The 57,671-nt window shown below is 61.5% G+C and carries 42 protein-coding genes, 5 tRNA genes, 1 pseudogene and 1 riboswitch (2 of these 49 cut by a window edge); of the genes and pseudogenes, 27 read left to right on the top strand and 21 right to left on the bottom strand.

What is annotated here, in order from left to right; translation table 11 throughout:
• From ACLHZ1_RS07260 to ACLHZ1_RS07250, 3 genes are all read left to right on the top strand, one after another.
• Nucleotides 1–2,888: the 3' portion of a type I restriction endonuclease subunit R gene (locus ACLHZ1_RS07260; RefSeq protein ID WP_058395940.1), read on the top strand. The gene continues 415 nt to the left of window position 1, outside the view; 2,888 of the gene's 3,303 nt are visible here — the last part of the coding sequence; its start codon lies beyond the left edge, outside the window; its stop codon occupies nt 2,886–2,888.
• On the top strand, nt 2,875–3,066 hold the full coding sequence (locus ACLHZ1_RS07255; protein WP_058395941.1) for a hypothetical protein: 192 nt from the start codon (nt 2,875–2,877) through the stop codon (nt 3,064–3,066). Before ACLHZ1_RS07260 ends, ACLHZ1_RS07255 begins: the two co-directional genes overlap by 14 nt.
• A gap of 85 nt (nt 3,067–3,151) precedes the next feature.
• Nucleotides 3,152–4,786 (top strand): hypothetical protein, encoded by a 1,635-nt coding sequence (locus ACLHZ1_RS07250; RefSeq protein WP_155601930.1) that lies wholly within the window; start codon nt 3,152–3,154, stop codon nt 4,784–4,786.
• 144 nt (nt 4,787–4,930) lie between these two features.
• Here the strand turns inward: ACLHZ1_RS07250 and ACLHZ1_RS07245 are convergent, their stop codons facing one another.
• Nucleotides 4,931–5,392 carry a hypothetical protein gene (locus ACLHZ1_RS07245; RefSeq protein ID WP_058395943.1) on the bottom strand — a complete coding sequence of 154 codons (462 nt, stop codon included), beginning with the start codon at nt 5,390–5,392 and terminating at the stop codon, nt 4,931–4,933.
• Between the two features lie 205 nt (nt 5,393–5,597).
• On the opposite strand from ACLHZ1_RS07245, the pseudogene ACLHZ1_RS07240 reads away from it, so the two are divergent.
• Nucleotides 5,598–5,782 (top strand): annotated as a pseudogene (locus tag ACLHZ1_RS07240) (IS3 family transposase); the annotation flags it as partial.
• A 331-nt stretch (nt 5,783–6,113) separates the two neighbouring features.
• Here ACLHZ1_RS07240 and fis read toward each other — a convergent pair.
• Both fis and dusB read right to left on the bottom strand, forming a co-directional pair.
• A complete protein-coding gene (gene fis / locus ACLHZ1_RS07235) occupies nt 6,114–6,410 on the bottom strand; it encodes a DNA-binding transcriptional regulator Fis (protein ID WP_005309538.1) in 297 nt (98 codons plus the stop codon).
• A 25-nt stretch (nt 6,411–6,435) separates the two neighbouring features.
• Nucleotides 6,436–7,401: a tRNA dihydrouridine synthase DusB gene (dusB, locus tag ACLHZ1_RS07230; protein ID WP_427261544.1), complete on the bottom strand. Its 966-nt coding sequence runs from the start codon at nt 7,399–7,401 to the stop codon at nt 6,436–6,438.
• 349 nt (nt 7,402–7,750) lie between these two features.
• Between dusB and ACLHZ1_RS07225 the strand changes: the two genes are divergently transcribed.
• The 4 genes from ACLHZ1_RS07225 to ACLHZ1_RS07210 all read left to right on the top strand — a co-directional run bounded on the left by ACLHZ1_RS07225 (nt 7,751) and on the right by ACLHZ1_RS07210 (nt 12,575).
• The gene (locus ACLHZ1_RS07225) at nt 7,751–9,109 is read left to right on the top strand and encodes a TolC family protein (RefSeq protein ID WP_427261543.1); all 1,359 of its coding nucleotides are present in this window, start codon (nt 7,751–7,753) and stop codon (nt 9,107–9,109) included.
• Nucleotides 9,110–9,179: 70 nt separating this feature from the next.
• Nucleotides 9,180–10,184 carry an HlyD family secretion protein gene (locus ACLHZ1_RS07220; RefSeq protein ID WP_427261542.1) on the top strand — a complete coding sequence of 335 codons (1,005 nt, stop codon included), beginning with the start codon at nt 9,180–9,182 and terminating at the stop codon, nt 10,182–10,184.
• The gene (locus ACLHZ1_RS07215; RefSeq protein WP_427261541.1) at nt 10,184–11,326 is read left to right on the top strand and encodes an ABC transporter permease; all 1,143 of its coding nucleotides are present in this window, start codon (nt 10,184–10,186) and stop codon (nt 11,324–11,326) included. Before ACLHZ1_RS07220 ends, ACLHZ1_RS07215 begins: the two co-directional genes overlap by 1 nt.
• 76 nt (nt 11,327–11,402) lie before the next feature.
• Nucleotides 11,403–12,575 (top strand): ABC transporter permease, encoded by a 1,173-nt coding sequence (locus ACLHZ1_RS07210; protein WP_427261540.1) that lies wholly within the window; start codon nt 11,403–11,405, stop codon nt 12,573–12,575.
• 61 nt (nt 12,576–12,636) lie between these two features.
• Here the strand turns inward: ACLHZ1_RS07210 and ACLHZ1_RS07205 are convergent, their stop codons facing one another.
• Together ACLHZ1_RS07205 and ACLHZ1_RS07200 are read right to left on the bottom strand one after the other, a co-directional pair.
• Nucleotides 12,637–13,491 carry a DnaA ATPase domain-containing protein gene (locus ACLHZ1_RS07205; RefSeq protein ID WP_427261539.1) on the bottom strand — a complete coding sequence of 285 codons (855 nt, stop codon included), beginning with the start codon at nt 13,489–13,491 and terminating at the stop codon, nt 12,637–12,639.
• A 53-nt stretch (nt 13,492–13,544) separates the two neighbouring features.
• Entirely contained in the window at nt 13,545–14,219 is a 675-nt protein-coding gene (locus tag ACLHZ1_RS07200; protein WP_427261538.1) for a DnaT-like ssDNA-binding domain-containing protein, read from the bottom strand.
• 215 nt (nt 14,220–14,434) lie between these two features.
• On the opposite strand from ACLHZ1_RS07200, the gene ACLHZ1_RS07195 reads away from it, so the two are divergent.
• Nucleotides 14,435–15,406: a response regulator gene (locus ACLHZ1_RS07195; protein ID WP_427261537.1), complete on the top strand. Its 972-nt coding sequence runs from the start codon at nt 14,435–14,437 to the stop codon at nt 15,404–15,406.
• Between the two features lie 69 nt (nt 15,407–15,475).
• Here the strand turns inward: ACLHZ1_RS07195 and ACLHZ1_RS07190 are convergent, their stop codons facing one another.
• From ACLHZ1_RS07190 to ACLHZ1_RS07180, 3 genes are all read right to left on the bottom strand, one after another.
• Nucleotides 15,476–16,876 carry a peptide MFS transporter gene (locus ACLHZ1_RS07190; RefSeq protein ID WP_427261536.1) on the bottom strand — a complete coding sequence of 467 codons (1,401 nt, stop codon included), beginning with the start codon at nt 16,874–16,876 and terminating at the stop codon, nt 15,476–15,478.
• A 213-nt stretch (nt 16,877–17,089) separates the two neighbouring features.
• Entirely contained in the window at nt 17,090–18,001 is a 912-nt protein-coding gene (galU, locus tag ACLHZ1_RS07185; protein WP_427261535.1) for a UTP--glucose-1-phosphate uridylyltransferase GalU, read from the bottom strand.
• A 91-nt stretch (nt 18,002–18,092) separates the two neighbouring features.
• Nucleotides 18,093–18,410, bottom strand: coding sequence for a ComEA family DNA-binding protein (locus ACLHZ1_RS07180; protein ID WP_408798053.1), 318 nt, complete (start codon nt 18,408–18,410; stop codon nt 18,093–18,095).
• A 191-nt stretch (nt 18,411–18,601) separates the two neighbouring features.
• Between ACLHZ1_RS07180 and cysQ the strand changes: the two genes are divergently transcribed.
• Complete coding sequence (cysQ, locus tag ACLHZ1_RS07175) at nt 18,602–19,357, top strand: 3'(2'),5'-bisphosphate nucleotidase CysQ (RefSeq protein ID WP_427261534.1); 756 nt, start codon at nt 18,602–18,604, stop codon at nt 19,355–19,357.
• 78 nt (nt 19,358–19,435) lie between these two features.
• Here the strand turns inward: cysQ and ACLHZ1_RS07170 are convergent, their stop codons facing one another.
• From ACLHZ1_RS07170 to ACLHZ1_RS07160, 3 genes are all read right to left on the bottom strand, one after another.
• Entirely contained in the window at nt 19,436–19,732 is a 297-nt protein-coding gene (locus ACLHZ1_RS07170) for a YciI family protein (protein ID WP_427261533.1), read from the bottom strand.
• A gap of 24 nt (nt 19,733–19,756) precedes the next feature.
• Nucleotides 19,757–20,308, bottom strand: a complete 552-nt coding sequence (locus tag ACLHZ1_RS07165) for a septation protein A (RefSeq protein ID WP_427261532.1) — start codon at nt 20,306–20,308, stop codon at nt 19,757–19,759.
• A gap of 209 nt (nt 20,309–20,517) precedes the next feature.
• Entirely contained in the window at nt 20,518–22,029 is a 1,512-nt protein-coding gene (locus ACLHZ1_RS07160) for an aminotransferase class V-fold PLP-dependent enzyme (protein ID WP_427261531.1), read from the bottom strand.
• 234 nt (nt 22,030–22,263) lie between these two features.
• On the opposite strand from ACLHZ1_RS07160, the gene trhA reads away from it, so the two are divergent.
• The 3 genes from trhA to ACLHZ1_RS07145 all read left to right on the top strand — a co-directional run bounded on the left by trhA (nt 22,264) and on the right by ACLHZ1_RS07145 (nt 32,497).
• Nucleotides 22,264–22,896 carry a PAQR family membrane homeostasis protein TrhA gene (gene trhA, locus ACLHZ1_RS07155; protein ID WP_427261548.1) on the top strand — a complete coding sequence of 211 codons (633 nt, stop codon included), beginning with the start codon at nt 22,264–22,266 and terminating at the stop codon, nt 22,894–22,896.
• 134 nt (nt 22,897–23,030) lie between these two features.
• On the top strand, nt 23,031–24,692 hold the full coding sequence (locus ACLHZ1_RS07150; RefSeq protein WP_427261530.1) for a putative transporter: 1,662 nt from the start codon (nt 23,031–23,033) through the stop codon (nt 24,690–24,692).
• Nucleotides 24,693–24,919: 227 nt separating this feature from the next.
• Nucleotides 24,920–32,497 carry a retention module-containing protein gene (locus ACLHZ1_RS07145; RefSeq protein ID WP_427261529.1) on the top strand — a complete coding sequence of 2,526 codons (7,578 nt, stop codon included), beginning with the start codon at nt 24,920–24,922 and terminating at the stop codon, nt 32,495–32,497.
• Between the two features lie 237 nt (nt 32,498–32,734).
• Here the strand turns inward: ACLHZ1_RS07145 and ACLHZ1_RS07140 are convergent, their stop codons facing one another.
• From ACLHZ1_RS07140 to ACLHZ1_RS07130, 3 genes are all read right to left on the bottom strand, one after another.
• Nucleotides 32,735–32,944: a cold-shock protein gene (locus ACLHZ1_RS07140; RefSeq protein ID WP_041998347.1), complete on the bottom strand. Its 210-nt coding sequence runs from the start codon at nt 32,942–32,944 to the stop codon at nt 32,735–32,737.
• A 286-nt stretch (nt 32,945–33,230) separates the two neighbouring features.
• Nucleotides 33,231–33,896, bottom strand: coding sequence for a LysM-like peptidoglycan-binding domain-containing protein (locus ACLHZ1_RS07135; RefSeq protein ID WP_427261528.1), 666 nt, complete (start codon nt 33,894–33,896; stop codon nt 33,231–33,233).
• A gap of 100 nt (nt 33,897–33,996) precedes the next feature.
• The gene (locus ACLHZ1_RS07130) at nt 33,997–36,099 is read right to left on the bottom strand and encodes a methyl-accepting chemotaxis protein (protein WP_427261527.1); all 2,103 of its coding nucleotides are present in this window, start codon (nt 36,097–36,099) and stop codon (nt 33,997–33,999) included.
• A 279-nt stretch (nt 36,100–36,378) separates the two neighbouring features.
• Here ACLHZ1_RS07130 and gltX point away from each other — a divergent pair, with 279 nt between their 5' ends.
• The 8 genes from gltX (at nt 36,379) to ACLHZ1_RS07090 (ending at nt 43,375) form a co-directional block, all read left to right on the top strand.
• The gene (gene gltX / locus ACLHZ1_RS07125) at nt 36,379–37,794 is read left to right on the top strand and encodes a glutamate--tRNA ligase (protein WP_427261526.1); all 1,416 of its coding nucleotides are present in this window, start codon (nt 36,379–36,381) and stop codon (nt 37,792–37,794) included.
• Between the two features lie 237 nt (nt 37,795–38,031).
• A tRNA-Ala gene (locus ACLHZ1_RS07120) sits at nt 38,032–38,107 on the top strand.
• A 28-nt stretch (nt 38,108–38,135) separates the two neighbouring features.
• Nucleotides 38,136–38,211 (top strand) — tRNA-Ala (locus ACLHZ1_RS07115).
• Nucleotides 38,212–38,275: 64 nt separating this feature from the next.
• Nucleotides 38,276–38,351 (top strand) — tRNA-Ala (locus ACLHZ1_RS07110).
• 65 nt (nt 38,352–38,416) lie between these two features.
• A tRNA-Ala gene (locus ACLHZ1_RS07105) sits at nt 38,417–38,492 on the top strand.
• Nucleotides 38,493–38,532: 40 nt separating this feature from the next.
• Nucleotides 38,533–38,608 (top strand) — tRNA-Ala (locus tag ACLHZ1_RS07100).
• A gap of 362 nt (nt 38,609–38,970) precedes the next feature.
• Nucleotides 38,971–39,053, top strand: a riboswitch (cyclic di-GMP riboswitch).
• A gap of 115 nt (nt 39,054–39,168) precedes the next feature.
• Entirely contained in the window at nt 39,169–42,213 is a 3,045-nt protein-coding gene (locus ACLHZ1_RS07095) for a glycosyl hydrolase family 18 protein (RefSeq protein ID WP_427261525.1), read from the top strand.
• Nucleotides 42,214–42,433: 220 nt separating this feature from the next.
• Nucleotides 42,434–43,375, top strand: a complete 942-nt coding sequence (locus ACLHZ1_RS07090; RefSeq protein WP_427261524.1) for a chemotaxis protein CheV — start codon at nt 42,434–42,436, stop codon at nt 43,373–43,375.
• Between the two features lie 67 nt (nt 43,376–43,442).
• Here ACLHZ1_RS07090 and ACLHZ1_RS07085 read toward each other — a convergent pair whose 3' ends face one another.
• Nucleotides 43,443–44,048: an arylesterase gene (locus ACLHZ1_RS07085; RefSeq protein ID WP_408797322.1), complete on the bottom strand. Its 606-nt coding sequence runs from the start codon at nt 44,046–44,048 to the stop codon at nt 43,443–43,445.
• On the opposite strand from ACLHZ1_RS07085, the gene ACLHZ1_RS07080 reads away from it, so the two are divergent.
• Both ACLHZ1_RS07080 and ACLHZ1_RS07075 read left to right on the top strand, forming a co-directional pair.
• The gene (locus ACLHZ1_RS07080; protein ID WP_427261523.1) at nt 44,047–44,769 is read left to right on the top strand and encodes an ABC transporter ATP-binding protein; all 723 of its coding nucleotides are present in this window, start codon (nt 44,047–44,049) and stop codon (nt 44,767–44,769) included. The genes ACLHZ1_RS07085 and ACLHZ1_RS07080 overlap by 2 nt on opposite strands.
• 53 nt (nt 44,770–44,822) lie before the next feature.
• Nucleotides 44,823–47,261, top strand: coding sequence for an ABC transporter permease (locus ACLHZ1_RS07075; protein WP_427261522.1), 2,439 nt, complete (start codon nt 44,823–44,825; stop codon nt 47,259–47,261).
• Between the two features lie 89 nt (nt 47,262–47,350).
• On the opposite strand, the gene ACLHZ1_RS07070 is transcribed toward ACLHZ1_RS07075, so the two are convergent.
• Nucleotides 47,351–48,265: a TIGR01777 family oxidoreductase gene (locus ACLHZ1_RS07070; protein ID WP_427261521.1), complete on the bottom strand. Its 915-nt coding sequence runs from the start codon at nt 48,263–48,265 to the stop codon at nt 47,351–47,353.
• A gap of 469 nt (nt 48,266–48,734) precedes the next feature.
• Here ACLHZ1_RS07070 and ACLHZ1_RS07065 point away from each other — a divergent pair, with 469 nt between their 5' ends.
• Complete coding sequence (locus ACLHZ1_RS07065; RefSeq protein ID WP_427261520.1) at nt 48,735–50,063, top strand: IS4 family transposase; 1,329 nt, start codon at nt 48,735–48,737, stop codon at nt 50,061–50,063.
• 55 nt (nt 50,064–50,118) lie between these two features.
• Here ACLHZ1_RS07065 and pta read toward each other — a convergent pair whose 3' ends face one another.
• Both pta and ACLHZ1_RS07055 read right to left on the bottom strand, forming a co-directional pair.
• Entirely contained in the window at nt 50,119–52,272 is a 2,154-nt protein-coding gene (pta, locus tag ACLHZ1_RS07060) for a phosphate acetyltransferase (protein WP_427261519.1), read from the bottom strand.
• A 69-nt stretch (nt 52,273–52,341) separates the two neighbouring features.
• Nucleotides 52,342–53,544, bottom strand: a complete 1,203-nt coding sequence (locus ACLHZ1_RS07055; protein WP_041998369.1) for an acetate kinase — start codon at nt 53,542–53,544, stop codon at nt 52,342–52,344.
• A gap of 304 nt (nt 53,545–53,848) precedes the next feature.
• On the opposite strand from ACLHZ1_RS07055, the gene yfbV reads away from it, so the two are divergent.
• Entirely contained in the window at nt 53,849–54,289 is a 441-nt protein-coding gene (gene yfbV / locus ACLHZ1_RS07050; RefSeq protein ID WP_111873473.1) for a terminus macrodomain insulation protein YfbV, read from the top strand.
• Between the two features lie 51 nt (nt 54,290–54,340).
• Here the strand turns inward: yfbV and ACLHZ1_RS07045 are convergent, their stop codons facing one another.
• From ACLHZ1_RS07045 to ACLHZ1_RS07035, 3 genes are all read right to left on the bottom strand, one after another.
• The gene (locus ACLHZ1_RS07045) at nt 54,341–54,841 is read right to left on the bottom strand and encodes a YfbU family protein (RefSeq protein ID WP_427261518.1); all 501 of its coding nucleotides are present in this window, start codon (nt 54,839–54,841) and stop codon (nt 54,341–54,343) included.
• Nucleotides 54,842–55,025: 184 nt separating this feature from the next.
• On the bottom strand, nt 55,026–55,490 hold the full coding sequence (gene bcp / locus ACLHZ1_RS07040) for a thioredoxin-dependent thiol peroxidase (protein ID WP_427261547.1): 465 nt from the start codon (nt 55,488–55,490) through the stop codon (nt 55,026–55,028).
• A gap of 71 nt (nt 55,491–55,561) precedes the next feature.
• Nucleotides 55,562–56,095 carry a glycine cleavage system protein R gene (locus ACLHZ1_RS07035; RefSeq protein WP_427261517.1) on the bottom strand — a complete coding sequence of 178 codons (534 nt, stop codon included), beginning with the start codon at nt 56,093–56,095 and terminating at the stop codon, nt 55,562–55,564.
• A gap of 175 nt (nt 56,096–56,270) precedes the next feature.
• Between ACLHZ1_RS07035 and dapA the strand changes: the two genes are divergently transcribed.
• On the top strand, nt 56,271–57,158 hold the full coding sequence (dapA, locus tag ACLHZ1_RS07030; RefSeq protein WP_041998379.1) for a 4-hydroxy-tetrahydrodipicolinate synthase: 888 nt from the start codon (nt 56,271–56,273) through the stop codon (nt 57,156–57,158).
• Nucleotides 57,151–57,671, top strand: the beginning of a protein-coding gene (gene bamC / locus ACLHZ1_RS07025; RefSeq protein WP_427261516.1) for an outer membrane protein assembly factor BamC. It continues 601 nt past the right edge of the window; only the first 521 of its 1,122 coding nucleotides appear in the window; the start codon lies at nt 57,151–57,153; its stop codon lies beyond the right edge, outside the window. The genes dapA and bamC overlap by 8 nt, the downstream gene beginning before the upstream one ends.

Genomic DNA, 57,671 nt, shown 5'->3' with positions numbered 1-57,671 from the left:
AGGCCGACCACAATCTCTACCGCGTGGTGAATCAGCTGGAGATTGAGGGGCAAACCCGGGATGGCGGGCTACAGACCCGCATCCCCGATGCCATCCTCTACGTCAATGGCCTGCCGCTGGTGGTGTTCGAGTTCAAATCGGCGGTACGCGGTGAAGAGGCCACCACCTATGATGCCTGGCGTCAGCTCTGTGTTCGCTACCGGCGCGATATCCCCAAGCTGTTCGTCTATAACGCTCTGTGTATCGTCAGTGACGGGGTGAACAACAAGATAGGTAACCTGTTTGCCCCCTATGAGTTCTACTATGCCTGGCGCAAGGTAACCGGTAACGAGTCTACCGAGCAGGAGGGTATCAACGGCCTCTATACCCTTATCCAGGGGCTGTTTCACCCGGTGCGGCTGCTCGATGTGGTGAAGAACTTCGTCTTCTTCCCTGACACATCCAAGAGTGAAACCAAGATCTGCTGCCGTTATCCGCAGTATTACGCGGCCCGCAAGCTCTACTACAACATCAAAAAAGAGCGCAAGCTGATAGCCGCCAATGGTGAAAACATCGGGGGTAGCGGTAAGGGGGGCACTTACTTTGGCGCTACCGGCTGCGGCAAGAGCTACACCATGCAGTTTTTGGCGCGGCTGTTGATGAAGAGCATCGACTTTGCCAGTCCGACCATCATCCTTATTACCGACCGCACCGATCTCGATGAACAGCTATCCAAGCAGTTCTGCAGCGCCACCGCCTTTATCGGTGATGCGGTGATTGAGCCGGTCACCAGCCGCCAGGATCTGCGTGACAAGCTGGCTGGGCGAGCCAGTGGCGGGGTATTCCTCACCACCATTCACAAGTTCACCGAAGATATCCAAAAGCTCTCCGATCGCAGCAATATCATCTGTATCTCTGATGAGGCCCACCGTAGCCAGATCAACCTTGATTTGAAGCTCACCTTCGACCAAGAGAAGGGCACAATCAAGAAGACCTATGGCTTCGCCAAGTACCTGCACGACTCGCTGCCCAATGCCACCTATGTGGGATTTACCGGCACCCCTATCGACGCCACCCTGGATGTGTTCGGCCCAACCATCGACAGCTACACCATGACCGAGTCGGTCAACGACCAGATCACGGTACGCATCGTCTATGAAGGCCGCGCCGCCAAGGTGGTGCTCGATAACAGCAAGCTGGAAGAGATCGAGCAGTACTACCAGGAGTGCGAAGCGCTGGGTGCCAGCGAGCACCAGATTGAAGAGAGCAAGAAAACCACGGCCAGCATGAACTCTATCCTGGGCGACCCGGATCGCATCGAGGCACTGGCAAAGGATTTTGCCAAGCATTACGCGCAACGGGTGGCGGAAGGCTCGACCGTTAAAGGCAAGGCGATGTTTGTCTGTGCCAGCCGGGAGATTGCCTATGCCTTCTATCAGAGCCTTAAAGCTAAACGCCCCGAGTGGTTCGAGCACAAACTGGCCAGCGATGGCGTCCCCCTCTCAGAGCAAGAGGCCAAAGAGCTGATACGCCTGCCCCAGGTCAATATGGTGATGACCCGTGGCCAGGATGATGAGCAGGACATGTATGACTTGCTCGGCACCAAGGAGTATCGCAGGGAGCTGGACAAGCAGTTCAAGAGCCCCAAATCCAACTTCAAAATCGCCATCGTGGTGGATATGTGGCTGACCGGCTTTGATGTACCGGAGCTTGATACCATCTACATCGACAAGCCGCTGCAAAAGCACAACCTGATCCAGACCATCTCCCGGGTCAACCGCCGCTTTGAGGGCAAAGAGAAGGGGCTGGTGGTCGATTACATCGGGATCAAAAGCCGGATGAACATGGCGCTGGCCATGTACTCGAAGGCAGACAAGTCCAACTTTGAAGATATTCAGCAGTCGCTGATCGAGGTGCGCAATCATCTGCATCTACTTGGCCAGGTGTTCCATACCTTCGATAGTTGTGATTATTTCTCTGGCACGCCGACCCTGCAGCTCGACTGCCTCAACCGCGCCGCCGAGTTTGCCCTGCAGACCAAGAAGATTGAGCTGCGTTTCATGGGCTTGGTGAAACGACTCAAGGCCGCCTATGACGTGTGCGTGGGCAGTGAGGAGATTGCCCAGGAGGAGCGCGAGCAGATCCACTTCTATCTGGCGGTGCGATCCATCGTCTACAAGCTCACCAAGGGTGATGCGCCTGATACCGCACAGATGAACCAGAAGGTGCGGGAGATGATTGCTGAGGCCCTCAAAGCGGAAGGGGTGGAGGAGATATTCACCCTGGGTGAGGACAAGGCAGAGACCATCGATATCTTTGACGACGAGTACATGGCCCGCATCGGCAAGATAAAGCTGCCCAACACCCGGATGCAACTGCTGCAAAAGATGCTGGCCAAGGCCATCAGCGATTTTCAAAAGGTGAACCAGCTGCAGGGGATCAACTTCTCCAAACGCTTCCAGGCATTGGTGGAACAGTACAACCAGCGTAAAGAGAACGACGTGCTCAACGGTGAAGAGTTCGATGCCTTCACCCAGCAGATGGCCGACATGATCTACGACATCAAATCCGAGATGATGTCGTTCGCCGATATCGGTATCGACATGGAGGAGAAGGCGTTTCTCGATATCCTCGAGCACATGTGCGTGAAGTACCAGTTCACCTATGACGAAGAGAAGATGCTGGAACTGGCCAAAGAGATGAAGGTGACGGTCGATAACAACGCCCAGTACCCTGACTGGAGCAACCGCGACGATATCAAGGCCAAGCTGAAGGTAGACCTGATCCTGCTGCTACACCGCTACGGCTTCCCACCAGTGGCCAACGATGAGGTCTACAAGAGCGTGCTGGAGCAGGCGGAGAACTTCAAAAAATACCACCAACCGGGGACTGCTAATGCAACTGTTTAAAATCTTGAGTGATGAAGAGTTCGATGAGCTGTCCAACGGTAAGTCACTGACTCATCACGACAGCTATGGCAATATTAATGTTGTTCACCAGTTCGTGATCCCAGATGGGCAGGTAGCATTGCTAGAACTATTCATCGGTGGCGTTGGCTGGTTATCCAGCGCTCGACCTTTCCAGTAATCTCAGAAAATGTGGATTTTGGATAATGAACACCTAATTTTTTCAAAAAATAAAATTTTAAATACAATTTATTGTGAGATTAACTATGAAATTTAATTTAGTATTACTCATCAGTGTATCACTATTATTGGGGTGCACTGATGGTGGTGATGAAAACCATCTGCCAACAGTCAGCGACAATGATAACAGTACGTGTGGAGAATTACTTGAGCTAGCATCTCAATATGAGACACTAAAAATAAAAGGATTTAACGAACAACTTGAAATATATCGAGATGGTGATAAACAATTATCTGAATACTACATCGATTCAAGCTCTAAATTTAAAAAAATCAGTGACATCATTAACTCAGCACTGAGAATGCACGATGCAAAATACACAGGGGATACTGCCATTGAAAAATATTATAGAAACTATTTAAGAAAATCCTACACTACATATATAACAAAGAGTACATTAGCATCGTGTGTTGTAAATCCAGAAAAAGATCTTAACTTAATCCTTACTGAACAATTAAATGGATTATATGCTAAATTATTGAAGATCCCTAGAGCAATCACTTGTAAAAATTATGGTGAAAATCTCTTCAGTTATGATGCTATAGTCGGGGAAAAAGATACTCTATTATTAAACATGTCTAGTGACAGAAACTTCAACAAGGCTCAATTAATAAAAGACATCAACACTAGTTGCGCACAAAAACCTGATGAAATTGCTAGCGTTGTTATAAATTACGTTACATTTGCCACTGCAAAAAAATTAACAGAACAATCAGAAAAAGAACGACGAGAGGCTCAACTGGAGCAATCCAAAAGAGAGTATAATACCCGTATGCTAGAGCTTAGTCATAGCACTGCAAATATAGAGGGAGTAGACTGCCATCGTTTTATTCAGCAGTTTGACTGGGCAACTAAACCGACTCAGGACTGGGATAACAAACCGTTGGATAATGCAAAGGAGATTGAGGTATATCAGTCTGGATTATCAGAAACTGTAAAAACAATTTCTAGTCACCTCACTTTGAGCGAACACAAAAAACTGGCATTTGACAATCTAATTGTCAATGATATAAATACAGTCGCGCAGTCTGTGTACGATGCCTGTACTTATGAAAATAAAAGACATCAAGATTTGGAAACCATTCCATTTGAACTTGTTGAAAGCTATATAATTAAGTTAAAGGAAATTGCATCAGCAAAAAACAACATCTACCAAGAGATAGAAAATGAATATTCAAAAGAAATATCTTCTTGCGAGCCTGAAGCGACTTGTAAAAAAAATATAAAGCTTGCACAGCTTAGCTTTATTTTATCAGCTATAAACAAATGTGAACAAGGTAAAGTAGAAGAAAGTCCATCCGTATGCACCCAGCACCCAAGTGAATACTCGTGTACAAAACTAGTTTGCCTTGATAACAAACAGGAATATTTGGACTATTATATAGTGCCCGCAAAACTGTTCCATGAACAAGCAGTCCTAGATGAGCTAATTGAAAGGCTCAACTCCAATGAAATTAAAATGAGTATCGAAACAACAGTTGAGCAATGTGCGAAAGAAGCTACAATGAAAAAATTAATGGATGCTGATTACCAAAATTACATCACCGAAACCTGTCAGCCCAGAGCCAATTCCCAAATCATAGCCCCATTAGAGAAAGATATTGCAGCAAAAAAATCCATTATTTCTGAGTTGGAAATGAAAATATCGAAATCAATATAGATTTGTGTTTTTAAAACGATATTTAAAACATTAGGGCACCTTCATGGTGCCCTTTTTTGTTTCTATGTCTGAACACAAGGAGTTTACTTCATGCCTCGATTCACCCCAGGCGATCATTTGGTGACCGCTTGGCTAGTGGTGAGATCAATTGCGATATTCACACTCACTCAAGTCGCCCAGAACTGTTTTGGTGCTTTGGGGTGTAGGTACAAAGCTTGCCACTTTTTTCTGATTAGCATAAACATCAAATTGTGTAGCACTTTGAATGGCTTCACGGAATGAATACCAAGCATTGTCACCATTACGCCAGCCCAGAGAGTCGGGAATCCAGTAAGCGTTGCCGTTTATCAGCAGTTCAAGGGTGTTACTATCGCTGGGAGACAAATCCTGGCCGTTGGCCAACGTAAATTTAACGCCGGTTAACTCGCCGTTTTCGCTGTAGCCAATATCACAGTTAATGGTAAAAACATCGCCCTGTTCGTTTTTTATACTGCTTTCTGATACGCCTTGTCCGAACTCGGAGTTCCAGATGTTGGGAATGGCCTGAGCCGATACTGTGGCCAGCAAAGTGGTAGAAAAAATAAGGGTTTTGAAGTAGACGTTCATATTCTATTCCTTGTTATTGAATGGCATCGAGTATTCCACTTTTTGTGGTATAACCGCGAACCATTTAGCATGCTGTGATCCACCTTCATTTTTACAAGTACATTTTGACTTCCTCCATGACCTTGAAAGGGGTGTTTCCCAGACCGTCCATCAAGTCACAATGTCCTGCTGGTTCATTCCCATCGTGTCCTTCATGCCCACAAGCATCCGCTTCGTGACACCGATTGAGCACCACCGTGGCATGGATCAGCAGGCCGGTATGCGCTGTATCAGCAGGCCCGTGCCAGCCACCCAGGACGCTGGTCAGGAAAGACACGCAACTGGGAGCCCGTTGGAGCGGTCATGCTCAATCCGGATCGGGAACAATCGCAGCAGAAAGAAGTGGCATAAGAACACGGTCGACACGATAACTACCTTGAAAAACGCCGCAAGCCTGCTCGAGGGTCAAGGATGGCACTACCGACGTCGATTGCTGCGAGCATGCCACATGGGTGGGATCATGCAACAGGCAAATGAGGAGCAAGAGACGATCGTCTCTTTTTCCCGTCAAGCCACTCTCGATGAACGGTTACCTAAAGGCATGGCTCAATATCGCTCTATCGGAGCCATCTACAATGATGTCTAGTTGGGTAGGTGTGGGTTCAAGTGTGGGTTTAAAACTAAAAAAGCACTTCCATTAAAATGAAAGTGCTTTTATTTTCAATAACTTAGCTGTTATGGCTTAGTTCATGCCGTAGCGTTTGAGTTTCTTGCGCAGGGTGCCACGGTTGATGCCCATCATCACGGCGGCGCGAGTCTGGTTACCACGGGTGTACTGCATGATCACGTCCAGCATGGGAGCTTCGACTTCGGAGAGGACCATATCATACAGATCAATCACTTCCTGACCGTTCAACTGGGCCAGGTAGTTACGCAGGGCCTGTTGCACAGAGTCACGCAGGGGGCGCTGGGTGGGCTCGGCGGCGTGATTGTGAGTAGTTGTTACCAATGCATCAGAAGTCAGGGTTTGTTCGAACATATTCGGTCGGCTCTTTAGTTATGCGTTAACCTAATCCATCGAAATACGCTTCGAGTGCCTCGAGCTGTGCGTCTGCACAATCCAGGGCATTGAAGTGCTTACGGAATTCTCGGCCCGTCTCTTCTTCATCCAGATACCAGCCCACGTGTTTACGGGCAATGCGCGCTCCCAGAAAGGCACCGTAAAACTGATGCAGATTGGTTACATGCTCGTTCATCAGGGTGCGAACCTCATCCCTGTCGGGAGGCGGCAGCTTGGTTCCTGTCTCAAGAAAATGACGGATTTCCCGGTAAATCCAGGGTCGTCCTTGCGCTGCACGGCCGATCATCACGGCGTCGACACCGGTATAGTCGAGGACATACCGGGCCTTCTCCGGGCTGTCTATGTCGCCATTGGCGACAACAGGAATCGATACGGCCTGCTTAATCGCCCTGATAGTGTCGTACTCGGCTTCGCCCTTGTAGAGGCAGGCGCGGGTACGACCATGCACGGCAAGGGCCGCGATACCGCAATCTTCGGCGATTCGGGCGATCTCCTCGCCATTGCGGTTATCCGGATCCCATCCTGTGCGGATCTTCAAGGTGACAGGCACTTCCACTGCATCGACCACGGCCCGGCAGATGGTTCTGACCAGGTCGGGCTGGCGCAGCAGGGCGGAACCTGCCAGCTTCTTATTCACTTTTTTTGCCGGACATCCCATGTTGATGTCGACGATCTGAGCGCCCTGCTCCACGTTGTAGCGGGCAGCAAACGCCATCATCTCGGGGTCGGCTCCGGCAATCTGGACCGATCGCAGTCCGGTTTCGGCAGAGTGGCCCATCCTCATCCTGGTTTTCTGGGTATCCCAGACATCCGGGTTGGCCAGCAGCATCTCGGAAACGGCCATTCCGGCTCCCAATCGCAAGCAAAGCTCACGAAATGGTCGGTCTGTCACACCGGCCATGGGGGCCACGATCAAGGGAGTTTCAAGCGTGTGGGGACCTATCTGCATTCCACGGTTACCATCGGCTTAGGGCGGCGTATATTACGCATTTTTTAGTCAGGATAAAAGGTTAGTATTTGAGCGTCAGGCATTTTTTTCTGAAAAAAACGGCCTGCGAACCCTTGCAAATTCAGGAGTGCTTGAAAACCGGGCAAATTGTGATGGGGGCTGCCGTCCGGCCCGAGCTAGGGATACAATCGGATTACCCCTGCCAATCATCACGGGCTTTGCGTTATGATAGGCGCCCTGAATTGAGTAAAAGCTCAAAACCTTTTTGTGACAAACCGCATCACCAACAGATTGGGGAAGTATGAGAGCAAGGTTAATCTGTCCGTTGGCGCCATGCCTGCTATGGCTCATGTTGGCACCGGCCCAGGCACAGCCACTGAGCTTTAGTCAGGCCTGGAGCCGGGTGTTACAACAAGACGAGGGGCTGGCGGCAGAGCAGGCCGGCGTCGATCGCGCCAAGCAGTTGCGCGAGGCGGCCAAGGCCATGTACCTGCCCAAGGTCGATCTCGGCGCCAGCTACACCCATCTGGACAAGCCGGTCGAGCTGGACATGCTGGATCTCAACCCCATCGCCAACCACCCTGAATTTGGCAAGATCCTGGGCCCCGTCATGCAGGCGCTGCAGCTCGGCGCCAATGACTTCGTGACGCCCCTCACCAAGCAGAACGTGGTCACCAGCTCGGTCAAGATGCTGTGGCCGCTCTTCGTGGGGGGGCGCATCGATGCGGCCCAGGATATTCGGCAGGCCCAGGTGAGCGAGGCGCAAGAGCAGCTGGTGCTTAAACAGCAGGCCAGCTTCGAGAGCCTCTCCCAGACCTATTTCGGCGTGGTGCTGGCGGCCCAGGTGGTGCAGACCAAGCAGGAGATAGAGCAGGGACTGGCCCATCACCTGGATCACGCCAAAAAACTGGAGGGGCAGGGCCAGATAGCCCGGGTAGAGCGGCTCTCGGCCCAGTCCGCCTATGACAGGGCGCGCATCGATACCCAGAAGTATCGTCGCAGCCTGGAGATCGCCGAGCTGGCGCTCTCCCGCATGCTCAAGCTCAAGGGGGCAGAGCCCGACAACCGGCTGTTTATCAATGAACAGATACCGGCCCTCGATGGGTTCGTGCAGGAGACTCTGGCGGTGCACCCCGGTCTCAAGCTGCTGGCCGCCAAGAAGGAGCAGGCCCAGGGCCTGATCAAGCTGGAGAAGGGGAAGTATGCTCCCGAACTGTTCCTGTTTGGCAATTACAACCTCTACGAAGATGATTCGCTGGCCTCGAAAACCACACCGGACTGGCTGGTTGGTGTCGGTGTCAGCCTGCCCCTGGTGAGCCGGGATGGCCGCTCCGAGACGGTGCAGGCCGCCAAGAGCGCCGAGTTGCAGGTCAATCTGCTGCAAGCCAAGACCCGGGAAGACCTGGAGCTGCTGGTCGAGAAGACCTGGCGCGAGGCGGCGCAAGGGCTGGAGGAGTATCAAGCCCTGGACTCGACCCAGCAGCTGGCCGAGGAGAATGTCTTGCTGCGGGACAAGGCGTTTGCCCAGGGGCTCTCCACTTCCCTGGACGTGGTGGATGCGCGCAACCAGCTGGCCGGGGTCAAGACCCAGCGCGCCGCGGCCGCCTATCAATATGTGGTCTCCCTGGCGCGCCTGTTGGCACTCTCCGGCCAGATGAACAGCTTCAATCAGTATCAGTTTGGCCGGGTGACCGAGGTGCGCTCATGACCCACTCCTCCCGTGGGTTGGCCACTCATTCCCGTTTTGGCCGCACAGGCCCAGCATTCGAGGTATCAGCATGAGTCACTCCCCCATACGCCAGAAGATGCGCCAAGGCCGGCCGCTGCTGCTTCCCCTGCTCCTGGTGTTGTTGGTCGCCTGGCTGGGTTGGCGTTTCTGGCTCGCCTATCAGCCCGAACCGGTGCGACTGCAGGGACAGATAGAGGCGCAGCAGTATTCGGTCTCCTCCAAGGTACCTGGCCGCATCGACGAGGTGCTGGTGAAAAAGGGCGATGTGCTGGCCAGGGATGAGCTGGTATTTACCCTGGCTAGCCCAGAGATTGAAGCCAAGCTGAGCCAGGCCAAGGCCGGTGAGGCGGCCGCCGGTGCCCTGGCCGAGGAGGCCGAGAACGGCGCCCGTGCCCAGCAGATCGCCGCCGCCAAGGATCAGTGGCAACAAGCCAAGGTCGCCGCCGCGCTGCGGGGCACCACCTATCAGCGGGTCGCCAACCTGCACAGGGACGGTGTCATGGCGCTGCAAAAACGTGATGAGGCCTGGACTGCCTGGCAGGCGGCCAAGTACAGCGAAGGCATGGCCTGGCAGCAATATCAGCTGGCGCTGGAAGGGGCGCGGGAGGAGACCAAGGTTGCCGCCCGGGAGAAGGCCAAGATGGCGGCGGGCTCGGTGGCCGAGGTGGAGGCCTATCTGGCCGATACCCGCATCACCAGCCCCCATGATGGCGAGGTGGCCCAGGTGCTGCTGCGCAGCGGCGAGCTGGCGCCCCAGGGCTTCCCCGTGGTGACCCTGCTCGACATGGAGGATGCCTGGGCCCAGTTCCATGTGCGCGAAGATCTGCTGCCCCGTTTTGCGTTGGGTACCGAATTCGATGCCCGCATCCCGGGACTGGGGGCGCAGACGGTCCGCTTCAAGGTGACCCACGTGGCCGTGATGGGGGATTTCGCCACCTGGCGCGCCACCGATACCCGCCAGGGGTTCGACATGAAGAGCTTCCAGGTGGAGGCGCGCCCCTTGCAACCGGTTGAAGGATTGCGGGTCGGCATGAGTGTCCTGGTCGAACTCTGATGAGAGAGGAGCTCAGCCAGCTGTGGCGTGATCCCTTCGGCCGGGCCCTGGTCAGCTGGCTGCCCCTGCTGCTGATGGGCATCCTCTGTTGGATCTTTTCGGCCGGCCTGGCCCGGGATCTCAACATTGGCCTGGTGGATCTGGACAAGAGCCAGCTATCGCGCCGGCTCGCCTATTCGCTGGATGCCTCGGCCGGGCTCCGGCTTGGCTCCGAATTTGATTCGGTCAACGAGGGGAGTCGCGCCCTGCGCGGCGGTGACATCTATGCCCTGGTGGTGATCCCCCATCATCTGGAGCGGGATGCCCGCGAGGGCACCCAGCCCCAGGTCACCGTGTTCAACAACGGCCAGTTCATCCTGATCGCCAAGCTGGTCAACTCGGCCCTGGCCCAGGTGGTCGGCACCCTCAATGGCCAGGTCGGCGTGCTGCAGGCCCTGGCCGAGGGACAGGCACTGCCGGGGGCCCTCGGTCAGGCGCTGCCCATCAACAACCAGATCACGGCGCTCTACAACATCAACTCCAGCTATGCCCAGTTTCTGCTCAGCGCCCTGCTGCCCGGGGTCTGGCAGATCCTGGTGGTGCTCTATGGCCTGGGCGCCCTGGCGCGGGCAGACCGTCTGGGTCAAGCCTGGGCCGCACAGGGAGTCTGGCGGGGGCTGTGGCGCAAGCTGGTGCCCCACCTCTTCATCGGCTGGGGCTGGGGGCTGGGCTGGAGCCTGATGCTGTTCGTGGTGCTGGGTTACCCCATGCAGGGCAGCTGGCTGGTCCTCATTCTGGGGCTGGGGCTGACCACGCTCGCCTGCCTGGCCATAGGTGCCGGGCTCTATGCCCTGTTGCGGGATGGGGCGCGCGCCATCTCCATCGCGGGGGCCCTGACCGCCCCCGGCTTTGCCTTCATGGGGGTCACCTTCCCGGCCAGCGCCATGGGCAGTTTTGCCCAGGGGTGGCGCAGCCTGCTGCCGGTCTCCCACTACATAGAGGTGCAGATAGGGCAGGCCAACTACGGCCAGCCCCTGGCCATGGCATGGGGGCAGCTCGCCCCCCTGTTGCTGTTCCTGCCGCTGTTCTGGTGGGTGGCCCATCGCTATCGGCACGAGGCGACGGTCGGGGCCGGACGCGAACAGGAGCCGGGGCCATGCTGACCGTGTCTATCGATGTCAACGCCGGAGCCGCGCCCTTTCGTGGGGGAGAGGCTGCGGCTGCCCGGGAGGCGACTTCATGATGGGATTTTGGGATCTGGTGCGCCTCGAGCTGCGCTCCTTGCTGACGGACAGGGCCATCATGCTGACCCTGTTTGGCGGCGTGCTTTTCTACTCCTTCCTCTACCCGCAGCCCTATTTGCAGCAGTTGCCGCGGGAAGAGCCCGTGGTGGTGGTCAACGATGACGGCAGCCAGCTCTCCCGCCAGCTGGAGTTCATGGCCGATGCCACCCCCCAGGTGCGTCTGGTGGCCAGGGTGAGCAGCCTGGATGAGGCGCGCCAGTGGCTCATCGATGGCCGGGCCAGCGGCCTTTTGCATATTCCTCGCCACTTCTACCGGGATCTGCGCCAGGGGCGGAGCGTGACCCTGAGCTATGGCGGCGATGCCTCCTACTTCCTGGTCTACGGCACCATCGCCGAGGGCCTGGCCCAGGCGAGCGGCACCCTGGCTGCCCAGGTGAAGGTGGCGCGGCTGCTGGTCGAGGGGGAGACCCTGCCCCAGGCCGCCAGCGGCTGGAGCGCGGTGGGGCTCAGTGTGGTGCCGGTATTCAACCCGACCACGGGCTATGTGCACTATGTGGTGCCCGCCGTGTTCGTGCTGATCCTCCATCAGGTGTTGCTGATGGGGGCCGGCATGCAGGGGGCGACCCAGAACCAGCTCGGCGAACGGGGGGAGCGGGGCTACTGGCAGATGGCGCCCGTGCCGGCGCTGCTGCTGGCGCGCACCCTGGTGCTGGGGGGCCTGTTCCTGCTGCCGGTCAGCTATTTCTTCGGTTTCTGTTTCGATCATTACCAGATAGCCCGCACCGCCTCGCCGGGAGCGCTCTGGCTGTTCATCCTGCCCTTCGTGCTCGCCACCACCCAGCTGGGCATACTGCTGGGGGCCTTGCTGCGCAGGCGGGATCTGCCGAGCCAGATAGTGTTGCTCTCCTCCCTGCCGCTGGTGTTTCTGGCGGGGTTCATCTGGCCCGTCGAGCTAATCCCGGCCCCCCTCAACTGGCTGGCCCAGTGGCTGCCAAGCACCCCGGCCATCGGCGGTTTCCTGCGGCTCAACCAGATGGGGGCCGACTTTGCCCAGGTGGCGCCACTCTGGTGGCAGCTATGGGGGCTGGCGGCCCTTTACGGTACCCTGGCCTGGTTCTGGCTGGGACGGCGGCAGCGCCAGCTCAGGGCGCCGCCAGCGGGGCCCTGAGCCACGCAGATGCAACAAGGCGCCTGCGGGCGCCTTGTTGCATCTGGTGTGGGCTACCCCGTCAGCCGTTGTAGTGGCCTATGTTGGGGCGACGGCTCGGGCCGCTCAGCTGGATATCCACCGGGTTGAACGCCTTGATCGCCTCGAAGCTGAAGTCGCCGATGGCCTGATGCAGGCTCTGGGGGCTGTGATTGGTGATGATGATGACGCTTTTCGACAGGTTGCGACGCCGGCGCAGCAGGTGGCCGAGGAAGCTGGACTGGCTCTCCGCCATCTTGGCGCGGTTGGCGGCGACCTCGTCGAGGATCAGCAGATCCACCTCTTCCAGGGCGCGGCGATACTGGTTGCGCTCCTCCTGATCCTGGATGACGTTGAAGAACAGCCTGTCCACCACCGAGGCCCACTGCTGGAAGATCACCGACTTCTGGTGCTGTTCGATCAGCTCATGGGCCACGGCGCCGGCCAGTGTCGACTTGCCGGTGCCATAGTCCCCATAGATCAGCATGCAGCCACCACCGCTCTTCTCCCAGTGCTCGAAGCCGCTGATGAAGTAGCGGGCCGTCTCCATCGGGTATTGCAGGCTGGGATCGCTGGCATCCATGCGTTCGAATACCCAGTCCGGGTTGAGGTCGGCCTGGGCGATCAGCTTCTGGATCCGCTCCTGACGTGCCGCCTTCTGCAGCTGGCGCACCTCGGCATTGGCCTTGGCGTCGTACTCCTTGCGCAGGGTCTCGTAGTCGTACTGACCGCCGCCGGTTTCGGCCTGCAGTTTGCGGATCCGCTCGAGCAGGCCACCCACGTGACGGCTCAGCTCGGGATCATGGATGCGGTGATCCTGTTTCGACTTGGCGATGCGCTGGCGTTTGGCCTCGATCTCGGCCAGCTCCTGGCGCAGGGGATCCTGTTTGTCTGTCATCTCGTTATGCTCCTGGTGCGGCCGGGGTTATCAGGGGTCGGGTATGGGCTGGCTCAATCATCTTCGTTCTCCTGCCGTCCGGCCAGTCGTTTCGCCTGCTCTATCATCTCCTGGGCGCGCTTGCTCGGGCCCGTGCTGACGGGCTCGGGGCTGATCTGCTGGTAACCCGCCACCATGGTGGGCTGGCGCCTGGCGTAGCGGCGGGTCTTGAGGGCCCGGATGAACTTGAGCATCCATTGATGCTGGGAGTCAAACACCTCGGGGCGCCCCAGCCAGTAGGCGATGAACTCGCCGAGATCCTCTTCGCTGTAGCTGGCATCGATGACGCCGCACAGCCGGGCCAGGGCGGGCAGCTCCTCATCCGGTCGCCAGTGCAGATGCATCTGGAATGGCCGCTCCGGCAGCGGGCTGCGGCTGCGCTGACTCAGCAAGGGCAGGCTGAAGCTGCACTGATGGTAGTGCTCACTCTCGGCCGGCCTCTCAATCTGCAGCAGGCCCGCCTCGATCAACTCGTCAAACAGGGCCGTCAGCTGGCGGGCATTGACCTGGTAGCTGAAGCCGCTGGCATCCATGGGGTCGACCACGGCCAGGGCGCGCCCCAGCTCGGGGTAACTGAGCCGAGGGGGCTGATGCTCCATGACGAGGCGTCGCAGCTGCAGGCTGTAGAGGCTGCGAGCCGGATGGGACAACCTGGGATGGGCAAGGGCGCTGTATTCGGCTGGGGTCATGGTCTGCTTCGCTGGCGTGAGTGGGGGCATTATCCCCCATGGTGGGCCTCGGCACAATTGAGGGCTGGTCTTCACTCCCCCAAGCCGGTTCTGAAAGACTCGTACGAAAGTTGATTAATTATCATGGGCAGGTTTATTGGCACCTCACCCCCCTGAGCCGGATCCTGGTCTAGGATTAGGCTCTAATCGGCATGAACCACAAGAGCAGTCGCGAGATGTTAAGAGCCGGACTCAGGATCCTGGTGGTGGAAGATGAAACCGTCTTTCGCCACATGTTGGTGAATTATCTAGAAAATGAAGGGGCTTGTGTGTTCCAGGCCGAGGACGGGATAGAGGGGCTCTCGGGGGCGGCTCTCTATCAGCCGGATCTGGTGCTGTGCGACCTCAACATGCCCAACCTGGACGGTCACGAGGTGATCGCCTGCCTGGCGGCGCGCTATCCCCAGATCCCCATCATCGTCATCTCAGGCCAGGAGCGGATGGAGGTGGTCGGCCGCGCCCTGCGCGCCGGTGCCCGGGACTTTCTGCTCAAACCCATTCGGGACTGGTCGCAGGTGGCCAGGAGCATAGATCAGTGCCTGGCGGCCCAGGAGGCCGCCAATTCGCAGCTGGAGCTGGTGGAGCACCTGCACTATTTTCGCCGCCATGACTGGGCGGCGACCCGGCTGCTCGACAGCCTGTCGACCCCGGTATTGCAGGAGTGGGGCCCCTGGCAGGTGACCTTCGAGGGGATGGGCAATCTCTTCATCCCGGATACCTTCAGGGTGGACAATCGCCTGCTGGTGCTGGTGATGGAGCTGCCGGTGCTGGCCGAGGACGCAGCCTTCTGCGGCGCCCTGGTGCGCTCCTTGCTCAATGTTCCCTATCGTCAGTATCAGCAGCGGGAGAGCCAGCTGCTGGCCCAGCCCCATCGCCTGCTGGCCTACCTCAACTGGCAACTGATGGAGTCGGGTCTGCGCCACTCCTTCGCCATGGCGGCGCTGCTGTTTGACGAGACCGACGGCCTGAGCTTCGCCAACGCCGGCATCACCTCCCCTCACTGGCTGATGCGCTGCGGCGGGTTGCCCCTTGGTCTGATGCGCGATGGTCATTACCGGCTGCACCAGCGCAGCTGGCACGATCCCTTCGAGTTGCAGATCCGCAGCGACAGCGGCAGCGCCCTCCATATGCAGGTGCGTCATCACTGAGGGCGGACTCGGCCATATAAAAAGAGGGCGCCCCAGGGGCGCCCTCTGCATGATGGCAAGGCATCACCGTCAGACGGTGGCGGAGTGCAATGGCTTCTCTGCCTGCTCGGCGGGCGCCTGGGCGGGGCCTTCGGCGCCGTGCATCCAGTAGACCAGACGGTTGGCCATGGTCAGCAGCAGCAGGGCGCTGATGACGGCGGCGGCGGCGATGCCACCGAAGATGGCGATGGCACCGGACTCCCCGACGAAGGAGCCGATGAAACCGGCGGCATAGTTGGCCAGGGCGACGAAGCCGAACCAGGCACCCATCATCAGGGAAGCCAGGCGCAGCGGCGCCAGCTTGGTGACCATGGAGAGACCGATGGGGGAGAGACAGAGCTCACCCAGGGTATGGAACAGATAGGCGCCGACCAGCCAGAACATGGAGGTCTTGACGCTCTGATCCCCGCCCTGCTCCAGCACGGCGCCGATCATGAACAGGAAGCCCACGGCCAGGAACAGCAGGCCCATGGCGAACTTGACGGGGGAGTTAGGCTCCTTCTTGCCGAGCTTTATCCAGATGGCCGCCACTATGGGCGCTAGCGTGATGATGAAGAAGGGGTTCAGGGACTGGAACCAGGCGGTCGGCACCTCGAAGCTGCCGATCATGCGGTCGGTGTACTCCTGAGTGTAGAGGTTCATCAGGCCGCCTGCCTGCTCGAAGCCGGCCCAGAAGATGATGGTGAACAGGCCCAGGATCAGGATGACCTTGATGCGATCCACCTCCTGCTTGGTGAGGGGTGCCTTCTGGTTCTTGGCCCGCTTGGCGGCGGCGAGCTTGGCGGCGGGGACCCGGCCGATGTCGCCGAGGAAGTTCTGGGCCATGGTGGCCTGCAGCACCAGGGAGAGCAGCATGCCGATGCCGGCGCCGACGAAGGCGGCCTGCCAGCCATAGGCGGTGGCGGCGGCGCCACAGATCACCCCGGCCAGCAGGGAACCCAGGTTGATGCCCATGTAGAAGATGGTGAAGGCTCCGTCACGGCGGTGATCCCCTTCCTGATAGAGATCGCCCACCATGGTGGAGATGTTCGGCTTGAACAGGCCATTGCCCACGATCAGCAGGGCGAGGCCGGCATAGAAGACGCTGTTGACCATCTCCGGGAACATGGCATGGGGCAGGGCCAGGGTGAATTGACCCGCGGCCATCAGGATGGCGCCGATCAGGATGGAGCGACGCTGACCTAGGATGGTATCGGCCAGCCAGCCACCGATGAGGGGGGTGATATAGACCAGGCCGGTGTAGATGCCGTAGAGCTTGAGGGCATCGGCCTGGCTCCAGCCCATGCCGCCGTTGGCGGTCAGGTCGGTGAGATAGAGCACCAGCACGGCACGCATGCCGTAGTAGGAGAACCGCTCCCACAGTTCGGTGCTAAAGAGCAAAAAGAGCCCCTTAGGGTGACCTAAAAAGGTCCCTTTTGACGGATTATTCATGGAACTTCCACCTGTATCTTCTATTTTTTTAGGAATTTTATGCAAGGGCTCGGAACAAGCCTTAAACCTTATAGAACAAGCGTGATTGAATTACAAGGCCATGATTTGGGACGTAATTGTTTGCTCAAAGCTGAATTTTTGTTTCATAAATGGAAACAGGGCATCGTTTGATGCCCCGTTTAATATTTTGCAATATGGCTAAATTTTTAGCGTTTACAACTGTTTGACGAACTGGGTCAGCCACTGCTTGAATTCGTTGCCGAGCTCGCGGTGGCGGCTGGCATATTCGACGTTGGCCTTCATATAGCCGAGCTTGCTGCCGCAGTCGTGGCTTCTGCCCTTCATGGAGTAGGCATTGACCTGCTCGCGCTCCATCAGCATGGCGATGGCATCGGTCAGCTGGATCTCGTCACCGGCGCCGGCCGGGGTCTTCTCCAGCAGGGGCCAGATGTTGGCAGACAAGACGTAGCGGCCGACCACCGCCAGGTTGGAGGGGGCCTCATCCCGGGGGGGCTTCTCGACGATGGCCTGCATCGGCAGGGACATGCCGGCGGTCAGCGCCTCTCCCTTGACGTCGGCGATGCCGTATTTGTCGACCTCGCTCTCGGGGACGGCTTCGACCATGATCTGGCTGACCTGATCCGCCTCGAACAGGTGCACCATCTCGGCCAGGTTGTCCCGCTTGAGATCGCTGGCCACCTCGTCGATCAGCACATCCGGCAGCAGCACGGCGAAGGGGTTGTCACCGATGAGCGGGTGGGCGCAGAGTACGGCATGGCCCAGCCCCTTCGCCTCCCCCTGGCGCACATGCATGATGGTGACGTCCTTGGGGCAGATCTGCTGCACCTCTTCCAGCAGCTGACGCTTGACCCGCTTCTCCAGGGTCGCTTCCAGCTCGAAGCTCTTGTCGAAGTGGTTTTCGATCGAGTTCTTGCTGGAGTGGGTGACCAGGATGATCTCCTTGATCCCGGCGGCGATGGCCTCGCGCACCACATACTGGATCAGCGGTTTGTCGACCACGGGCAGCATCTCTTTCGGGATGGCCTTGGTGGCGGGCAGCATACGGGTACCCAGGCCGGCAACGGGCAGCACGGCCTTGCGAACAACGAGCGGGGTCTTCTTCATGGAGATATATCCGGTGAGACAAAGTGCCGTCATGATACCCGAAGAAAAATGGGGCAGCCACCGGCCGCCCCACTTTGAGTCCAATCCTATCTTACTTGACGATGAGTTGATCCCGGTTGGCCTCCAGGGTGGCCGGGCCTATGCCGCTCACATCGGCCAGCTGGTCCACAGAGCTGAATTTCCCCTGTTTCTCCCGATAGTCGATGATGGCCTGGGCTTTCTTGTCGCCTATGCCCTGGAGGCTGGTGAGCTCGCTCAGGCTGGCGGTGTTGAGGTTGATCTTCCCTGACTGGCTGGCGGGAGTGCTGGCCACCGGTGGATTGGCCACCTTGTTCGCCGCCAGGACCGGCTGGCCGAGCAGCGGCAGGGCGGCGAGCAGCAGGGCGAGAGTCGTCGTGGTTCTTTTCATGGATGCTCTTCCTTGAGTAACGACGCGGTTGCGCCGAATTGATATTTAGCTCAACGGCGGCGATTGCTCTCTGTCAGAATTGACAGTGCCCGGCTGACACTTTTGACAGGGAATAACTCATGAGAAACGGCTATAAGCCCGGGGGCCCCGTTCGGTTAGACTGAGCTATCTTTTTGACTTGGAAGCTATTTATGTCTCCCTCCCAGATAAGCGAGCTCGAGGCGATCGCCCGGGCCGCCGGCCATGCCATCCTGACCATTTACCAGCAGGCCTTTACCGTGGAGTACAAGGCCGACGAGAGTCCCCTGACGGCGGCGGACCGTGCCGCTCATGAGGTGATAGTGGCGGAATTGGCTCGTCTGACCCCGGAGATCCCGGTACTATCAGAAGAGTCCGGCGATGAGGTGCTGCAGACGCGCCTCGGCTGGCAGCGTTACTGGCTGGTGGATCCCCTGGATGGCACTAAGGAGTTTGTCTCCCGCAATGGCGAGTTCACCGTCAATATCGCACTGATCGAGCAGGGGCGGCCGGTCTGGGGTCTGGTTTATGCCCCCGTGCTCGACCGCTTGTGGTATGGCGGCAAGGGGCTGGGCGCCTGGCGTGTTGCGGCGGGCGAGCGTACGGCGATCCGGACCCGGCCCCACCGGGAAGGGGCGCCCTGGCGAGTGGTGGGCAGCCGCAATCATCTCTCCCGGGAGACCCTGGATTTTCTCGCCCCCCTGGGGGAGATTGAACTGGTCTCCATGGGCAGCTCGCTCAAGTTCTGTGTCATCGCCGAGGGGGGCGCCGAGCTCTACCCCAGGCTGGCGCCGACCTGCGAATGGGACACGGGGGCGGCTCAGGCGGTGCTGGAGGGGGCGGGGGGCAGCGTCACCCGGCTCGATGGCGCCCCCCTCGTCTACAACAAGGCCGACATTCTCAACCCCTGGTTCGTGGCGCGGGCCTGAGTGCCCGGCAACGGGTGAGTCACTGACAGCAAAAGGCCGGACATGGATCCGGCCTTTGTGTTTGTCTCTTGCCCGAGCTCAGAAGACTCGCTTGAACGGCTTGATGGTGACGCTGGCGTAGACGCCGGCGGCCACATAAGGGTCTGCATCGGCCCAGGCCCTGGCCTCGCTCAGGCTGTTGAACTCGGCGATGACGGTGGAGCCGGTGAAGCCCGCATCCGCCGGATCGTCGGCATCGATGGCGGGATTGGGGCCGGCGGTCAGCAGGCGGCCCTCATCTTGCAGCGCCTGCAGACGCGCCAGGTGGGCGGGGCGCGCCTGCTTGCGCAGGGGCAGGCTTTCGGGCACATCTTCCGAGTAGATCAGATACCACATGGAACCATCCTTTTCTGGTTGCGGTTATTTTTTCTGCTGGGCTTTCTGCTCCGCCGGCATGTGGCGGTAGAGATAGATGCCAGACAGCAGGGTGAACACTAGGGTCAGGCCGAGCAGGCCGAACACCTTGAAGTTGACCCACACCTCCTGGGGAAGGGTAAAGGCGACATAGAGATTGAGCAGGCCGCACAGGGCAAAGAAGCCGGACCAGGCCAGGTTGACCCTGTCCCAGATGGTGTCGGGGGCCTGCAACTCCTTGCCGAGCATCTGCTTGATCAGGTTCTTGCCAAAGCCGTAGCGGGCGATGAGCAGGGCCAGGGCAAACAGGGCGTTGATGACGGTCACCTTCCACTTGATGAAGGCGTCATCATGGAAGAAGACGGTCAGGCCGCCGAAGAAGCCGACCAGGAGGAAGGTGAACAGCTGCATCTTCTCCACCTTGCGATAGCGCAGCCAGCCATAGAGCAGTTGCAGGCCGGTGACCACCACCAAGGCGCCGGTCGCGGCATAGATGTCCACCATCTTGTAGACGGCAAAGAAAACGATAAGGGGAATAAATTCAAAAAATTGCTTCATGCTGATCCATCTACCTCGAAATTTCAGCCAGTGTACCCGCCCGTCAAACAACGGCAAATGAATAAGACCCGTCCTGAGTGGATGAGTTCCCCCCATCGCTGCCGGGCAAACCATGGCAGATGAACAAGGGCAGTCCTGGGGGAATGCGTCTCCCATCGCTGCCCGGCAAACCATGGCAGATGAACAAGGTCACTGCTCGGGGGGCCCGCTCAGTGCCCGGCAAACAGCTCGGCGGCGATGATCCGGCCTAGCCGGGTCTGATCCGCCAGCAGCGCCCGTATGTCCGACTCCTCGATGGCGGGATTGAGCAGCACGGCGCGCAGCAGCACCAGGGGCTGATCGCCGTAGGGAGGCAGGGTGCGCTGGGTACGGGAGACGAAGCTGTGTCCCTCGGCCCGCTGGGCTTTTTGCAAGGCCACGTTGAAGGCGTTGATCTGGAGGTTGGCCGCCTCGTCCAGGGGCTGGCCCTGCAGGTGGGGCGGCAGGCAGCGATAGGAGAGCAGGTTCATCACGGGGGCAGACATCAGCTCGAAGGCGGGATCTGCGTCGATCAGTGCCGCCATGTGCCTGGCCTTGTCATAGTTGGCCTCGATGAGGGCGCGGTAGCCGGCCTCGCCGAGCAGCTGGAAGGCGGCATCCAGGTAGAGGGCATTGGCGGGCCGGGTCCCCTCCAGGGTGAAGCGACCCTGATCGAACGAGCTGGCGCGGATGGCGTAGGGAGCCTCCCGCTTGACCGCCATCACCAGGTCCGGGCGCTTGCACAGCAACATGCCGGTACCAAGGGGGATGAGCAACTGCTTGTGGCCATCCAGGGTGACGGTATCGGCCTGGGCGATGCCGTCCAGCAGGGGCTGGTAGCGGGGGGAGAACAGGGTGGGGCCACCCCAGGCCGCGTCCACATGAAAATGCACTCCCTCCCGGCGCGCGATGGCGGCGAGTTCGGGCAGAGGATCCACCGAGCCAAAGTCGGTGCTGCCGGCCACCCCTATGATGGCGATCACCTTGATGCGCTGCGCCCGACACTCGGCGATGGCCGCCTCCAGGGCGGGCAGGCTGAGGCGATTGTCCGCATCCGTCTCCAGTCGGCGCACGCTGGCGGCCCCCAGACCCAGCAGATCCATGCCCTTGTCGAAGGAGTAGTGCATCAGGCGCGAGCCCAGGATGACGGCGCCGCGATAGCCCTGCTCGACCAGATGGAACAGATTGTCCCCCACGGCATGGTTGCGGGCCAGCCAGAGGGCGGTGACGTTGGCGATGGTGCCGCCGCTGGTCATGACCCCGAGCGCCGCATCCTTGGCATGCATCTGGCTCTGGTAGAAGTCATCAGGGGCCTGATAGACGAGGCGATGCAGCTTGGCCAGCACCTCCCGCTCGAGAAAGCTGAGCAGGCGGGAGGACTCCATCTTCATCGGATTCTGGTTGAGCATCACCAGCAGCCGCGCCAGCTCGCCGGTGAAGGCGGGCAGGGGAGCCGTCATGTGACCCATGTAGTGGCGGGAGGCGAGGTGGGAGACGCCGGGGATCAGCTGCTCGAGTCGCGCCAGGTAGGCCTGGGTATCCATGCCATCCTCCGGCATGCGGGGATCGTCGAGCTGTTGGCAGAAGCGGTCACGCCGATAGGGGGCCTCGCTGTCATCGCTGCGGTGAAAACACTCCAGCAGGCGGGTGACGGCGGCGGCGAAGGCCGGATCCGGCTTGGCAAACAGTTCGGTCAAGTTCATTTGGGTCTCCAGACCAGGCCGCCAGGCCACACCATCCGGGTGCATGGGCCAGGGGGATAGTGGCGGCATCAACAGGGGTAATACGCAGGACCGGGCCAGGGGCGGGTCGCTGGCGGCAGAGGATACACCAAAGGGGGGCCGCTGGCAGCCATCCCCTTTTTTCAGCTAACACTTGTACTCTTAAATGGGCTTGGATAGAGTAAAAACCCTAATCACATGTGTCGAGAGTGAATGATGGACTATTCCCCCCGGGAAGAGTGGGCGAATCGCTGGAGCCATGGCCTGGGGCTGGGGCTCGCCCTGGTCGGCGGGATCAGCCTGCTGCTCAAGGGGTGGGAGCAGGGCGCCCTGGCCCGGCTCAGCTATGGCCTCTACGGCGGCAGCCTGATCCTGCTGTTTCTCGCCTCGACCCTCTATCACAGCATGGTAGACGGGCCCTGGCGCCACAGGTGCAAGATCTTCGATCACTGCGCCATCTACCTGCTCATCGCCGGCACCTATACCCCTTTTCTGCTGGTGGCGCTCGATACGCCCCTGGCGAGGGGGCTGATGACGCTGATCTGGTCCCTGGCCCTGGCCGGGGTGCTGTTCAAGCTGGTGTTCATCCATCGCTTCAAACGCTTGTCTCTGGTGACCTACCTGCTGCTGGGCTGGCTCTCCCTGCTGGTGGTCTATCAGCTCTATCTCAATCTGGCGGGGGGTGGCCTGGCGCTGCTGGGGCTCGGCGGCCTCATCTACAGCCTGGGCGTCCTCTTCTATGCCAACCGGCGGATCCCTTACAACCATGCCATCTGGCATCTGTTCGTGCTGGGGGGCAGCGCTTGCCATTTTGGTGCCATCTACGGCTATGTCGCCTCTCTCTCCTGAGTGTTCACCGAAAAATATCCCTTAGTTGGTAGTTTTCGCCTCAAATAAAGCCAGAATCGTGCGCCGACCCACAGTCACCCGCTCCCTTTGCTGACAAGCTAGGCTCAGTCTGATTCGAAACAAGGATGGCTGAGATGAGTGAAATCGCGCTTTCCATCAGCATGTTGTCGCTGGTGGCGGTGCTCGGGCTCTGGCTGGGCAATGTGAAGGTCCGGGGTGTGGGGCTGGGGATAGGGGGAGTGCTGTTCGGCGGCATCCTGGTCGGCCACTTCGCCGGCCTGTTCCAGCTGAGTTTTGACGATCATACCCTGCACTTTATCCAGGAGTTCGGGCTGATCCTGTTTGTCTATACCATCGGCATCCAGGTCGGCCCCGGCTTCTTCTCCTCCCTGCGCAGCACAGGGCTCAAGCTCAACGGCTTTGCCGCCCTGCTGGTGGTGCTGGGCGGCATGGTGGCTCTGGTGTTGCACCAGCTGTTTGATGTGCCCCTGCCGGTGATCCTGGGGGTCTTCTCCGGCGCCGTGACCAACACCCCCTCCCTGGGGGCGGGGCAGCAGATCCTGGCGGAGCTGGGAGCCGAGCCAGGCTCGACGGCGCTGATGGGGATGGGCTATGCGGTCGCCTATCCGTTCGGGATCTGCGGCATTTTGCTCACCATGTGGCTGGTTCGCCTGTTCTTTCGCATCAAGATCGACGAGGAAGCCGCCCGATTCGAGCAAGAATCCGGCACGGTTCGCGAGACGCTCCAGACCATGAACATAGCGGTGCGCAACCCGAACATGCACGGACTCATGCTCAAGGAGATCCCCAGCCTCGACGAGGCGGATGTCATCTGCTCGCGCCTCAAGCGGGGCGAAGATCTGATGGTGCCGCGCCCGGAGACCTGCATCGAAACCGGCGATCTGCTGCACCTGGTCGGTGAGCGTCATGCCTTGCGCAAGGTGCTGCTGGTGCTGGGGGAGGAGGTGGACACCTCCCTCTCGACCCGGGGAACCGAGCTGAGGGTCGAGCGGGTCGTGGTGACCAATGAGCAGGTATTGGGGAAGAAGATCCGCGATCTGGAGATAAAACAGCGGTATGACGTGGTGATCTCGCGACTCAACCGGGCCGGGGTAGAGCTGGTGCCGACCAGCCAGACCAGCCTGCAGTTCGGGGACATCCTCAACCTGGTGGGGCGGCTCGATGCCATAGAGGCGGTCACCAGCGTGGTGGGCAACGTGCAGCAGAAGCTGCAACAGGTGCAGATGCTGCCCGTGTTTATCGGCATCGGACTCGGCGTCCTGCTCGGCTCCATCCCCTTCTATCTGCCGGGTTTTCCGGCGGCCCTCAAGCTGGGTCTGGCGGGAGGCCCCCTGGTGGTGGCGCTCATCCTGGCTCGGGTCGGCAGCATAGGCAAGCTCTACTGGTTCATGCCTCCCAGCGCCAACCTGGCCCTGCGGGAGATAGGAATAGTCCTGTTTCTGGCCGTGGTGGGATTCAAGTCGGGGGCCGGTTTCGTCGATACCCTGCTCCATGGTGATGGACCGACCTGGGTGCTGTATGGGGTGGCGTTGACCCTGATCCCCTTGCTGGTGGTCGGTGTGCTGGCCCGCCATTATGGCAAACTCAACTACCTGACCCTGTGTGGTCTGCTCGCCGGCTCCATGACCGACCCTCCCGCCCTGGCCTTCGCCAACGCCATGCATCCCAGCAGTGGCGCCAGCGCACTCGCCTATGCCACCGTCTATCCCCTGGTGATGTTCCTGCGCATCGTGTCGCCACAGCTGCTGGCCATCCTGCTCTGGGTGGGAGCCTGACCCTGGCTGGCGCCTCACCATGGCGCCAGCCAATATCAAACGATTGAAATAAATAGTTATTTATCAGCAAGCATAGTAAATGCCAACCCTTCTGTTTCCCCATGAAATATCCCCTCAAAACCCTTCATCCTTTCTAAATTCCTCACTGGTTGCTGGTGACTCATTCGAATAGATTGGACGGTGGAAAATTGCACGCCCATCACAGGGACCACTCATCAGGAGAATACATGAGCGCCAATATCGTCACCCTGGAACAGGACATCGTCGTGACCCGTCTGACCAACCCGGTTTACCTGGTCGGGGAGGATGGCAGCCTGCGGCTGCTGGCCGAGGGGGACGTGGTGACCAGGGGGGCTCGCTTGACCTCGCCCACCGGCGCCATGGTGGACGCCGATGGACGGCAGATCCCGGTCCCCATGGCCGATATGGCCCCCGATGAGCAGGGTGAACTCTTGACCCTGAACGATCCGACAACCGGTGCACAAGACGATATTGCGGCGCTGCAAAAGGCGATCCTCGACGGCATAGATCCGACCCAGGCATTCGAAGCCTCGGCGGCCGGTGGGGCCCCCGCGGTAGGGGGCGGCGTGGTGGGCGGCAGCGGCAACGGCGGTTTCATCGTCGTCGACCGCAGCGGGGGGGCGACTCTGGCCCAGGGCGGTTTTGACACGGCGCAGCCCGTGACCACAGCCGAGCGGCGAGAGCTCCTCGATGGCCGCGATGACGAGTCGTTGCCGGATGTGACCGCCCCCCTTATCTCGATATCGGCCCCGGACAACAGCCGCGACAGCACCCCGACCATCACGGGCACCACCAATGCCGCCCCCGGCAGCACTGTGACCCTGGTGGTGACAGACGCCAATGGCAATCAGCAGAGCCTGACGGCCACGGTGCAGCCTGATGGCAGCTTCAGCGTGGCGGTGGAGACGCCCCTGGCCGATGGCGGCTATGGGGTAACCGCCAGCGTGACCGATCCCGCCGGCAATACCGGCAGCGCCGCCGAGGATGGCAGCGTGGACACCACCGCCAGCATCACGGTGAGCCTGGATGACGTGAACGCTGACAATGTGGCCGACGCGCCCATCAGCGGCACCTCCGATGTCGGCCCGGGTCGCACCGTGACCCTGGTGATCAGCGATGGCAACGGCGACAAGGTGACCGTCACTGCCGTCACCGATGCCGACGGCAACTACAAGACCAGCGCTGACCTGAGCGGTCTGGCGGATGGCAACCTGACCGTGGTGGCCAGCGTCACCGACGCGGCGGGCAACCCTGCCAGCGCCACCGACGACACCACCTTGCTGGACACCACGGCGCCGGAAGCCCGTATTACTCTGGATGCCGACATCACGGCGGATGACATCATCAACGCGGCGGAAGCCGGCCAGCAGATCCCGGTAAGCGGCACGGTGGGCGGCGACGTGAAGGCGGGCGACACCGTTACCCTGACCGTGAACGGCAAGACCTTCACGGGTCTGGTCTTGGCCGACAAGACCTTCAGCATCAACGTACCGGGCGCGGACCTGGTCGCCGATAGCAGCAAGACCATCGACGCCAAGGTGATCACCACCGATGCGGCGGGCAACAGCGCCACCGCGACCGACAACGAAGGCTACAGCGTGGATACCCAGGGTCCGAGCGTGGTGGTCGATATCGTCGCCACCGACCTCAAGGCGGACGAGACCAGCGTCGTCACCTTCACCTTCAGCGAGCCGGTGCAAGACTTCGAGCTGGCTGACCTGACCGTGGTGGGCGGCACCGTGACCGGGCTGACCAGCAGTGCCGACGGCAAGACCTGGAGCGCCACCTTCACCCCGACCCCGGACTTTGAAGGGACCGCCTCGGTCACCGTCAAGGCGGAGAGCTATACCGATGTGGCGGGCAATAAGGGCAGTGGCGAGCGCGACAGCGCGGCCATCGACACCCAGGGCCCGAGCGTGGTGGTCGATATCGTCGCCCCCGCTCTCAAGGCGGAGGAGCGCAGCGTTGTCACCTTCACCTTCAGCGAGCCGGTGACCGATTTCGAGCTGGCTGACCTGACCGTGGTGGGCGGCACCGTCACCGGGCTGACCACGTCCGATGGCGGCAAGATCTGGAGCGCCACCTTCACCCCGACCCCGGACTTTGAAGGGACCGCCTCGGTCACCGTCAAGGACAACAGCTATACCGATGTGGCGGGCAATAAGGGCAGTGGCGAGCGCGACAGCGCGGCCATCGACACCCAGGGCCCGAGCGTGGTGGTCGATATCGTCGCCCCCGCTCTCAAGGCGGAGGAGCGCAGCGTCGTCACCTTCACCTTCAGCGAGCCGGTGCAAGACTTCGAGCTGGCTGACCTGACCGTGGTGGGCGGCACCGTCACCGGGCTGACCACGTCCGATGGCGGCAAGATCTGGAGCGCCACCTTCACCCCGACCCCGGACTTTGAAGGGACCGCCTCGGTCACCGTCAAGGCGGAGAGCTATACCGATGTGGCGGGCAATAAGGGCAGTGGCGAGCGCGACACGGCGGCCGCTGATACTCAGGCGACCGGTGCGCCGGTCGTGGTCATCACCGAAGATGCCGACAACGACGGCACCATCGACCGCAGCGAGATCAGCGGCAAGGTAAACGTGGCAGTGACCCTGCCGGGCGAGGCCCAGGCCGGTGATACCCTCAAGGTGAGCGGCCAGGCCGACCGGGTGCTGACCGACGCCGATATCCTTGCTGGCAAGGTGGGTTACGAGTTTGACCGTCCGGCCGACGGCGAGGCGCTGACCGTGACGGCGACCATCGTGGATGCGGCAGGCAACGAATCCCAGCCGGGCCGCGACAGCGCCACCATGGGCGACACCACTGCCACCGCGGCGCCGACCGTGGTCATCACCGAAGACACCGACGACGACGGCACCATCGACCGCAGCGAGATCAGCGGCCAGGTAAACGTGGCAGTGACCCTGCCGGGCGAGGCCCAGGCCGGTGACACCCTCAAGGTGAGCGGCCAGGCCGACCGCCTGTTGACCGATGCCGATATCCTTGCTGGCAAGGTGGGCTACGAGTTTGACCGTCCGGCCGATGGCGCGGCGCTGACCGTGACCGCCACCCTGGTGGATGCGGCGGGCAATGTCTCGCCGGAAGGTAGCGACAGCGCGGTGATGGGCGACACCACTGCCACCGCGGCGCCGACCGTGGTCATCACCGAAGACAGCGACAACGACGGCACCATCGACCGCAGCGAAATAGCGGGCCCCGTGAACGTGGCGGTGACCCTGCCGGGCGAGGCCCAGGCCGGTGACACCCTCAAGGTGAGCGGCCAGGCCGACCGTCTGTTGAGCGAGGCCGACATCCTTGCTGGCAAGGTGGACTACGAGTTTGACCGTCCGGCCGACGGCGAGGCGCTGACCGTGACCGCCACCCTGGTGGATGCGGCGGGCAACGTCTCGCCGGAAGGTAGCGACAGCGCGGTGATGGGCGACACCACTGCCACCGCGGCGCCGACCGTGGTCATCACCGAAGACAAGAACAACGACGGCACCATCGACCGCACCGAAATAGCGGGCCCCGTGAACGTGGCGGTGACCCTGCCGGGCGAGGCCCAGGCCGGTGATACCCTCAAGGTGAGCGGCCAGGCCGACCGCCTGTTGAGCGAGGCCGACATCCTTGCCGGCAAGGTGGACTACGAGTTTGACCGTCCGGCCGACGGCGAGGCGCTGACCGTGACCGCCACCCTGGTGGATGCGGCGGGCAACGTCTCGCCGGAAGGTAGCGACAGCGCGGTGATGGGCGACACCACTGCCACCGCGGCGCCGACCGTGGTCATCACCGAAGACAGCGACAACGACGGCACCATCGACCGCACCGAGATCAGCGGCCAGGTAAACGTGGCAGTGACCCTGCCGGGCGAGGCCCAGGCCGGTGACACCCTCAAGGTGAGCGGCCAGGCCGACCGCCTGTTGAGCGAGGCCGATATCCTTGCCGGCAAGGTGGACTACGAGTTTGACCGTCCGGCCGACGGCGAGGCGCTGACCGTGACCGCCACCCTGGTGGATGCGGCGGGCAACGTCTCGCCGGAAGGTAGCGACAGCGCGGTGATGGGCGACACCACTGCCACCGCGGCGCCGACCGTGGTCATCACCGAAGACAGCGACAACGACGGCACCATCGACCGCACCGAGATCAGCGGCCAGGTAAACGTGGCAGTGACCCTGCCGGGCGAGGCCCAGGCCGGTGACACCCTCAAGGTGAGCGGCCAGGCCGACCGCCTGTTGACCGACGCCGACATCACGGCGGGCAAGGTGGGCTACGAGTTTGACCGCCCGGCCGATGGCGTGACCCTGACCGTGACCGCCACTATCGTCGACGCGGCAGGCAACGTCTCGCCGGAAGGCAGCGACAGCGCGGTGATGGGCGACACCACCGCCACCGCGGCGCCGACCGTGGTCATCACCGAAGACAGCGACAACGACGGCACCATCGACCGCAGCGAGATCAGCGGCCCCGTGAACGTGGCAGTGACCCTGCCGGGCGAGGCCCAGGCCGGTGACACCCTCAAGGTGAGCGGCCAGGCCGACCGGGTACTGACCGACGCCGATATCCTTGCTGGCAAGGTGGGCTACGAGTTTGACCGTCCAGCCGATGGCGAGGCGCTGACCGTGACCGCCACTATCGTGGATGCGGCGGGCAACGAATCCCAGCCGGGCCGCGACAGCGCCACCATGTACCACGATGCTCCCCCGGTGACCACGGGTGGTCATAGCATTGGCATGGAAGACACTCCCCTGGTGCTGGCATGGGATCAATTTGGTGCCAGTGATGACCAGGCCGACGGGGATCTGAGTGTGGTGATTGGCTCCTTGCCGCAAAACGGCACCCTGCAGTACCTCAATGGGGCGGGTCAGTGGGTGGCAGTGAAGGTGGGGGATAGCATCACCTCAGGCGAGATAGAGGCGGGCCAATTGCGCCTGGTGCCAGGCAGTCATGAGTCCAGCACCGACAACCGCAACGGGCAGGGCAACGACAGCGGCAACCTCAAGGGGGACTATGCCAGCTTCGAGTTCAAGGTAAGTGACGGCACCCAGCTCAGCAACAGCGGCACCCTGGTGATCGACATTGAGGCCGTGGCCGACAAGCCCATGGTGGAGGTGACCCTGAGCGGCAATGGTACCCTCCTCTACCAGGGGTTCCCGAGCTTTGGCATCAGCACCGACAGTTTCCAGTCAGGCAATATCGACCATAACGCTCTGGGAGTCGGCGCTCCGAAGCGGGACGCCAGCAGCAGCAATGATCAGTTGAATGGTTTCAATACCAAGAATGACTACCTGCTGAGCAGCAAGGGCGGCGGCGACATGCTCTACGGCAAGGGGGGAGATGATCTGCTGGTTGGCGGCAACGCAGCGCAGGGCGATTCCCTCTATGGTGGGGCTGACAACGACACCCTGGTGGCCGGTCTGGGCAACGATGGTCTCTATGGTGGCGCGGGCGATGATATTGCCGTGTTGCGCGGCAACCGGGCCGATTACGTGGTTCAGAAAGGGAGCGGCCACTCGGTCCATGATGCCTGGTTTGATTTCCGCGTGAATGAAGGGGACGCAGGGGTCATCAAGGCACTCCATGATATCGAGCTCGTACAGTTTGATGATGGCATTTACGCCATCAGTCAGGTCACGGGGGAGCTGACCATGGTGCAGCCGACCCAGGTCGATTACCCGGTCGATATCAATGTCTCCCTCACGGACCGCGATGGCAGTGAAGTGCTCGACAGCCTGTTGCTGAGCGGCATGCCGGCAGGGAGCAAGCTCTATCAGGGCCATGATCTGCTCGGCATCGTTGGGGCGGGCGGCACACTCAGCCTGTCTGGGAGCCGCGGCCTGTGGAGCGGCAATGCCTTGGATGTCTCTCTGACTGGCCTCGTCCTTAAGGTGCCTGGTGCCAAGGAGGGCCAGGTGGATCTCAAGGTGGAGGCAACCACGCGGGAGCTGCATACGGATCAGACCAACACGGCCAGTGATGATGACAGCATACGGCTGAGTTATTTCCAGGGCACGGAAGGGGAGCAGGGGGATCAGACTCGCAGCTATGGCAGCGAGCACAACATAGTGGTGGGGGATCTGGACGGCAGCGTGGTGCTGTCGGGTCAGAACTACAACATCGCCTTCATCGTCGACAGTTCCGGCAGTATCGGTGACGAGGCGATGGAGACGATCCGCACCCAGCTGGAGCAGGTCTTTACCAGCCTCAAGGCCAGTGCGGGCACCGACAATGCGGGTACCGTCAATCTCTTGCTCGTGGATTTCGATACCACGACCCGCGGCAGCGTCAGTGTCAATCTGGCCGATAGCGGGGCATTGAAGACCCTGCTCGATGCCCTTGAGGGGATGTCCGCAAATGGTGGCACCAACTACGAGGCCGCATTCAGCAAGGCGGCGGACTGGTTTGCCGCCAGCACGGCGACAAGCAATGTGGATGCGAAGAACCTGGCCTACTTCATCACCGATGGCGAACCGACCTATTATGTTCTCGCCACGACAACAAAGTTGAATGAAATCAAGATCTTTGATGGGCTCTACGAAAGTGACACCTATCTCAGTACTACCTCTTTGAACCTCAGCAGCTATGTGCTCGGCAATACCGTGACTTATCACGGGCGTGAAGTGGTCAACGAAAAGGGAGAAGTGATCAAGTGGGCTCAAAACATCCTTGGCGGTTGGTCTCCTGTGAAGACGTTGGGCGTCATCGTCAAGGGCAGCAACGGCCAGAACCAGATCCAGCTGCTGGGTGGGGATGGTCGAAACAGCACCGATGACGTTCGCGCCGACGCCTTGCTGGGTTATCAGCTGTTGACCTCAAAAGGAGTGATTGTTGAAGCCATCGGCCTGGGAGCGAACATCTCCAAGGACGACCTCAGATCCTATGACTCGGATGGGGTCACCCATACCAATGTGGATGCCAGCGACCTGGCCAGCACCATACTGGGCTCTACCAACAGCAACCTGCCTGGCAGCGACCGGTTTGATGGCGGGGCTGGCGATGACATTCTGTTCGGGGATGCGGTGCACTTCAACGGCATGGCGGGAGAGGGATACGCGGCCATCAAGCAGTATGTGGCGGACAAGTTGAATCAGAGCGTCGTCCTGGATGCCGAGGTGCACCGTTACATCCAGCAGCATGCCAGCGAGTTCGATCAATCATCCGGCAATGACAAGGCGGATGTACTGATGGGGGGCGAGGGGAGCGACATCCTCTACGGTCAGGGAGGCAATGACATCCTGGACGGCGGCGCCGGGGATGACATCCTGTTTGGCGGAACCGGGGATGACACCCTGTACGGCGGCCTGGGGGACGACAGCCTCCATGGTGGCAGCGGCACAGACACCCTGTATGGCGGAGAAGGCGATGACATCCTCAATGGCGGTACCGGCGATGACCTGCTCATCGGCGGGCTGGGCAACGATATCCTGACCGGCGGTGACGGATCCGACATCTTCATCTGGAGCAAGGGGGATATCGAGGAGGGCAAGCTGATGGTGGATACCATCACAGACTTCAACCCGAGCCGCGATGATGCCTCACTGCGAGACAAGCTGGATCTGCGGGATCTGCTGGATCAGGACGACACTCAGCAGCCGGACGATCTGAAGAGCCTGCTCTCCGTGTTCCAGGACGATGAAGGGGTTCACCTGCAGGTCAAGACATCGGCCAGCAGCGAGGTGAGCCAGGAGATAGTGCTGGTGAACCACAGCTTCGATACTCTGACCGGCAACAGCGGGGCCACCTCGAGCCAGGTGATCGACTTCATGCTCAACAATCACATGCTGGAGATCGACAAATAAGGGTGCGACCCATCCACGGCACAACGGTGGCTCAGGCCACCGTTTTTCTTGGTGCGGATCCCGCGCAGGGAAGCGGAGTGGGGCAAGGGAGCAAAACGGCAAGGGGACGGCGTGGTGTTCGAGGCAAGGGGCAAGGGCCCTTGACGCGGCGGATCGCAAAGGGGGGGCTGGCGAGCAGCGGGAGGCAAATAGAGCGGGCAAATAGGAGGAGAGGACTCCTCCTAGCAAGGCGGCGGCTTAGAGAAGGGTGACGTTCTCAGCCTGCGGGCCTTTCTGACCCTGAGTCACGGTGAACTGAACCTTCTGGCCTTCGGCCAGGGTCTTGAAACCCGTGCTCTGGATGGAGGAGAAGTGAACGAAAACGTCCGGTCCCTGAGCTTGCTCGATGAAGCCAAAACCCTTGGTTTCGTTGAACCATTTGACTTGGCCGGTGCGAATGTCAGACATGTGTAAGTCCTATCTATTGCAAAATGAAACTAACGCCTGGTACAGGCAGGGTTTGCCTAAAAGACAGGGAGAGCCATGACTGACCTGCTGATGTGTCTCAGTCCTACTCAACGGTCCCTGTTAAAAGCAAAACGATTGTACGTGAGCGCCGATCCTTGTCAAACATCGACCATTCAATCTTTGAGCAAGGTAAAACTATTGGCTGATCAAGCCGTTGCCCATGGGACGCCGCCATGAAAAAGGAGGCATGACGCCTCCTTTATCTCTATGGGATCCCTCTGGGGGATCACTCCTTGAGGGCGAAGCCCTCCCCTTGGCGATCGTAGCGATAGAGCACCTGGAAGTCGTCCCGGATCTCGACGCGTTGAATGCGCCTGTCATCCCCGATCAGTATGTTGACGCTCTTGCCGGTCTGCATCCGGGTCAGGGGCCTGTCCGGCCCCTCGATGGCGATGAGCCGACTGAGCTCGACCCCGGGCAGCTGGAACTGGCGGAAGAGGGAGAAGAGAGTCTCACCCGCCGCGACCTTGTGGTTGAGCCACTTGCCGTTCACCGGCTCGGGTTCCGGCGCGGCCACGGCGCCAGTCTCGGGCTGGCGCAGCTCGCCCTGGCCCTGGGCCGGGATGGCGATGGGCACGCTCAGGGAACCCGAGGGGGCCGATTGCGGTGCGCCGGGGGCGGGTTCCCAGGCCAGCAAGATCAGCCAGAGGGGGATCAGGATCAGCAGGGCGATGCCATGTTTGCGGGGCAGGGGACTTTGCCACTGGCGGCCCTCACTCGCCCTGACCTTGGGGACCTCCCTGTTTTTCAGCCGCGCCAGGGTCTGACCCAGTTGCTGGCGCAGGGGCAGGGTGGCTGCATTGATGCGTTCAAGCAGGGATCCTTGTGACTCGTCTCTATGACGCTGTGCTCGTCTGTTATGGCCACGGGGGCGACGATCCGGGGTGGGCACGGCAGTTACCTCTCACTACAATTGCCTGCCATCAGGCAAATCAGGCGCCTATGGTAAACGGACTCGCCCCCGAGGGGGAGAGCCCCTGGCAGGAAATTTATCAGCGCAAGCGGAATTGCCCCAGCAGGTGCTGCAATCGCTCAGCCCCCTGGCGCAGGGCCTGGCTGGCCTGGGCGGTATCGGTTGCGTCCCTGGCGATGTCGTTTGCCAGCATGTTGGTCTTGGCCAGGTTGCCAGACACCGTCTCGGCGACCGAGCTCTGCTCCTCGGCGGCGGAGGCTATCTGGTAGGTCATGTCGTTGATGGTGGCGATGGCCTGGAAGATGCTGGCGAGGGCCGCCTCCGCCAGATCCGCCTCGCTCACCGCTTGCTGCGTCAACTGCTGGCTCAGGGTGATGGCGCCGACGGCATTGGTCGAACTGTGACGTATCTTCTCGATCAGGTCCTGGGTGCTCTGCACCGCCTGCTGGGTATTGCGGGCCAGCTGACGCACCTCGTCGGCCACCACCGCGAAGCCGCGGCCCTGCTCGCCGGCCCGGGCCGCCTCGATGGCGGCGTTGAGGGCCAGCAGGTTGGTCTGATCGGCGATCCCCTGAATGACGGCGAGTATGCTGGTGATCTGCTCGCTGTCGTGGGCCAGCCCCTCCACCACCTCGGCTCCCTTGCCCGCCTCGGTCGCCACCTTGTGCATCGACGCGATCACCTGCTGGAAGCGCGCCTTGCCCTCGTCCGCCGCCCCCTGGGCCTGTTTGGCGGAGTCGGCGGTGTTGTTGGCATGGGTGGCCACCTCCTGGCTGACGTAAGACATCTCCTGCACCGCGGTCAGCATCTGTTCCATTTCGGCCTGATGGGATTGCAGGTTGCGATCCGTCTGCCCCGCGATGCGGTCGGTATCCCCGGCGTGGCGATGGACCTCGCTCGCGGTTTTCTGCACGTCCCCGAGCAGCCCCTGCAACTTGTCGATGAAGCGGTTGATGCCGCGGGCCAGTGCGCCCAGCTCGTCCGCCGAGTTCACCTCGAGCCGCTTGGTGAGATCCCCCTCCCCATCGGCGATGTCATCCACCAGGTTGACCATCTGGCGGATGGGGCCCGTGATGGTGCGGGCGATCACCAGCATGGCGAGCAGGGCCAGCCCCAGCACGATGAGGGCACCGATGAGCTGCTGGCTCATGGCGGCCCGGTTCATCTCGTTGAGCCGGGCCTCCAGCCGATCCGCCCCCGCCAGCACCACCTGATAGGGCAGGGTGACTATGATGGCCCAGTTGCGGGCCATGCCGGGTACAGCGATGGGCACAGAGATGCGAAATGCGCCATCCAGCTCCTGGCGCTGCAGCTCGGGTGTCAGGTATTGCGACCACCCTTCGCCGAGCAGGATGTCGGCGCGCGTGCCGAGCAGGCTGGCATCGCCGCTGGTGCCGGTGATGACGCCGGCGGCACTGATGATCAGGGTCTCTCCCTTGCCGTCATAGATGTTGTCGTTGAGTCGCCTGGCTTGCTGGTTGATGGCATCCACCGCCAGATCCAGGGCGGCAATGCCCTTGAACTGGCCGCCCACCAGGATGGGGCTGGTGATGGTGCTCACCAGCACCTGCTGGCCGTTGATGTCCACCTTGAAGGGGTCGATGAGGCAGGCCTGGCCCTGTTGCCTGGGGCAGGCATAGTAGTCGTTGGCGGGATTGCCGAACTCATCGGGTTCGCCCTTTTCGATGGAGAGCAGCAGATCCGAGCCTATGCTGGCGCCGTCCCGATAGAAGTAGGGGACGAAGCGCCCCTTGTCGTCGCTGCCAAGGGCGCTCTGGCCGGCGAAGGCGGCATCCTGGCCGTCGAAGCCGTCGGGCTCGAAGCCCGCGAAGGCGCCATAGATCTGGGGCTCCAGGCCAAGCTGGGCCTTGAGCAGCTCATTGACCTGCTGGCGATCCAGGGGCAGCTTGCCCTCCTGTTGCAGGGCCAGGACGCTGGCCAGCTGCTGGGCATAGGAGAGCCCCTTTTGCAGCAACTGGGTGATGGCGGCTGCCTCGGCGCGGGCCTCGGCCCCCACCTTCTGCCACGCCTCCTCCTGCAAGGCGGCGCGGCTGGAGTCGACGGTCAGTTGCTGGGTCTGGCGGCCAGAATACTGGGTCTGCAGGATCAGGATCACCAGGGCCGTGGTCATGGCAATCCCGGTCATCACCAGGATGCGGTGTGCGATAGAGCGAAACTGCATCATGCCTTCCTTGTCTTAGCGTTAAGTTGGTTGAAATATCGGCTTGGTAGATGAAATCTCCAGCCTTTGTTGCAAGTAGAGCCGAAAATGCCAGTGATTTTTGCGATCCCCCTCATGTCCGGGAGGGGAAGGGGCATGGCAAGGCCCTATCCCAGGGTTTTTTGCCATCCGGCGCTGGCCGTGCCGGATGTGCGGGTTTTCCCATCCGTCATTGTCGGTGCTAAAATGCGGCGGTTTTTCTAACGCATTGGCCCAAGGCCCTCTACACAAGGCTTAAAGATGAAAGTCAAAACCCGTTTTGCTCCCAGCCCGACCGGTTTCCTGCACGTCGGCGGTGCCCGTACCGCGCTCTACTCCTGGCTCTACGCGAAAAGCCAGGGCGGCGAGTTCGTGCTGCGTATCGAGGATACCGACCTGGAACGTTCCACTCAGGAGGCGATCGACGCCATCATTGAGGGCATGGAATGGCTGGAGCTGAACTGGGATGAGGGCCCCTACTACCAGACCAAGCGCTTCGACCGATACAACGGCCTCATCGACGAGATGCTGGCCGATGGCCGCGCCTACAAGTGCTACTGCTCCAAGGAGCGTCTGGAGGCGCTGCGCGAAGGCCAGATGGCGAGCGGCGAGAAGCCCCGCTATGACGGCAAGTGCCGCGATGGTGCCCACGATCACCCGGCCGATGCGCTCCACGTCATTCGTTTTCGCAACCCCACCGAAGGCTCAGTGGTGTTCGATGACCACGTCCGCGGCCGCATCGAGTTCGCCAACACCGAGCTCGACGATCTCATCATCCGCCGCACCGACGGCGCGCCCACCTACAACTTCTGCGTGGTGGTGGACGACTGGGACATGGCGATCACCCACGTGGTGCGTGGTGAAGACCACATCAACAACACCCCGCGCCAGATCAACATCTACAAGGCGCTGAACGCGCCTGTGCCGGAGTTTGCCCACGTCTCCATGATCCTGGGTGACGACGGAGCCAAGCTCTCCAAGCGCCACGGCGCCGTCTCCGTCATGCAGTACCGGGACGACGGCTACCTGCCGGAAGCCCTGCTGAACTACCTGGTGCGTCTGGGCTGGTCCCACGGCGATCAGGAGATCTTCAGCCTGGACGAGATGATCAAGCTGTTCAGCCTGGATGCCATCTCCAAGTCTGCCTCCGCCTTCAACACCGACAAGCTGTTGTGGCTGAACAACCACTACATGCGCAGCCTGGATCCGGCCTATGTGGCCAAGCATCTGGAATGGCACATGGAAAACCAGCAGATCGACACCAGCAAGGGCCCGGCGTTGCCTGCGGTGGTCACCCTGCTGGCCGAGCGCTGCAACACCCTGGTAGAGATGGCCGCCCAGAGCCGCTACCTGTTCGAAGATTTTGAGGCCATCGACGAAGCGGCCGCCAAGAAACACCTGCGCGGCGTCGCGGCCGAGCCGCTGACTCTGGCCAAGGCCAAGCTGGCGGCGCTGGAGACCTGGACCACGGAAGCGCTGCACGAGCTGATTGAAGCCACTGCCGCCGAGCTGGGTCAGGGCATGGGCAAGGTCGGCATGCCGCTGCGCGTCGCCGTCACCGGTCTGGGTCAATCCCCGGCCATCGACGCCGTGATGGCGCTGGTGGGCAAGGAGCGGGTGCTGGCTCGCATCGATCACGCCCTGGCCTATATCGAAGCGCGCATGGCGGCCGAATAAGCCCCTGCCATTGCTTGAAAAAGGGCTCCCTGACGGGGGCCCTTTGCATTTTGGCCTCAAGCGGATTTGCGACGTAAAACAGCGACATAGCGACGAGATTGGCGGTAAAAACAGCTAACTGTCTGAATTTTGACTAAACGCTTCAACGGGGGTTATTTTTGGGTTGACAGCAAAGCGGTCGATGCCTATCATGCGCCTCCGTTGCCAGAGATAACTTTGGTAGCGCCGAGGTGAGTTGGGGTTATAGCTCAGCTGGGAGAGCGCTTGCATGGCATGCAAGAGGTCCGCGGTTCGATCCCGCGTAGCTCCACCAAATTCTCCTCGAACAATCTGGAATCAAAGGGGTTATAGCTCAGCTGGGAGAGCGCTTGCATGGCATGCAAGAGGTCCGCGGTTCGATCCCGCGTAGCTCCACCAGGTTCCTGATTGAAGATGAAGTACCCAGGGCAGTGCGGTGTGTATCACCCAGGCCGACCTTTGTGGGGTTATAGCTCAGCTGGGAGAGCGCTTGCATGGCATGCAAGAGGTCCGCGGTTCGATCCCGCGTAGCTCCACCACTATTTGAATGCCAGAGTGAGGGCAACCTGCCGCCAGAACCGGTTGTCTAATGAAGAAAGAATTTGGGGCTATAGCTCAGCTGGGAGAGCGCTTGCATGGCATGCAAGAGGTCCGCGGTTCGATCCCGCGTAGCTCCACCAAATTCAGAGTGAAGGTCTTGACCTTGATTCGCCACAACTTGGGGTTATAGCTCAGCTGGGAGAGCGCTTGCATGGCATGCAAGAGGTCCGCGGTTCGATCCCGCGTAGCTCCACCAAATTCTCGTCACGAGAAGCAAAAAGGCCACCGTTATCGCGGTGGCCTTTTTGTCATGGGTGCGTCGGCGCCACGCCATGTTTTGCCTTATCCTGCATCCGGCGCTCGCCGGCACACTCCCATCAAGCACCAAATTCATATGGCGCCATGAGGTGGTTCACAGTTTCGCGTCATCACCCCTTGCTTCATGATGGCGACAAATTTGCGGCGGCAGGCTGACATTGTGGTCATGTGCCAGGCGTTGGCGACACGATCGCAGCCGTTCGCCGGTTTCCTCATGACCGGGCAAACATATTTCTCTTTGTGAATGAAGATTGAGCATTTGCGTCGGGCTTTCTATACTCGAGCCGTTCCTCACGGAACCCAGGTAAAGGGCAAACCGGCAGTGATGCCGGGACGCAAAGCCTCCGATCTGCCCCATTGGGCCAGACAGCGGGGTTTCCCGGGGTGACATGAGGGTATGTGGCCCCGTCCAAGGCCTGTTGTCGTTCCCTTTTACCTCCCTGTTGCGATTGCGCTTTCCCGGTCTTAACGCCAAGACAAAACAAGGAAGATAACAATATGCAACAGATCTTGAGGCCCAGCAGGCTCGCCATGCTGGTCGCCCTTGCGGCCGCCCCCGCCTGGGCGCAGGCCGCCTATCCCGCCTATCAGGCCGGTACCGCCTATCAGGCTGGCGACATCGTCAGCAACGTCGGCAACCTCTACGAGTGCAAGGCATTCCCTTATTCCGGCTGGTGCGGGGCTTCCCCTTATCACTACGAGCCCGGGGTTGGTGCCGTCTGGACCGATGCCTGGGCCCTGTCTCAGGACCCCAACCCGCCCGGACCCGAGCTGCTTGAGCTCGCCCTCTCTTCCCCCGCCGCCGGCAGCTCGGTGAGCGAAGGGGCCGAACTGGCCCTGGCCGTGACCCTGACCGGTGGCAACACAGCGGTCGCCCAGGTGGTCTACCTGGTGGATGGCAGCCAGGTCGCCGTGGCCACGGCCGCCCCCTGGTCCGCCAGCTGGTCCGCCAGCGGCGTCGGCCCTCATCAGGTCACGGCCCGCGCCCTGGACAAGGATGGCAACAGCCTGGATGAAGCCCAGGCCGCCGTGACCGTGACCGCCGTGGTCGCCCCCGAGGCGCCTCGGGTCAGCATCGCCAGCCCCGCCGCCGGGGCCAAACTGACCCTGGGCCGCGCCGTCACCGTGACCGGCAATGTCACCGATGCCAACGACGATGTGGCCAAGGTCGAGCTCTATGTCGATGGCAAGAAGGTATCTGAAGACAGCTGTGCTCCCTGGCAGCTGGGCTGGACCCCGCAAACCAAGGGCAGTGCCGCCCTGACCCTGGTTGCCGTGGACAGCCAGAGCCTGTCCGGCGAGTCGGCTCCCGTGTCGGTCAGCGTCGAAGAGGCCGCCCTGCCGCCCTCCGGCGGCAATCTCTCCTGCGACGTGCGCCAGATCTACCGCGCCGACGGCAGCGAGTGCATGGGGGATGACCATGGCCGCCGCGTCATCGGTTACTTCACCTCCTGGCGGACCGGCAAGAACGGGCTGCCCTCCTACCTGGTGGGCGACATCCCCTGGGACAAGATCACCCACATCAACTACGCCTTCGCGGCGGTGGACGAACAGAGTCACACCATCAAGGTGGATGATGCCGCCACCAAGCTGACCTGGGACGGGGTGCCGGGCGCCGAAATGGATCCCGAGTTCGCCTACCAGGGCCACTTCAACCTGCTGTCGAAGTACAAGAAGCAGTATCCGGACGTGAAGACCCTGATCTCCGTGGGGGGCTGGGCCGATACCCGTGGCTTCTACACCGCCACCACCAAGGGCGACTGTTCGGTCAACACTGCCGGCATCAACGCCTTCGCCGACTCGGCGGTGGGCTTCATCCGCCAGTACGGCTTCGATGGGGTGGATATCGACTACGAGTACCCCACCTCCATGAAGGATGCGGGCAACCCCAACGACTTCCCGCTCTCCAACCAGTGCCGCGGCAAGCTGTTTGCGAACTATGAAGTGCTGATGAAGACACTGCGCGAGCGGCTCGACAGCGCCGGCAGCGAGGATGGTCGCAAGTACATGCTGACCATCGCCTCGCCGGCGTCGGCCTACCTGCTGCGCGGCATGGAGAACTTCCAGGTCACCCAGTACCTGGACTACGTCAACCTGATGACCTACGACTTCCACGGTGCCTGGAACCACTTCGTCGGCCACAACGCCGCCCTGTTCGACAACAAGGCGGACCCCGAGCTGGCCCAGTGGGGCGTCTACAACCAGGCCCAGTTCGGTGCCATCGGCTACCTGAACTCCGCCTGGGCGGCCCACTATTTCCGCGGCGCCATGGCGGCGGGCAAGATCAACATAGGGGTGCCCTATTACACCCGTGGCTGGCAGGGGGTCAGCGGTGGCACCCACGGCCTGGGTGGCAAGGCGGCGCTGCCGAGCCAGAGCGACTGCCAGCCGGGCACCGGTGGCAGCACCATTCCCTGCGGCAATGGTGCGGTCGGCATCGACAACATCTGGCATGATCTTGACAAGAACGGCAACGAGATCGGCGGCGGCGCCGTGCCCATGTGGCACGCCAAGAACCTGGAGCACGCGGCCAGCCTCGGCATCACCAGCATGCCGAGCTATGGCGCGGCCTGGGGGCTGGATGCCAACAACCCGGCCGATGTGATGCAGGGTCAGTACGTGCGTTACTACGACGACAAGGCCCACTCGCCCTGGCTGTGGAACGAGCAGAAGAAGGTGTTCCTCTCCACCGAAGATGAGGAGTCCATGGGTCACAAGCTGGACTACATCATCAAGCGCGGCCTGGGGGGCGTCATGTTCTGGGAGATGGCGGGGGACTATGATTTTGATCCCGCCAAGAACGAGTACGTGATGGGCCGCACCCTCACCAGCCTGGCGTATGACAAGTTCGCCACGGCGAGCAAGGCCAACTTGCAGCAGAACGATCTGCCGGCCCCGGCCGCTCAGCTCGACATCGGCGTCAGCCTCTCGGGCTTCAAGGAAGGGGATTCCAACTACCCCATCAACCCGACTCTCAAGCTGACGAACAACTCGACCCAGACCATACCGGGCGGTACCCGCATCGAGTTCCTGATGCCCACCTCCACCTCCGACACCATCACCGACCAGAGCGGCATGGGATTGGCGGTGGTGGAGAGCGGCGGCAACCAGAACTCCGACGGCATCGCCAATGAGAAGGACTTCCACAAGGTGGCCCTGACGCTGCCGGGCTGGAAGGCCTGGGCGCCGGGCACCGAGGTGGAAGTGGCCATGACCTACTACCTGCCGGCCGCCGGCGTGCCGAGCGGCATGCGCCTGGTTGCCGGCAGCCAGACCATAGGCCTGAAGTCCGACTTCCCGGCCCTGGCCGAGGCGGTGCTGGGGGGCAGCAGTGGCGGTGACGGCGGCAGCGGTGGCACCAGCTGCGCCAGCCAGAGCGTGGATCCGGCGGCCTATCCGGCCTACCCGAGCTGGCCGCGGGGGGATCACGCCAGTGGCAACGATCGCATGACCAACGGCAAGGCGGTGTGGCAGGCCAACTGGTGGACCAGCAGCGAGCCCAAGGCGGGCGACGGCAGCTGGAAGCTGGTCTGCAACTACTGAGTTGTCCCGACCGCTGTGTCAGCTGCGAGCCCAGAGCGGGCGATGGCAGCGGGTCTGCAGCGGTTTAGACGGGCATTGACGACGCAAACGGGGCCCCTGGCCCCGTTTTTTTTATCAAGAAAATCCATGGGCCGGCCGACATAACATAGCAAGAGCCATGGTAGCGGGATCGGCGAGTCCCTATACTGGGCCAGCATTCTGATAGGGAGAAAGGGGAGTCATGGCGAGCATATTGGATTCAGTGGATCAACGTACCCAGCTGGTAGGGGAGAATCGCCTGGAGCTGTTGCTGTTTCGACTCGGCTCCCGCCAGCTGTTTGCCATCAATGTGTTCAAGGTGCGGGAGGTGGTGAAACTGCCCCGCCTGAACAAGATGCCGGGGTCCCACCACAACATCAGTGGCGTGGCCAACATCCGCGGAGTCTCCATTCCCGTCATCGACCTGCGCAGCGCCATCGGTATGCGGGGTCGGGGGGAGGAAGGGGAGGCCAACCTCATCATCACAGAGTACAACCGCACCATACAGGGCTTCCTGGTCGGCCAGGTGGCCAACATAGTCAACATGACCTGGAAGGACATACTGCCGCCGCCCCGCTCGGCCGGGCGCGCCAACTATCTCACCGCCATCACCCGGTTGCGGGAGGGGGAGAGCGAGCAGATCGTCGAGATCATCGACGTGGAGAAGGTGCTGGCGGAGATCATCACCTACGACATCCGCATCTCTGAGTCCGTGCTGGACAGGGCACTGCTGCCGCAGATGGCGGGGCGCAAGGTGCTGATCGTCGATGACTCCAGCACGGCACGCAACCTCATCCGTGACACCCTGGCCCAGCTCGGGCTCGAGGTGATCGAATGCCAGGATGGCCTGCAGGCCCTGACGCTGCTCAAACGCTGGTGCGATGAAGGCAAGAGGGTGACCGACGAGCTATTGCTGATGATCACCGATGCCGAGATGCCCGAGATGGATGGCTATCGGCTCACCCACGAGGTGCGCAGCGATCCGCGCATGGGGGATCTCTTCATCACCCTCAATACCTCCCTGAGCGGCAACTTCAACGAGGCCATGGTCAAGAAGGTGGGCTGCGATCGCTTCATCTCCAAGTTCCAGCCAGACCTGCTGGTGGGGGTGGCACAGGAGCGGCTGCGCCAGTTGCTGGGCTGAGGAGCAAGACAGATTGACGAACAGAGGGTCGGCCTGCGCCGGCCCTCTGTTCATTGGCAGGATGCCATCACTGGCTCAGCAGGGGCTCGACGAAGCGGGCGACCTTGTCGCGGATCAGCGGCTGCGCCTCGGCCTTGGGGTGGATGCCATCATTCAGCATGAGTTCAGGGCGGGTGACAATATCATCGAGGAAGAAGGGCAGCAGCGGTCGCGCCTTCTCGGCGGCCAGCTCAGGGAAGATCTGCTCGAACTGGCGCAGGTAGCGGGCTCCATAGTTGGGGGGCAGCTGGATCTGGGTCAGTATGGTGCGGATCCCTTGCCGTTCGGCCATTGCCAGCATCTTCGCCAGGTTTTGGCGGGTGAGGGCAGGGGGGAAACCCCGCAGGCCATCGTTGCCCCCCAGCTCGATCAGCAACCAGTCCGGCTTGTGCTCCTCGAGCAAGACGGGCAGTCTGGTGAGGGCCCCCTGAGTGGTTTCACCGCTGATGCTGGCATTGATCAGCCGGTGCTGTCCGCCCGCCTCCTGCCACTGCTGCCCGAGCAGGGCAGGCCAGCTCTGGTCGGCCGGCATCTGGTAACCGGCGCTCAGGCTGTCGCCCAGCACCAGCAGGGTCTGCGCCTGCAATGAAGCGGTTGCCATCATCCACATTAAGGCGAACAGGATACGCGCCATGACTTCAACTCCCATCATTTCGATTAATAACCTCGGCAAGTCGGTGCGCCTCGGCAGTGACAACCTGACCATCCTTGAGGGGATCTCGCTGCAAGTCAAGGCGGGGGAGACCCTGGCTCTGGTCGGGGCCTCAGGCTCGGGCAAGTCGACCCTGCTCGGCCTCCTGGCCGGGCTGGACTTGCCGAGCAGCGGCGAGATCCGCATCCAGGGCCACTCCCTCGGCGAGCTCGATGAGGAGGGGCGTGCCCGGCTGCGGGCCGACCATATCGGCTTCGTGTTCCAATCCTTTCTGCTGCTGCCGACCCTGAGCGCCCTGGAGAACGTCATGCTGCCCGCCGAGCTGCGGGGCGAGCAGGATTGCGAGCCCAGGGCCCGTGAGCTGCTGGCGGCGGTGGGCCTGAAAGAGAGAGTGGATCACCTGCCGCCCCGCCTGTCCGGCGGTGAACAGCAGCGGGTCGCCATCGCCCGTGCCTTCATGACCCGGCCCAGTCTGCTGCTGGCGGACGAGCCGACCGGCAACCTCGACAGCAAGACAGGCGAGACCGTCATCGAACTCTTGTTCGATCTCAATCGCCGCCATGGCACCACCCTGGTGGTGGTCACGCACGATCTGGCCCTGGCCCAGCGCTGTCAGCGTCAGCTGACCATGGCCGGCGGCCGCTTGCAAGATGACGCCGGGGTGGATGCCCGGGTGCAGCCGAGCCCGGCCTCCGTTCGCTGACGTGGGATGACACACCCGGGGTGGCAGGCATGCCCGTTCGATAGGGAGCAAGAATGACCCATGTACGATTGGCGCTGCGATTGCTGCGCCGGGAAGGGGCCAGCGGCGAGTTGCGCTGGTTCGTGCTGGCGCTGGCGCTCTGTGTCGCCTGTGTGCTGAGCGTGGCCCTGGTGGCGGATCGGCTGGATGCAGGCCTCAAGGCCTCGGGCCGCGATTTTATCGGGGCGGATCGGGCCATCGGCACGGGGCGGGCCCTGGATCCAGCCTGGCTGGCGCGGGCGCAGCAGGAGAAGGTGGCGGTGCAGGCCACCGTCAGCTTCAACAGCATGCTGTTTCACGGCGACGCCTTTCAGCTCGCCTCCATCCGCGCGGTACCCGACGGCTTTCCCTTCTACGGCAAGCTGGAGCTGGAACCCCAGCGCGCCCCCAGGCCCGGGGAAATCTGGCTGTCGGCCCGGCTGATGCAGCTGCTGGGTGCCAGCACAGGGGAGGTGCTGGAGGTGGGCAACACCCATCTCAAGGTGGCAGGCCTGCTCGGCCGGGAGCCGGATCAGGGCTTCAGCCCCTTCCTGCTGGCCCCCAGGGCGCTGATCCACAGCGATGACATAGAGGCGACCGGTGCCCTGCTGCCTGCCAGCCGCCAGCAGTGGCGTTATCTGTTCCAGGGGGAGCGGGCCGACATAGGCCGCTTCGAAGCCTGGATCAAACCCAAGCTGGTGGCGGGCCAGAAGTGGGTGACCCCGGATGATCAGGGCTCCCAGGTCGGCCGCTCCCTGGCCAATGCCGAACGTTTCTTCCGCCTCGCCTCCCTGGCCGGGGTGCTGCTCGGCGCCCTGGCCATGGGGATCGCCGTGCGGCATTTTGCCGAACGTCAGACCAGCATGGTGGCCCTGCTCAAGACGCTCGGCGCCTCCAGGGGCAGTTTGTGGCGGCTGATGGGCACACTGCTGCTCAGCCTCACCCTGGTGGGGGCCCTGCTGGGCCTGGCCGCCGGCAGCCTGATGCAGTGGCTCACCCTGCAACTCCTTGGCAACCTGCTGCCGCCGGATCTGCCGCCCCCCTCCTGGCGCCCCTTCGCCCTGGGGCTGGCGGTCGCGCTCTTCATCACCCTGCTGCTCGCCTTCATCCCCTTCCTGCGCCTGCTCAAGGTGCCGCCACTGCGGGTGCTGCGCCGGGAGCTCTCCGCCAGCGTGCCGACCTGGCTGGCGCTGCCGGTCGGCCTGCTGGGGCTGTTTGGCCTAGTGTGGGGCTTCACCGCTGACTGGGGGCTGGCCCTGGGGCTGGTGGCCGGCATGGGGCTGTTGATGCTGCTGCTGGCGCTGATGGCGGCCGGGTTGCTCAAGCTGGGCAGCCGTCTCAAGGGGCCCCATGCCCTGCGCCTGGCCCTGGCCCATCTCTCCCGGGAACGGGGGGCCGGGTTGTTCCAGCTGGCGGGCTTTGCCCTGGCGCTCATGCTGTTTGGCCTGCTCTGGGCGGCCCGGGTCGATCTGCTGGACGAGTTCTCCGCCCGCCTGCCGGCGGACGCGCCGAACCGCTTCCTGGTCAACATCGCCAGCGAGGAGCGCCTTCCCATCCTCGCCGCCCTCGGCGAGGCGGGGGCGGTGACCTCGGACTTCTACCCCATGGTGCGCGGGCGCCTGAGCAGTATCGCCGGCGAGGCGGTGGGCCCCAACGGCCGGGAGGGGATCGATCGGGAGCTGAACTTCACCAGCACGGCGCAGCTGCCTGCCGACAACCGCATCACCCAGGGGCGCTGGCTCGCGGGCAAGGGGGAGGTGTCGGTGGATGACGAGGTGGCCGAGAGGCTGGACATCAAGCTGGGGGACACCCTGGGATTCAACATCGAGGGGCGGGAGTTCGAGGCGCGCGTCACCAGTTTGCGCCACATCAAGTGGGACAACATGCGCCCCAACTTCTACATGATCTTCTCCCCGGATCTGCTGGCCGATTTCTCGCACACCTGGCTCGGCAGCTACCGCCTGCCGGCCGAAGGCAAGGCGGCGGAGGTGGCGCTCATCCGCCAATACCCCACCGTCTCCCTCATCGATGTGGATGATCTCATCGCCCGCCTGAGCCAGGTCTCCCAGCAGGTGAGCCGCGCCCTGGCCCTGATGCTGGGGCTGGTGACGGTGGCGGCCCTGCTGGTGCTGCTGACCCAGACCCAGGCCAGCATGGCGAGCCGCCGCCGCGAGCTGTTGCTGATGCGCACCCTGGGGGCCGGCAGCCAGCTGCTGCAGCGGATGCTGCGCTGGGAGCTGGTGGCGACCGGCCTGCTGGCGGGCTTGTGCGGCGCGGCCGTGGTGGAGCTGGCGAGTCTGGGCCTGCAACTGGCCTGGTTCGAGGGGCAGTGGCAGTTCCACTGGTTCATCTGGCTGGGGCTGCCGGCCCTTGGTGCCCTGCTGGTCACCCTGGCCGGGCAGGGGATGCAGCGCCAGCTGCTGGCCGGCACCCTGAGCGATCGACTGCGGGGTCTGGGCCAGGGCCTGCTCTAGGGACAAGCGGCCTGGCTGCCCGCAGGCATTTCGCCATGACACAGAGCGCTTCCCCCCCGGGGAGGCGCTTTTTTTATCGGGCGGCTGGGCTACTTGCTGGGCTGGGGGCGTTCCAGCAGATTGACGAAGGCCTGGGGCAGGGCCGGGAAGGTGAAGTGAAAACCCGCCTCCTGCAGGCGCCTGGGCAGCACCCTCTGCCCGGTCAGCACCAGATCGGCGGCCTCGCCCATCATGAGCCGCAGGGCCCAGGCGGGAATGCGCAGCAGATGGGGACGCTTGAGTGCCCTGGCCAGCTGCTGGCTGAACTCCCGATTGCTCACCGGGGTCGGGGCCGTGCCGTTATAGATGCCGCGGCACTCCTCATGTTCGAGCAGATAGAGCCAGGCCCGCACCAGATCCTGGATGTGGATCCAGGAGACCACCTGCCCCCCTTCCCCCATGGGGCCGCCGAACCCGACCTTATAGGGGGGCAGCATCCTGGGCAGGGCGCCGCCATCCAGCCCCAGCACCAGGCCGATGCGCAGTATGCAGACCCGGGTCTGCTCGCTGCTGGCCGCCAGGGCCAGGGACTCCCAACGGTGGCAGAGCTGGTGGGTAAATTCCTGGCTGGGGTGGTCGCACCCCTCATCCAGGGGCTTGTCATCCTGGCGGCCGTACCAGCCGATGGCGGAGGCGCTGAGCAGCACTCTGGGGGGATGGCTGGAGAGCTTGATGAGATCGACCAGCTGCTCGGTCAGCAGCCAGCGGCTGTCGCACAGCTGCTGCTTGCGGGCCCGGTTCCAGCGCCCCTGGGCGATGGGTTCCCCGGCGAGGTTGATCACGGCATCTATGTCGTTGAGATCGTCGAGCCGGTCCAGGGAGTCGAGCACCTGCACATCGTGACCCAGCAACTGATAGGCCTGGCTGCCCTGGCGGCTCAGGACCACGACCTGATGCTGCACCTTGAGGTGCGCCACCAGCTTGCGACCGATGAACCCTGTCCCGCCCGTGATTAGAATCTTCATCTCGTCCCCTCCATGTCTGGCTCTACTCTAGTGAGTCGGCAAGGGATGAACAAGCCATGAGACCGAGAGAGGCCGATCCCTGCGGCACCATCTGCATCTGTTGTTTTCTTTCAAATGATCCGGAAACTATCCACAAAAGCTGTGGAAAAGTCTGTAGATTAGCGGTGTTTCTAGCGTTAGTTGGCTGATCTTAAACGACTATTTTCATCTGATCCCGACTGGGGTGCAATTGCGCAATCCCCTGGCGCGAATGTGAGTGTTCGCTCTGGCGTTGCCCCAGGCCGGTCGCCGTGCCGGGGTGGTGACGGCCGAACCGAGGGGATCCGGATTTGATCTCGGGGATCAACATCGGCCGCCGAGGTACAAAAAAACCCGCCGAAAGGCGTAATGCCGATCAGTTAAGGATCCATTGACCGATCCTCCTGATGTGTAAAAATCCGAAACCTATTGATTTGGTTTCGGATTCTTTATGCGTATCGAACAGGCTCTCGACTTCCTCCACGCCAGCAATATGGCCCAGTTTGAGTCACTCTCTGACCTCATTCCCCCCGCGCTCATCACCTCCCTGCTCGGCGAAGAGGGCGTCGCCACTCTGCGCCGTCGCCGCATGCCCATGGAGCGCCTGGTCTGGGCCATCATCGGCATGGCCATCTTCCGCAACGTCCCCATGACCCAACTGGTCAATCAGCTCGATATCCTGCTGCCCGGTGACCGCCCCTTCGTCGCCCCCAGCGCCTTCCTGCAAGCTCGCCAAAAGCTTGGCCACAAGAGCATTGAGCGGCTGTTTCACGAGACTGCCACAGGTTGGCACCAGCAGGCCAATCACCCCGGTTGGGCCGGGCTGCAACTGCTCGCCGTCGATGGCGTGATGTGGCGCACCCCCGATACCCCGGACAATGCCGCCGCCTTTGCCAAGCCCGGCACCCAGCATGGCGAGACCGCCTATCCCCAGGTGCGCATGCTCTGTCAAATGGAGCTGACCAGCCATCTGCTGGTTCAGGCCGTGATGGAGAGTTGCGCCGTCAACGAGATGGTGCTGGCCGAGCAGCTCATCGAGCGCACACCGGACCACTCGCTGACCCTGTTCGACAAAGGCTTCTACTCCCTTGGCCTGCTCCACGCCTGGCACACCACCGGCAGTGAGCGGCACTGGCTGCTGCCGCTCAAGAAGGGCACCCAATACGAGGTGGTACGCAAGCTGGGGCGCCAGGATGCGCTGGTGCAGCTCAAGACCAGTCCACAGGCACGCAAAAAGTGGCCGCAACTGCCGGACACGGTGGAAGCTCGCTTGCTGACCCGCAGCATCAACGGCAAAGAGCGACAAGTGCTGACCTCGATGGTTGACCCGATGCGCTTTCCGGGGGCTGACATCGTGGAGCTGTATGGCCATCGCTGGGAAATCGAGCTGGGGTATCGGGAGATGAAACACAGCCTGCAGCAGCACCGACTGACCCTGCGCAGCAAGAAGGCGGCGGGGATACGGCAAGAGCTGTGGGGCGTGCTGCTGGCCTATAACCTGCTGCGTAGCCAGATGGTGAAGATGGCGGCGAGCCTGAAGGGATACACGGCGAGTCAGCTGAGTTTTCACATGGCGTCGGTGTACCTCATCCATGAACTGAGCTGCATGCCGTATGTGTCACCGGGGAATATCCCGGGGCGGGTGGCGGAGCTGGAGAAGCAGGCGGGGCAGTTTGTGCTGCCGGCACGAAGAGAGCGAAGTTACCCTCGCTGCGTGAAGCCAAGACCACAGAAGTACAGTGTGAAAAAAGCCAATAAAAACAATGCCAGTCAGCCTTAACTGACTGGCATTACGCCGAAAGGCGGGTTTTTCACAAGGTCAGCGGTCGGCGAAATTACTCGGCCTGGGCTGCCTGGATACCGGTCAGGGCGATGGTGTAGACGATGTCGTCCACCAGGGCGCCACGGGAGAGGTCGTTGACCGGCTTGCGCATGCCTTGCAGCATGGGACCGATGGAGACCAGCTCGGCGGAGCGCTGTACCGCCTTGTAGGTGGTGTTGCCGGTGTTCAGATCCGGGAACACGAACACGGTGGCTTTACCCGCGACCGGTGAGTTCGGTGCCTTGGACTTGGCCACGTTCTCCATGATGGCCGCGTCGTACTGCAGCGGGCCGTCGATGATGAGGTCGGGGCGCTTGGCCTTGGCCAGTTCGGTCGCTTCGCGCACTTTTTCTACGTCCGCGCCGGCGCCAGAGGTACCGGTGGAGTAGGAGATCATGGCGACGCGCGGCTCGATGCCGAAGGCGGCAGCGGAGTCGGCGGACTGGATGGCGATCTCGGCCAGCTGTTCGGCGCTCGGATCCGGGTTGATGGCGCAGTCACCGTATACCAGCACCTGATCCGGCAGCAGCATGAAGAAGATGGAGGAGATCAGGGAAGAACCCGGGGCAGTCTTGATGATCTGCATCGGCGGACGAATGGTGTTGGCGGTGGTGTGCACGGCGCCGGAAACCAGACCGTCCACTTCGCCGCGTTCCAGCATCATGGTGCCCAGCACCACGTTGTCTTCCAGCTGTTCGCGGGCGACCACTTCGGTCATGCCCTTGTTCTTGCGCAGCTCGACCAGACGGGCCACGTAACGCTCGCGCACGGCCACCGGATCGATGATCTCGACGCGGTCGGTCAGCACCACACCCTGCTGTTCGGCGACGCGGCGGATCTCCTCCGGGTTGCCCAGCAGCACCGGACGGGCGATGCCACGTTCGGCACAGATGGCGGCCGCCTTGATGGTGCGCGGCTCTTCCCCTTCCGGCAGCACGACGCGCTTGTTGGCCTGGCGGGCCAGCTCGGTCAGCTGATAACGGAACGCAGGCGGGCTCAGGCGACGGGAGCGGGTGGACTTGGCAGAGAGGGACTCGATCCAGTGCTTGTCGATGTGGCCGGCCACATAGTCCTGCACCAGCTCGATCCGCTCGCGGTCATCTTCCGGGATGTCGACGTTGAAGTTCTGCAGGCTGACGGCGGTCTGCCAGGTGTTGGTGCCGGTGATCATGATCGGCAGGCCGGTGGCCATGGCTTGCTGGCACAGGGCCATCACCTGGGGTTCCGGATGATAGTTGCCGGTCAGAAGCAGGGCGCCCAGCTTGACGCCGTTCATGGCGGACAGGCAGGCGGAGACGATGACGTCGGAACGATCGCCCGAGGTGACCAGCAGGCTGCCCGGACGGAAGTGCTCGATCATGTTGTGGATGGAGCGGGCGCAGAAGGTCACGGTCTGCAGGCGACGGCTGTCCAGCTCGCCCTTGTGCAGGATCTTGGCGGCCAGGTGCTTGGCGAGATCCTTGGCGCGCGGCGCGATCAGCTGGGTGTTCCAGGGGATGCAGCCCAGGATGCGCAGCGGGCTCTTGCCGAACACCTGCAGCACTTCCAGGTTGTGGGCGGCATCCGTGGTGTGGTGATGAGCCTCGAACATCTCGGTCAGATCGGGGCGGGTCACGCCGTGCTCGTCAACCGGGGCGCCGACCTTGTTGATGACGCAGCCGACGATGCGCGGGTTGTTGACGCTACCGAAGTTGGAGCAGGCCAGCTCGATGCGCTCTTTGAGCTTCTGGCTGGAGTCATGACCCGGGTGGGTGACGAACACTATGTCGGCATCCAGGGCCTTGGCGACGTCATAGTTCAGCTTGTTGGCGAACGGCTGCTTGTCGGTGGGGACCATGCCCTCGACCACCACCACTTCGGCGCCGCTGGCCTTCACGTGCTCCTCGAAGCGAGCCACAATCTCTTCCAGCAGGATGTCGGTGTTGCTGGTGGAGATCATGTTCTCGGCGTAGGAGAGGGCGAAGGGCTCGGGCGGGTTGATGTTGGCGGCGGCGCGGATCACGGCGGTGGAGCGCTCGGCACCCATCTCGCCCGGACGCGGCTGGGCAATCGGTTTGAAGAAGCTGACGTTGACGCCATGACGTTCCATCGCGCGAACAACGCCAAGGCTCACTGAGGTCACACCGACATCGGTGCCAACCGGGATAAGCATAATAGTGCGTGCCACTTAATACCCCTTGTTCATTTTTTGGGATCAGGAAAAGGCCGCCCTGGGGCGGCCTCACGTTACTGCGGATCAGGCGCCGACGAGGTCCAGCGCGTCGTGGGCAATCACCCACTCTTCGTTGGTCGGGATCACCAGGGCCTTGGTGGTACCGGCCTTGGAGATCACGCCACCCTTGCCGAAGCGGGCGGCCAGGTTGGCATCGTGGTCGATGTCAAAGCCCAGCAGACCCAGCTTGTTCAGGGCCATCTCACGGATCGGGGCCGAGTTCTCACCGATGCCACCGGTGAAGACCACGGCATCCAGACGACCGTCCATGGCGGCGGCGTAGGCGCCGATGTACTTGGCCAGGCGATAGCAGTAAACATCCATGGCACGCTTGGCTTCTTCCTTGCTGTCGTAGTTGTCTTCGACGAAACGGCAGTCGGAGGTGACTTCGGTCAGACCCTGCAGGCCGGACTCCTTGGTCAGCATGGTGTTGATCTCGGCAACGCTCATGCCCAGATTGTCATGCAGGTGGAAGATGATGGCCGGATCGATATCACCGCAACGGGTGCCCATCACCAGGCCTTCCAGGGGGGTCAGGCCCATGGAGGTGTCGACGGACTGGCCGTTCTTGATGGCGCAGACGGAGCCGCCGTTGCCCAGGTGGCAGTTGATGATGTTCAGCTCGGAAACCGGCTTGTTCAGCTGCTTGGCCGCTTCCAGGCTGATGAAGTAGTGGCTGGTGCCGTGCATGCCGTAGCGACGGATGCCGTTCTCTTTGTAGAGCTTGTACGGCAGGGCGTACAGGAAGGCTTCCTGGGGCATGGTCTGGTGGAAGGCGGTGTCGAACACGGCCACGTTCTTGTCGGCCAGCTGCGGGAACACCTTGAGTGCGGCGCGGATGCCGATCAGGTGAGCCGGGTTGTGCAGGGGGGCCAGGGTGGCGCAATCTTCGATGCCCTTGACCACTTCGTCGGTGATGACCACGGAGGAGGTGAACTTCTCACCGCCGTGTACCACGCGGTGACCGATGGCGATCAGGTTTTCGGCCAGGGCCGGATTCAGGGGCAGGATCTTGTTGACGATGTAGTCCAGCGCTTCCTGGTGAGCGGCACCGGCACCCAGATCGGCATTGCCTTTCTCGCCGTTGAGCTTCCACTTGATACGGGCGTCGTCGAGGCCGAAGCACTCTGCCAGACCGGACAGCAGGTCATCGCCTGTGGTGGCATCGATCACGGCGAACTTCAGGGAAGAGCTGCCACAGTTAAGTACAAGAACCAGCTTACTCATGAATAAATCCTATCGCAGATTGGGTTGTGTAGGAGGACTGCACGGACGCGAGGGCGCCCAATATCTTCAACTTATCCTGATGAGGGTTGGCAATCTGTTGCTTGCCCCTTGTATAGTGATACAAGGCCCGACATCCTGACGCCTTCCGATGGGGCCCGGAGGGGCCATCGGCGGTAAAAATGGGCGTACAAAGGATAACCTCATTGTTGAAAAATAACAAAGTCATCCTAAACCTTTGTTACATTCCATCAAATTTTTACGCGGTTTTGCCACTTGGCGCGGTCAAAATTGGCTCGGAGGCAGTATGAGCATGACGTCTTTTGGAACTAAGTTACAGCAAGGCCGACATTATATGACGATTTGGCCACGCCGTCCCGAGCTCAATCCACTGTTTCCTGAAAACCGTATCATCCGGGCCACCGAGTTCGCCCTCAAGGTGATCCCGGCCCTGGCCGTGCTCAGCATCATGTTGCAGTTTCAGCTGGGTCAGGATCACTACTGGCCTTCGGTGATGACCAGCGTGCTGTTTCTGCTCAGTCTGCCGCTGCAGGGTTACTACTGGCTCGGCCAGCGTGCCGAGACCCGGCTGCCTCCTTCCCTGGCGAACTGGTATCGGGAGATCAACGGCAAGATGAACGAGCAGGGAGGCCGCCGTCAGCTGGTGGCCCAGCCCAGATACGAAGAGCTGGCCGACACCCTGAATGCCGCCTTCAAGCAGCTCGATAAATCCTTTCTCTACGAATAGCCCCGGCAAGGGAGAAAAAGGCGCCTTGGGGCGCCTTTTCTTATGGCCGGATCAGGCCGCCAGTATGTTGCGGATCTCCTGGACCGAGAGCTTGTACTGGCGCGGGCACTGGTGCCAGACGCTCAGCATCCGCTGGTATTTGTCGCGCATGGCGATGTCGCTCGAAAGCTCGTCGCAGGGGCAGTCCAGCTCGGGGAAGCGCTTGTCGACCTCCAGCAGGAAGCAGACATAATCGGCCAGGGCGGCCTCCTGGCTGCGGCTGTAACCATTGAAGCGCAGCCGGCTGGCCGCGACCTCGGCCTGATGGGCGGGGGCCAAGTTGCCCCAGGAGATGGCCAGGGCATGGTGCAGCTCCAGGGTGCCGAGCACCTCCTGGCAGGTGGCGAGATCCAGATGGCCGAAGTGCTTCTCCAGCTCGAGGATCTGCAGGCAGTAACCCTTCTCTATGATGGTGCTGGCCCGTTGGTAAAACGCCGCCTTTTCCGGGTTGAGCTTGGCCAGGATCTCGTACTGGTTGCTGAGGATGAGGCGCTCTGTGTGGCTCATATTCATGGGACTTCTCGCTGCAAGAGGAAACTGGCACCAAGTTAACCCAGATATCAGATGGATTTTTTGATCTGGCAGGGGAGTTGCGCGCAAAAACGGGCCGGGGGGTGAGGAGCCGGGCCTGGCCAAAGAGCGAGGGGGCCATCGGCCCCCTCGCGTCTGATCCCGGATGAGGCCCGATCCGGCGGGCTCAGCCCTTGATGAAGTCGAGCACCACCTGATGGTGATCGCTGGTCTTGAACTTGTCGAAACGGTGGGCAACCTTGCCCGTCTCGTCGATGAGGAAGCTCAGGCGATGGATGCCGTCGTACTCCTTGCCCATGAACTTCTTCGGGCCCCAGACCCCGAACGCATCGGCCACGGCGTGATCCTCATCGCTCAGCAGGCGGAAATTGAGGCCGTCGCGCTCCTCGAACTTCTTCAGGCGCTTGGCCGGGTCCGGGCTGATGGCGAGCACGGTCACATTGAGGGCGGCCAGCTCGGCATTGACGTCCCGCAGGCCGCAGGCCTGGGTGGTGCAACCCGGGGTCATCGCCTTGGGATAGAAGTAGATCAGCACCTTCTTGCCGCGCAGTCCGCTCAGGCTGACCGGCTGGCCATCCTGATCCGGCAGGGTGAAATCGGGCGCGTTGGCGCCGGCGGACAAGGGGTGGATGGGTTCAATGGTAGACATCTTGACTCCTCGGTGGCTGCCCTCGGGCAGGCTGACGACAGGGTAGGGGCACCTCAGGGGTGCTTGCGGTGAATGATGAACTCGAACGACTCGGCGCCGAGCGCCTGGCAGAAGGCGGCAAAGGCAGCCTCGGAGTCGGTCACTTCGCCGGCGCGTGCCAGGTTGAGCTGGAAACTCGCCTTGAAGCGGTTGTAGGGCTCCTGCTCCCGGGTCTGGGTCTGCATGGCCTGGATGTCCCAGCCATGGTCGCTGAAGAACTGGGTGCACTGGCTGACGATGCCGGGTTCGTCGCGGATCAGGATCTCGGCGCTGGCGTGGATGTCGTATTGCAGGGAGTGATGGCGCTCGGTGCGCTTCATCATGGTGATGAGATCCCACTCCTGGCTGCGCAGGGGCAGGCTTATCTCGAGTTGCATCAGGCTGTTCCAGTCGCCCGACAGCAACATGATGAAGGTAAATTCGTTGCCGAAGATGCCAAGGCGGCTGTCGACTATGTTGCAGCCGCAGCCACTCACGTGGCGGGTCACTTCGTTCACTATGCCAGGCCTGTCCGTGCCGATGGCCGTTACGACCAGGTAATGCGTCATAAGTCCTCTCTCGTCCATTCATTTTGCTGGCGCAGGCCGACTCGGGCGAGCCTGGAGCCGGGTGGGGCATTGCGCCGTTTTGTGGCGGATGGTACCACGGCTTGTCCCCCGCCTCCCTTGTTTTTCAAAGGGGGCAGCTTTACCATTACGCCCCTGAAAATCGGGAGAAATATCCATGTTACGCGGTAGTCTTGTCGCTCTTGTCACCCCCATGCTGGCGTCAGGGGACGTCGATTGGGCCAGTCTGGCTCGCCTTGTCGAGTATCATGTGGCCGCCGGTACCTCGGCCATCGTCGCGGTGGGTACCACGGGGGAGTCGGTGACCCTGAGCGAGCAGGAGCATATCGCCGTCGTGGCCAGGACCCTGGAGCTGGCAGCGGGACGCATCGCCGTGGTGGCCGGCTGCGGCTCCAACGATACCCGTCATGCCATCGCCCTGTCCCGTCGCTTTGCCGAACTGGGGGTGGATGCCGGGCTCTCCGTCACCCCTTACTACAACAAACCGACCCAGGAAGGGCTCTATCGTCACTATTGTGCGATCGCCGAGGCTAGTGGTCTGCCCCAAATTCTTTATAATGTGCCGGGTCGTACCTGCTGTGATCTCAAACCCGAGACCGTTGGCCGGCTGGCCAGGGTGCCCGGGATCATCGGCTTGAAAGAGGCCACCGGCGATCTGGCGCGCACCCCGCTGTTGCGGGCGCTGTGCGGTGCGGATTTCGCCCTCTACAGTGGCGATGACGAGACTGGATGTGATTTTATGCTGCAAGGGGGCGATGGGGTCATCTCCGTCACCACCAATATTGCGGCGGCCCAGATGGCCGACATGTGTCGTGCTGCCCTGGCCGGTGATGCCGGTCTGGCCCACGACATCAACAATCGATTGATGCCGTTGCATCGGACTCTGTTCTGCGAACCGAGCCCCATTCCGGTCAAGTGGGCCTGCGCCCGGCTGGGATTGATAGCGACGGCGACCCTGCGTCTGCCGCTGACCGACCTCACCCCAGAGGGCGAACAGGCGATGACGCAGGCTCTGATGACTGCGGAGTTGATGGCGAGTGTTTAAAACAAACGGAAAGGGAAGTGCAGTGCGTCTGGCGATGAGTGTGGTGACCCTGGCCGTGCTGGCCGGTTGCAGCTCACCGGCGGAGCGCAAGATGGCCAACCGTGGTTTTGAGTATGAGGACGCCCGCCTGGAAGGCCGCGCATTCCTGATACCCGCCGGGTTGCAGACCCCCGCCTTTAACAGCGAATTCAATATTCCCGCCCTGCCCGAGAGCAGCCTCGAAGGCCCCCTCGGTGCCGATGTGGACGTGCGTCCCCCCGCCCAGCTGCTGACCGTGGTCCCAGGCAGCCAGGTGGTAGCCAATGCGGCCGAGCCCACCGTCGCCTTCTACGCCCTGAGTACCGGGCAGAGTGTGCAGGACGATACCTGGGCCTTCCTGATGAATTTCCTGGCGAAATACAAGGTCACTACCGAGCGCCTCGACCGCGAAGGCGGCGTGCTGGAAACCGGTTGGTTCGACAACACCATGGCCCTCGACGGCTGGGGTGAGGAAGATGACGACTACCAGATCCG

Source organism: Aeromonas sobria, assembly GCF_050266975.1.
Taxonomy (GTDB): Bacteria; Pseudomonadota; Gammaproteobacteria; order Enterobacterales; family Aeromonadaceae; genus Aeromonas; species Aeromonas sobria_B.
The sequence above is the reverse complement of the archived record's forward strand: the minus strand, read 5'-3'. Positions and strand labels throughout refer to the sequence as shown.

Coding starts and splice junctions, on each gene's coding strand:
- ACLHZ1_RS07145 (WP_427261529.1), top strand. CDS start 24,920: ATGAGCGCCAATATCGTCACCCTGGAACAGGACATCGTCGTGACCCGT.
- ACLHZ1_RS07255 (WP_058395941.1), top strand. CDS start 2,875: ATGCAACTGTTTAAAATCTTGAGTGATGAAGAGTTCGATGAGCTGTCC.
- ACLHZ1_RS07180 (WP_408798053.1), bottom strand. CDS start 18,410: ATGAAAAGAACCACGACGACTCTCGCCCTGCTGCTCGCCGCCCTGCCG.
- ACLHZ1_RS07170 (WP_427261533.1), bottom strand. CDS start 19,732: ATGTGGTATCTGATCTACTCGGAAGATGTGCCCGAAAGCCTGCCCCTG.
- ACLHZ1_RS07075 (WP_427261522.1), top strand. CDS start 44,823: ATGACCCATGTACGATTGGCGCTGCGATTGCTGCGCCGGGAAGGGGCC.
- ACLHZ1_RS07055 (WP_041998369.1), bottom strand. CDS start 53,544: ATGAGTAAGCTGGTTCTTGTACTTAACTGTGGCAGCTCTTCCCTGAAG.
- ACLHZ1_RS07080 (WP_427261523.1), top strand. CDS start 44,047: ATGACTTCAACTCCCATCATTTCGATTAATAACCTCGGCAAGTCGGTG.
- ACLHZ1_RS07245 (WP_058395943.1), bottom strand. CDS start 5,392: ATGAACGTCTACTTCAAAACCCTTATTTTTTCTACCACTTTGCTGGCC.
- ACLHZ1_RS07095 (WP_427261525.1), top strand. CDS start 39,169: ATGCAACAGATCTTGAGGCCCAGCAGGCTCGCCATGCTGGTCGCCCTT.
- ACLHZ1_RS07140 (WP_041998347.1), bottom strand. CDS start 32,944: ATGTCTGACATTCGCACCGGCCAAGTCAAATGGTTCAACGAAACCAAG.
- ACLHZ1_RS07150 (WP_427261530.1), top strand. CDS start 23,031: ATGAGTGAAATCGCGCTTTCCATCAGCATGTTGTCGCTGGTGGCGGTG.
- trhA (WP_427261548.1), top strand. CDS start 22,264: ATGGACTATTCCCCCCGGGAAGAGTGGGCGAATCGCTGGAGCCATGGC.
- ACLHZ1_RS07160 (WP_427261531.1), bottom strand. CDS start 22,029: ATGAACTTGACCGAACTGTTTGCCAAGCCGGATCCGGCCTTCGCCGCC.
- ACLHZ1_RS07070 (WP_427261521.1), bottom strand. CDS start 48,265: ATGAAGATTCTAATCACGGGCGGGACAGGGTTCATCGGTCGCAAGCTG.
- cysQ (WP_427261534.1), top strand. CDS start 18,602: ATGTCTCCCTCCCAGATAAGCGAGCTCGAGGCGATCGCCCGGGCCGCC.
- gltX (WP_427261526.1), top strand. CDS start 36,379: ATGAAAGTCAAAACCCGTTTTGCTCCCAGCCCGACCGGTTTCCTGCAC.
- dapA (WP_041998379.1), top strand. CDS start 56,271: ATGTTACGCGGTAGTCTTGTCGCTCTTGTCACCCCCATGCTGGCGTCA.
- ACLHZ1_RS07130 (WP_427261527.1), bottom strand. CDS start 36,099: ATGCAGTTTCGCTCTATCGCACACCGCATCCTGGTGATGACCGGGATT.
- ACLHZ1_RS07090 (WP_427261524.1), top strand. CDS start 42,434: ATGGCGAGCATATTGGATTCAGTGGATCAACGTACCCAGCTGGTAGGG.
- fis (WP_005309538.1), bottom strand. CDS start 6,410: ATGTTCGAACAAACCCTGACTTCTGATGCATTGGTAACAACTACTCAC.
- ACLHZ1_RS07045 (WP_427261518.1), bottom strand. CDS start 54,841: ATGAATATGAGCCACACAGAGCGCCTCATCCTCAGCAACCAGTACGAG.
- ACLHZ1_RS07215 (WP_427261541.1), top strand. CDS start 10,184: ATGAGAGAGGAGCTCAGCCAGCTGTGGCGTGATCCCTTCGGCCGGGCC.
- ACLHZ1_RS07210 (WP_427261540.1), top strand. CDS start 11,403: ATGATGGGATTTTGGGATCTGGTGCGCCTCGAGCTGCGCTCCTTGCTG.
- ACLHZ1_RS07065 (WP_427261520.1), top strand. CDS start 48,735: ATGCGTATCGAACAGGCTCTCGACTTCCTCCACGCCAGCAATATGGCC.
- ACLHZ1_RS07220 (WP_427261542.1), top strand. CDS start 9,180: ATGAGTCACTCCCCCATACGCCAGAAGATGCGCCAAGGCCGGCCGCTG.
- ACLHZ1_RS07085 (WP_408797322.1), bottom strand. CDS start 44,048: ATGGCGCGTATCCTGTTCGCCTTAATGTGGATGATGGCAACCGCTTCA.
- ACLHZ1_RS07035 (WP_427261517.1), bottom strand. CDS start 56,095: ATGACGCATTACCTGGTCGTAACGGCCATCGGCACGGACAGGCCTGGC.
- galU (WP_427261535.1), bottom strand. CDS start 18,001: ATGAAGAAGACCCCGCTCGTTGTTCGCAAGGCCGTGCTGCCCGTTGCC.
- ACLHZ1_RS07165 (WP_427261532.1), bottom strand. CDS start 20,308: ATGAAGCAATTTTTTGAATTTATTCCCCTTATCGTTTTCTTTGCCGTC.
- dusB (WP_427261544.1), bottom strand. CDS start 7,401: ATGCAGATAGGTCCCCACACGCTTGAAACTCCCTTGATCGTGGCCCCC.
- ACLHZ1_RS07250 (WP_155601930.1), top strand. CDS start 3,152: ATGAAATTTAATTTAGTATTACTCATCAGTGTATCACTATTATTGGGG.
- ACLHZ1_RS07225 (WP_427261543.1), top strand. CDS start 7,751: ATGTTGGCACCGGCCCAGGCACAGCCACTGAGCTTTAGTCAGGCCTGG.
- ACLHZ1_RS07205 (WP_427261539.1), bottom strand. CDS start 13,491: ATGACAGACAAACAGGATCCCCTGCGCCAGGAGCTGGCCGAGATCGAG.
- ACLHZ1_RS07195 (WP_427261537.1), top strand. CDS start 14,435: ATGTTAAGAGCCGGACTCAGGATCCTGGTGGTGGAAGATGAAACCGTC.
- ACLHZ1_RS07190 (WP_427261536.1), bottom strand. CDS start 16,876: ATGAATAATCCGTCAAAAGGGACCTTTTTAGGTCACCCTAAGGGGCTC.
- yfbV (WP_111873473.1), top strand. CDS start 53,849: ATGAGCATGACGTCTTTTGGAACTAAGTTACAGCAAGGCCGACATTAT.
- ACLHZ1_RS07200 (WP_427261538.1), bottom strand. CDS start 14,219: ATGACCCCAGCCGAATACAGCGCCCTTGCCCATCCCAGGTTGTCCCAT.